Origin of the sequence: Streptomyces sp. NPDC087845 (assembly GCF_044742755.1) — a bacterium.
Lineage (GTDB): Bacteria > Actinomycetota > Actinomycetes > Streptomycetales > Streptomycetaceae > Streptomyces.
Map to the genome: position 1 here is coordinate 379,201 of NZ_JBIUVC010000003.1, position 57,671 is coordinate 436,871.

Sequence of the window (57,671 nt, forward strand, 5' to 3'; positions counted from 1 at the left end):
GGGACGCCGTCGTGCTGGACGCCGTCCGGGCCGAGCCCGGCATCACGCTCTACCTCAACACCGATGTGCGCGAAGTGGACGCGGACGGGCCCGAGGACGCCCGGCACATCACCGCCGTCACCGGATGGATGATGGGCTCCGAGCGACGCGTCCGCTTCGAGAGCGAGCTGTTCCTGGACTGCTCGGGAGACGGCCTGATCGGTGCTCTGGCGGGTGCCCGCCATCGCATCGGCCGGGAGGCGCGGGCGGAGTACCTCGAACCGTGGGCGCCCGAGACCGAGGACCGCGTCACTCTCGGATCGACCCTGCTCTTCTACACCAAGGACGCCGGGCACCCGGTCAAGTACGTACCGCCGGCCTTCGCCAGGAACATCGCCGAGACATCGATTCCGCAGCGCCGCATCATCAAGTCCGGTGACAACGGCTGTGCGTACTGGTGGATCGAGTTCGGCGGAGAGCTCGACACGGTGCACGACAACGAGCGCATCCGCGACGAGTTGTGGGCGGTCATCCACGGCATCTGGGACCACATCAAGAACTCCGGGGAATTCGACGCCGACACCATGACACTGGAGTGGGTGGGCTCGGTGCCCGGCAAGCGCGAATACCGGCGCTTCCTGGGCGACCACGTACTCCACCAGGGCGACATCCTCGGCCAGACCGAGTTCACCGACCGGGTCGCGTTCGGCGGCTGGTCCATCGACCTGCATCCGCCGAAGGGCATGTACGCCACCGAGGACGGGGCCAAGCAGCGCTACGCGGACGGCATTTACCACATCCCCTACCGGAGCCTGTACTCGGCGAACACGACGAACCTGCTCTTCGCCGGGCGCAACATCTCCGCCAGTCATGTCGCCTTCGGCTCGACCCGGGTGATGGCGACCTGCGCCACGATCGGCCAGGCCGCGGGCACCGCCGCCGCACTGTGTGCCGCGCAGGGTGTCACTCCGCGCGCACTCGACGTGCCCACACTGCAACGCGCCTTGCTGCGGGAGGACGCCTCCGTCATCGGTCTGGCCTCGACCGACCCGGACGACCTCGCCCTGTCCGCCACCGTCACGGCCTCGTCCGGTCTGGCCGGTCTCCGTGCGGAGACACCGCGGGAGCCGTGGCCGCTGAGCGCCGACGCGGGCCTCGTGCTTCCCGTCGACCCCGAGCTGACCGGCCTCGAACTGCTCGTCGGCGCCGAGCGGGACACAGAGCTCGTCGTCGAGCTCCACGACCCGGAACTCGGCCAGAACTACGTTCCCCGTCGCCTCGTCGAGTCCGTCACCGTCCCGGTCGCCGCCGGGTCGAAGCAGTGGGTCGGGACGGGGCTCCGGTGGTCGCCCGAGAGCTCCCGCAACGCCTTCGTCGTCGTGCGGGCCAATGAGGATCTCGCCCTGTACAGCACCGACGGGCCGCCCCCGGGTGTCCTGGGCCTCAGCCGCGTTCCGCTGGGTCCGCACGACGAGTCGCCGCAGTTGCTGCGCGAGTGGAACGACACCGGGCTGCTGCGCCGCGCCTTCTGCTTCCGGGCGGGTGAGACCTCCGCGTACGCCCCCGCCAAGGCCGTGGACGGCTACGCCCGCCCGTACGCCGGTCCGCACATGTGGGTTTCCGAGCCCCTCCAGGAGGGCGCCGAAGCCTGGCTGGAGCTGGCCTGGCCGCAGCCCGTCACGCTCCGCCGGATCGATGTCCTCGCCGATGACGACGTCAACGAGGACCTGATCAACCTCCATCACCACAAGACCCCGTTCGACACGCTGCCCACCCTCCTGCGGGACTATCGCGTCGAGGCACGCGGGGCGGACGGCACCTGGCGGACCGTCTCCCGCACGACGGACAACCGGCGCCGCCGCCAGGTGCACACCCTGGACGAGCCGGTCCGCACGGCGGCGTTGCGGATCGTCGTCGAGGCGACCAACGGAGCCGCGTCGGCACACGTCGTCGCCGTCCGCGCGTACGCGTAGGAGCGCGGGAGCACCGGAGCGCGCGGAGCATCCGCTCGACGGCCGAGGGGCGCCGACTCGACGGCCCGGGTGAATCCGCGCGCGACTCCGGTGCGAGGAAGCGCCACACGTGCTTCCTGGTGAGATAAAACGATACTTTCCGCCAGTGACCAACTCTGTACGGAAAATGACCGCTTTGGCTGTTCTGGGGACGGTTCTCGGCAGTCTCGCCGGGTGCGGGAGCCTCGGGGACGCCACCGCCGACCACACCCCGACCGAGGGGCGCACGCCCTCCGCCATCCATGCTCCCGCGCACGCGGCCTCGGCACCGCCTTCCGCGGGCGCGCCTTCCGCGACGGAGCAGCCGCCCCCCACCATGGCTCCGGACCCGAGCACGCTGACGCCGGTCTTCATCCATGGGGCGAGGACCGGCGAGAAGGTGGTGGCGCTGACCTTCGACGCCGACATGACGGCCGACGAGGGGCCGCGCGCGGCCGCGGGGGAACACTTCGACAATCCCGCGCTGATCGCACTGCTGCGCCGGTCGAAGGTGCCCGCCACGGTGTTCATGACGGGGCGGTGGGCCGACGAGTACCCGGCGCAGGCCCGGTCCATCGGTGCCGACGCGCTCTTCGAGATCGCCAACCACTCGTACAGCCACTACGCCTTCACGTCGCCGTGCTACGGGCTGCCGACCGTCGCGAAGGGCGGGATGCGCGGCGAGGTGGAGCGGGCCTTCGCCGCGTTCCGGAAGGCCGGTGTGCGCCATGTGGTGCCGTACTTCCGCTTCCCCGGCGGCTGCTACGACGATGCGACGCTGCGCGCGCTCGGGCCCGAGAAGGTGACGGCGGTGCAGTGGGACGTGGTCAGCGGCGACGCGTTCGCCACGGACGCGGACGCGGTGGCGCGGCAGGTGCTGGACGGGGTGAAGCCGGGCTCGGTGGTCGTCATGCACTGCACCCGCAGCGCGGCGCCGGTCACGGACGAGGCGGTCCGCCAAGTGGTCCCGGAGCTGCGCCGGCGCGGGTACCGCTTCGTGAAGGTCTCCGACCTGATGCGCGGATAGGGCTCGTGCGGACCGGCGGAGTCAACCCGAGCAGGCCGAGCGCTGGGCCTCCTGCCATTCGCAGACCGGGCAGAGGGTGATGCCCCTGACCGCCTCCGGGTACTCGGTCGGCTTCCGGCACAGGACGCACTCGGCGTACGGGGGCCCCGCGGCGGCCTGCGCCCCGGCGGGTGCGGGGGGCACGGCGGGCGTCCCGCAGTACGGCTCGTCCACGCGCTCATCCATGCGTACGAGCCTACTCAGCCGCGCAGCGAGGTGAGCCGGCAGGCGAGCGCGGCCACCGCCGCGGCGAGGGCGGCTGCCGCGAGGAGCGGCAGGACCGGCAGGTGCACCGTGCCCGTCCGCGCTCCGGTGACCAGGCCCGTCACGGCGTGGTTCGCGGGCGAGCCGGTGGTCACCAGGGCCAGCAGTGCGGTGAGCACGGTTCCGGCGACGGACCAGCCGCGCCGGTGCAGCAGCGGCCGGGTGCACAGCGCGCCGGCCGCCGCCCCGACCAGCACGCAGCAGGCGGTGGCGAGCAGCCCGGCGAGGCCGGCGGGCAGCAGGTGCACCCGGACGGCGTCGTCGGTGCTGACCGGCTTGCTGATCAGCAGCACGATCAGGGTGGCGACCGCGCCCAGGATCCCGGCGCACCCGAGCGCGGCGAGGAGCGACGCGAGATGGACCCGCGGCGATCCCGCCGCCGCGGCGGCGACGGTCCGCGCGGCGGGCGGCTCCTGGTTGACGCAGAGCTGTACGAGCCAGGCGGTGACGGGCAGAAGCCCGGCGGCGGCGTATCCGAGCGAGTCGAGGACGGGCTGCCCCGACTGCACGCCGATGCCGAGGAAGGCCGCGTACAGCAGTACGGGGGCGAGCCAGCGCTGGGAGCGGATCAGCAGGGCGGTCTGGTAGCGCAGGAGGGCGGTCATGGCGCCTCGGGGTCGGGGTCGGTACCCACGACGGCTCCCTGGTCCCGGGTGGCAGGGCCCGGGGTGGTCGTCAGGTGTCGGATGTGCCAGGGCGGGCGCGCGGTGAGGAGGGCGCGCAGCAGTGCGTCGGAGTGCGCGGCCGCGACGGTGAGCCGTACGCCCCCGTCGGCCGCGGGCGTGCGCGCGGGTGCGCCCGGCAGCCCGGTGGGAAGTGCGGCGCCGGGTGGGCCCGCCGCCTCGATCCGTACCCGCGGCCCCGTAGCCGCCGTGCGCGCCGAGGGGACGGCGGCGAGCCCGTGCCCCTCGACCCGGAACACGGCGTCGACCGCCCCGGCGAGCCGCCGCGGGTCGTGGTCGACGAAGACGACGGTGGAGCCCGCCGCGACCCGTTCGGCCACGGCCCGGTCCAGTTCGTCGCGGGCCGCCGTGTCGAGGCCGGTCCAGGCCTCGTCCAGGACCAGCAGCTCGGGTTCGGCGAGGAGTGCCTGGGCGACGGCGACCTTCTGGCTGGTTCCCTTGGAGAGTTCCGCGAGAGGGGTACGGGCATGGCCGGCGGCCCCGAAGCGGGCGAGCCACGACTGCGCCCGGTCCGCAGCCTCGGAGGTCCGCAGGCCGTGGATCCGGCCGAGGTGGACGAGATACCCGGTCGCGGTGAACGGCAGCGCGGCCGGGAACCGCTCGGGGACATAGGCCGTGCGGGGCCTGCGGCCGGTGATCCGGCCCTCCGTCGGGGCGTCGATCCCGGCGAGCAGCCGCAGCAGCGTCGACTTGCCGGTCCCGTTGGCGCCCTCGATCCGGAGCAGCGCGTGCGCGGGCACATCGAGATCGACCCCGCGCAGCACCCATGGTCCGCCGAGGCCGTACCGGCGGCCCACCCCGCGCAGGTTCAGTTGGCGGACGCCTTCTCGGGCTTGGCCTCGCTGGGCCGCACGATCACGAATCCCTCCCCGTCCAGCCTCAGTTGGACGGCCTCTCCGGAACCGCCGCGCACCATCGATCCGAAGCTCTGCGAGCGGTGCAGCGATGTGGTCAGGTGGGCACTCCAGCCGACCACCGCGTCCGTGTCGACGCAGACCGGCTGCTGGGGCGTGACGGGTATCACGATGGGGTGGCCCTCACACATCAGGCCGAGCTTGCCGTAGCCGGTGAAGACGCTGTTGAAGAGCCCGCCGCCGGTCATCCCGGCGCCCTTCACGGTCTTGATCTCGTAGGAGAGCGTGGGGTCGAAACAGAGCACGTTGCGGCCGTTGATGGTGAGGACGTCGCCCTGTTCCATGTCCACGATGAAGCAGTTGGCGGCCTCGTGCGCGAACCAGGCCTCGCCCTGACCGCGGACCGCCATCAGCGGCAGCCCCTCGCCGGTGACGGCGCGCTTGAGCATGCCGCCGAGGCCCTGCCCCTTGCGCTCGAACTGCAGATTGCCGCGGAAGGCGATCATCGATCCCTGCCGGGCGTGCATCTCGCCGTTGACGGCGTACTTGATGGATTTGGCGTTCTGCAGCGTCATCCCCGGGGCTGTTGCCTGCTGCGCCATGTTCTCGCTGGAAAAGAGATCGCTCTTCATGCGGTGCATCCTCACCCGGAGCGGTTCATTCCGCCAAGAAGGGTTTGCCGGGCGGCTGGCAGACTGGGACGGGTGAGCGAGAACGACACCCCCGTATCCCCGTCCGGACATCCGGCGACGCCCTGCTCCCCCGCGGCGGACAGCCCGTTCAGGACCGAGCCGACGAGTCGCGACGAGGCGCCGCAGTACGTACTGCCGCTGGTCGTGCACATCGAGAAGACGGCTCCCCCGGCCCGTACCGACGCGCTGCGGACCGCCGCCCGCGCGGTGCTCGTGATGCTCTCCGACGAGCGTTCGGTCGGCGAGGGCGAGTGGGCGCGGGCGATGCGGGACTGGCAGGACGCCCGGATCCGCAAGGTGGTACGACGGGCGCGCGGCGCGGAGTGGCGCAAGGCGTGCGCACTGCCCGGCATCACGGTCACGGGCGAGAGCGCCGAGGTGCGGGTCTTCCCGCCGGTGCCCCTGGACGGCTGGCCGAAGGAACTGGCGAAGCTTCAGGTCTCGGGGACGGATCTGGACGACCCCGAGCCGCCGGCCGCACCCGACCCCGCGGGCCCGGTGCTGTGGCTGAATCCGGAGCTGACCATGTCGGCGGGCAAGACGATGGCGCAGGTCGGGCACGGTGCGCAGCTTGCCTGGTGGGAGCTTTCGGACACCGAGCGCAAGGCGTGGCGCGAGGCGGCCTTCCCGCTCTCCGTCGCCACTCCGGACGCGGGCCGGTGGCGGGAACTCATGGTGAGCGGAGGTCCGGTGGTGCGTGACGCCGGGTTCACCGAGATCGCCCCCGGGGAAACGGTTGTGGTGGAGGGGGCCCACCGTGCCGGTTCCCTCTCCCCATCGGCTGAGCGCCTCGGGGGCTGAGGGCTGTCCCGTAGTCCCTGGTGGATCAGTGTGCGCGTCGGATGCGGTTCGTCGCAAGGGATACGAGACCCGGGGCGGAGTCACCGCCAAGGGCCGCGCCGCCAACGTCGCGGTGACCATCCAGCCGACCGGCAAGGCAGCCATGAAGCATGGCGAGAGCGTCGTGGACACGGCACTCTGCCGCTGAACCGCACCTGTTGGGGGCCCCGGCGCGTGCGGACCGGTGCCGCGGACGTACGGCGGCCGGGGTGCTCGCCGGCCGTCCCGCGCCGCGCGGCTGAGCGGCGGCGGGTCGGCTGCGCGAGTCGGCGGCGACGCCCCGGCCTCCCCGGATCGGGAACCTCAAATCAACCTCTGAACGTCCTCGTCTTCGGGTTCACCACCGCTCGCCGGGGCCATGAGCCCTGCACCGAGCGGAGGAGGGGGCGGCATGGAGCTGGGAATCGGCATCGGCTGGCGGCCGGAGATCGCGGACGCCGTCGAGGCGCTGCCGGGGATCGACTGGGTGGAGGCGGTCGCGGAGAACGTCTGCGCCGGCCATCTGCCCGATTCGCTGGTGCGGCTCAGGGAGCGCGGTGTCACCGTCGTCCCGCACGGCGTCTCGCTCGGCCTCGGTGGGGCCGAGCGCCCCGACGCCGGCCGGCTCGCGGATCTCGCGGCCCGTGCCGAACTGCTCGCCACCCCGCTGGTCACCGAGCACATCGCGTTCGTACGGGCCGGCGGGCCGCGCACCTCTTCGCCCGGACTGGAGGCGGGCCATCTGCTGCCCGTCCCCCGGACCTGGGACGCGCTGGGCGTGCTGTGCGAGAACGTGCGGATCGCGCAGGAATCGCTGCCGGTGCCGCTGGCGCTGGAGAACATCGCGGCGCTGATCTCCTGGCCCGACGAGGAGCTGACCGAGGGGCAGTTCCTCGCGGAACTCGTCGAACGCACCGGGGTCCGGCTGCTGATCGACGTCGCCAATCTGCACACCAACCACGTCAACCGCGGCGAGGACCCGGCCACCGCGCTCGACGAGCTGCCGGTGGAGGCCATCGCGTACGTGCATGTGGCGGGAGGCGTCGAGAGGGACGGCGTCTGGCACGACACCCACGCCCACCCGGTCACCGAGCCCGTGCTCGGTGTCCTCGCCGAGCTCCGCTCCCGGGTGGACCCGCCCGGCGTCCTCCTGGAACGGGACGACGACTTCCCGCCGGCCGGAGAACTGGCGGGCGAACTGACCGCGATCCGCGCCACGCTGGACCGGGCGGCCGCCCCGCATGCGGGCGCGCGGGCGCACACCGCGCGGACCGTCCCGAACGCCGGCCGGCCCGCGCCCGCCGCGAGGCCCGTACCGCGCCCCCGGGGCGCAGCGTCCCCGGACTCCGCGCGCGACCGGGTCGCGGTCGCCCAGACCGCGCTGCTCTCCGCCCTCGTCGCGGGCACCCCCGCCCCGCAGGGCTTCGACCATCGCCGGCTCGGGATCCAGAGCCGGGCGCTGGCGGCCAAACGGGCCGGGGTCGTCGCCAAGGTGGCACCGGAACTGCCGGAGATCCTCGGTGACGGATACCGGGACGCCTTCCTCGCCTATGCCAGGAACCGTCCGATGTCCGCCGGATACCGGCGCGACGCGCTGGACTTCGCCGAGGGGCTGCTGATCGCGGGCCGGCCCGCCGACGACGCGGCACGGCGCCGGCTGACCCACTGGTGGCAGGACCGGGCGGCCGCCCGGCCGCCGCGCCGCTCCACCCGGCTGATACGAGCCGCCCGCGCGGCCCTGATCGGAAGGTGACCGGACGGTGATCGGCATCAACACCCTCGCCCTGCTGGTGGATCTCTGTGTCGTGGCCTCCTCGGTCCTCCTGGTCGTGGGGCTCACGCGCGCCCGCCGCAGCTCCGGCGGCTCCGTCCACGACCTCTTCGAGGCCGCCTTCCTGAACGGTGGTCCGGGCCGGGTGGTGGACACCGCGCTCACCGCGATGCAGACGGACGGACGGCTCGTCATCGGCGGTCCCGGCATCGTCGCCGTCCAGCAGACGGACGCCCGCGACCCGGTGGAGCGCGCGGTGCTCCAGGAACACGCCTTGGCCCCCAGCGGCGCGCTGCACACCCTGCGCGACGCGGTGATGCGGCATCCCGCGGTGCAGGAGATCGGCGACGGGCTCGCGGCCCGCGGTCTGCTGGCCTCTCCCGCCGCGAGCCGCGTGTGGCGGCGCTGGGGCGTCGCGCAGGGTCTGGGCAGTCTGCTGGCCGTGCCGCTCGCCGTCGTGGTGACGGTGACACAGGCCCTGGCCGACGACGAGGGCGACTTGTTCTCCTCCGTACCGTTCGCTCTCAAGGTCTTCCCGGCCCTGGTGATCGGCTTCCTGACCGGCTTCATCTGCGCGAGCGTCGCCCGGGGCCGCGTCACCAGGGCGGGGCGGCGGGCGGCCGAGGCGTACCGCACCACCCATGCCCACGACCCGCAGCCGGCCCGTCTGGTGGCGACGCACGGACTGCGCGCCCTCCCCGATCCCGTACTCCGGGCGCAGCTGATCGCGGCGGCGCGGATGCGCCCGGCAGTGCGCGCATCGGGCCGGTCCCCGGGGGCGTCCTCGGGGCCGTCCGCGGACTCCTCCGCCCTGCTGCTCGCACCGGCGGTGTGGTGTGCCGATACGGGCCCCGGCAGCGGCAGCTGCGGAAGTTCCAGTGACGGCGGCAGCAGCAGCGGAGGGGGCGGCGGATGCAGTGCGGGGTCGGGCTGCGGCTCGGCATCCGGTTGCGGCGGGTCGAGCGGTTCCGGTTGCGGCGGGTCGAGCGGTTCCAGCTGCTCCGGCGGCAGTGGTTCCAGCTGTGGTGGAGGGTCCAGTTGCTCCGGCGGCAGTGGTTCCAGCTGTGGTGGAGGGTCCAGTTGCGGCAGCAGTTCCTGAGCGGCGGCGGCGACCCGCTCCTGGGCGCGGGCCGCCGAACCGTCCACATGGTGAACCGGCCATGGCGTTCCCCCACCCGGCCCGCATAGGAATCCGTCATGATCTGGGTTCTGCTGCTGGTCGCATGGGGCGCGGCGGTCGTCTCGTGCATCCGGCTCTGCCTCGTGGCCGCTCGCGCGGGGCTGCTGCCCGACGCGTCTTCGGACGCCGCGCGAAGGGCGGCGGACGGTCATGAACTGACCCTGTACGAGGCCGCTTTCCTGTCCGGCGGTCCGCACCGGGTGGTCGATCTGACGCTGGTCACCATGCATCTGCGCAGGCGGCTGCTGCTCGCCCACACCGGGTGGGCGACGGTCGTGGACCCGGAGGGCCGGGACGAGATGGAGCGCGCGGTGATACGTGCCATCGGCCCGGAGGGCCAGTCCCCGATTCCGCCGGTACGGGCGGCCGCGGCCACCGCCGACGCCGTGCGCGCCCTCGCCGACCGGCTCGTGGCCGCGGGCCTGGCCGCGCCCGGTGGCGCCGGGGACGGGGTCGCCGCCGCGGTCCGCGCGGTGCGTGGCGCGGCGCTGCTGGTGGTCGCGACGGGCGCCGCGGCGCTGCTGATACCCGGTCAGGTGGGCGGCCCCGGAGGCCCGATGATGTCCTTGCCGGTCTGGTTCGGGCCGCCGCTCGCGCTGACGCTGGGCTGTCTGGCCATAGCCCGGATGGAGGTCCACCCGTACAGCAGCACCTGGGCCTCACCGGCCGGTCAGCGGCTGCTGGCCGCGTACGAGAGTCCGGCGGCGGACATGGACCACGGTGTCCTGGCGGCGTTCGCCGTACGGGGTGTGCGCGCCGTGACCGATCCGGCGCTCCGGGCCGCGCTCGGGGGCGGGCCCGCCGTTCCGGGCCCGTAGGCTCCCCGTCCGCCGTCGGGGGAACGCGTGCCGAAAAGACGCCGGTGCGGCGCGCGGAACGCGCGCCGCACCGGGGGCCGAACCCGGTGTCGCTGGAACGACGGGCTGCGCGGAAACGCGCCGGGTGCCCGCCGTCTGATCTTCCGGGTTGGGGTGGTCGGAGCCCGCTCGCTACGCGAGCCCGGCCACCAGGTCTGCGACCGACTTCCTGCGTCCCGTGAAGAACGGGACCTCCTCGCGGACGTGCATCCGCGCCTCGGAGGCGCGCAGGTGACGCATCAGGTCGACGATGCGGTACAGCTCGTCGGCCTCGAAGGCGAGGATCCACTCGTAGTCGCCGAGCGAGAAGGAGGCAACGGTGTTGGCCCGGACGTCGGGGTAGCCGCGGGCCATCTTGCCGTGGTCCGCGAGCATGCGGCGGCGGTCCTCGTCCGGCAGCAGGTACCAGTCGTAGGAGCGCACGAAGGGGTAGACGCTGATGTAGTTGCGCGGCGTCTCGTCGGCCAGGAACGCCGGGATGTGCGACTTGTTGAACTCGGCGGGACGGTGCAGCGCCATGTTCGACCAGACCGGCTCCAGCGCCAGGCCCAGCTTGGTGCGCCGGAAGAGGTTGTACGCCTCCTGCAGCTCGTCCGCGGTCTCGGCGTGCCACCAGATCATGACGTCGGCGTCGGCACGCAGGCCGGAGACGTCGTAGGTGCCGCGGACGGTGATGTCCTTCGCCGCGAGCTGGTCGAACAGCTCCTGGACCTCGTCGGCGTAACCGGAACGGTCCGCGGGCAGGACGTCGCGCAGCTTGAAGACGGACCACAGCGTGTAGCGGATGACCTCGTTGAGGTCCTTGGCCTTCTTACCGGCGTTGGGGATCTTCTCAGGCGCACTCATACGGCTATTGTCCCGCCTCGCTCCGAGTGCCCTGAACCAGGGTCGACGTGGCGATGATCTCTTCCCCGGGCCCGCCCCCGATGTCCCGGGCGATCTCGTCCGCGGCCCGGTGGGCGCTCGCGACGCACGCCGGGATGCCGACGCCGTCGTAGACGGCTCCGCAGACCCGCAGGGCGGGCAGCCTGGCGACCTCGTCGCGGATCCGGGCGACCCGGGCGAGGTGTCCCACGGGGTACTGGGGCAGTCCGCCGATCCACCGGGTGACCTCGGTGTCCACGGGCTTCGCGGCCAGTCCGGTCGCCGCCGCCAGGTCGCGCAGCGACACGTCGACCAGTTCGGTGTCCTCGCGGTGCAGGTGGTCCTCTTCGCCGTACCGGCCGACGGAGGTGCGCAGGACGAACAGGTCGGGGGCGGAGTCGGCGACCCAGTTCCACTTGTGGGTGGAGAAGGTGGAGGCCTTGATGGTGCGGCCGTCCACCGGCGGCACCAGGAATCCGGAGCGCCCGTCCAGTGCGCCGGTGGCGGCCACGTCGGAGCGGCGGAACGCCATGGTGACGAGGGCCATCGACGCGTACTCGACCCCGGCGAGCTCGGCGGAGGCCGCCGGGGACTCGGCGGCGAGCAGGGTGGAGGCGGACCAGGCGGGCGCGGCCAGCACGATGCCGTCGGCGGCGATCACCCGGGCGTCCGTGCGGACGTCCCAGCCGTCGGTGGTACGGGTCAGGCCGAGCACCGGGGTGGCCGTCAGGATCTCGCCGCCCGCCGCGCGCACGGCGTCGGCGACCGCGTACGGGAGGGTGCCGATGCCGCCGTCGATGCCCTGGAAGACCGGTCCGGTCTGCTGCCGGGCCGCGGCCCGCTCCTGGATGCGCCGGACGCCGTCGAGCAGCGAGCCGCCCTCCCGCGCCACCTCGAAGAGCTGCGGCACGGCGGCGCGCATCGAGATCCGGTAGGCGTCGCCCGCGTACACGCCGCCGAGCAGCGGTTCCACGAGCCGGTCGACGACCTCGCGGCCCAGCCGGTCGGCGACGTACGCGCCGACCGCGACATCGTCGCCGACGGCGGTGGGGGTGAGGTCGCGCTCCTGCGCGATGCGGGCGAGTCCCTCCGGGGAGAGCACTGCGCCGAGCGCCGCCGGGTCGCCCGGCACTCCCATCACGTGGCCCTTGGGCATGGGGCGCAGGGCGTCGCGCGTCCAGACCGACGCGGTGGCGGTGGCGGGCGGCTGGAGACGGTCGCCGAGCCCGACGGCGCGTGCCAGGTCGACCGCCTCCGGGCGCCGGGCGAGCATCGACTCGGCGCCCAGGTCGACCCGGGTGCCCGCGATCTCACCGGTCATGAGCTTGCCGCCGAGCCGGTCGGTGGCCTCCAGGAGGGTTACCCGCAGCCCTGCCCCGAGAAGCCGGTGGGCGGCGGCGAGACCGGCGATGCCACCGCCGATGACGACGACATGACCCGTGCCTGTGTCCGCGCGGTTGATTGAACGCTGCATGCCCCCACTCTCTCAAACCTCGTCCGAGTCCTGAACGTGACCGCTTCGAAACCGGTATCGGGCAAACCGCTCCCCCGCCCCGTACGTCGAACCGGCACCATCAACCACCCGCCCCGGGGGAGAAGTTATGCAGACAGACCGGAATTCCGGCCGCCCGGCCACCCGCCGTTCACGCGCAGCCCTGGCCGCCGGGCTGCTGGCCGGACTCCTCGCGCTCAGCGGCTGCGGCGCCTCCGGCGGCGCGAGCGACTCGGGTTCCGGCGACAGCAAGAGGGCGCTCTCCGCGGGCGAGCGCAGCGCCGCGGACTCGGGAGCCGGCAAGGCGGCGCAGGGCCCGAAGGAGGCCGGTGGTTCGCCGGCGGAGCGGAAGACGTCCGGCGGCCTGCCCGCCGGCACCCATGTCATCCGTACCGCCACGCTCTCCGTGGAGGTGAAGAGCGTACCGGGGGCCGCCGCGGCCGCCCGCTCGGCGGCGGAGAACGCGGGTGGTCTGGTGGCCGGCGAGGAGACCGAGCGGGTCGACGACACACGTGAAATGTCACATATCGTGCTGCGTGTTCCGCAGGACGCGTACGACACGGTGCTGCGGGAGCTCACGGGCGCCGGGAAGCTGCTGTCGCGCACGTCGTCCGCCAAGGACGTCACCGACCAGGTGGTCGACGTGGAGAGCCGGATCACCACCCAGCGGGCGAGTGTGGCGCGGGTGCGCAAGCTGATGGACCGGGCCGGCAACCTCACCGACGTGGTCGCGCTGGAAGGCGAACTGAGCAGCCGCCAGGCGTCCTTGGAGTCGCTGCTCGCCCAGCAGGCGTCGCTCAAGGACCGCACCGCGCTGGCCACGATCACCCTCGACCTCTCCGAGCCGGAGCCGGCGGCGAAGGACGGCGGTGACGACGACCCCGGTTTCCTGGACGCGCTCGGCGGCGGCTGGCACGCCTTCGTCACGATGCTGCGGTGGCTCGCGGTGGCGGTGGGCGCGGCGGCCCCGTTCCTGGTCGCGGTCGCCGTACTCCTGCTGCTGGGGCGGCTGCTGCGCAACCGGCTGCGTGGACGCCGCGCACCGCGGTCGCCCGAGCCGTCGGGGCCCTCGTCCACTCCTCCGGCGTCGTAGCGTGGTCCCTTCGGACTCGGTGTCGAAGGGACCAGACATGACGGCGGAGCGACTGGTGGTCATCGGGGGTGACGCGGCGGGTATGTCAGCCGCGTCCCAGGCCCGCAGGCTTAAGGGCCCCGACGAGCTGGGCATCGTCGCCTTCGAGCGGGGCCATTTCACCTCGTACTCCGCCTGCGGCATCCCGTACTGGGTCGGCGGCGACGTCACGGAGCGGGACGATCTCATCGCCCGCACGCCGAAGGAGCACCGGGCCCGCGACATCGAGCTGCGGATGCGCACCGAGGTCACCGAGATCGATGTCGCCGGGCAGCGGGTACGGGCCCTGGACCGGGAGACCGGTGAGACGTACTGGACGGACTTCGACAAGCTGGTGATCGCGACGGGGGCCCGGCCGGTGCGCCCGGCGCTGCCCGGCATGGACGCGCCCGGAGTGCACGGGGTGCAGACGCTGGACGACGGGCAGGCGCTGCTGGAGTCGCTGGACCGGGTGGCGCCGGGGCGCAGGCAGGCGGTCGTCGTCGGGGCGGGCTACATCGGCGTCGAGATGGCCGAGGCGATGCTGAAGCACGGTTTCGAGGTGACCGTTCTCAACCGCGGCGAGCAGCCGATGGCGACGCTCGACCCCGACATGGGGCGGCTGGTCCACGACGCGATGGACGGCCTGGGCATCACCACGGTCAACCGGGCCGAGGTCACCGCGATCCACACCGGCCCGGACGGCCGGGTCCGCGCGGTCGCCACGGGCGACACCTCCTACCCGGCGGACGTGGTGGTGCTCGGTATCGGCGTGGAGCCGGAGACGACGCTGGCGCGCGCCGTCGGCCTCCCGCTGGGCCCGCACGGCGGACTGCTCACCGATCTGTCGATGCGGGTCGTCGGGCACGGCAACATCTGGGCGGGCGGCGACTGCGTCGAGGTCCTCGACCTGGTGGCAGGCCGCACCCGTCACATCGCGCTGGGCACCCATGCCAACAAGCACGGCCAGATCATCGGGGCCAACGTGGCGGGCGGCTACGGAACGTTCCCGGGAGTGGTGGGCACGGCCGTGAGCAAGGTGTGCGATCTGGAGATCGCCCGCACCGGGCTGCGCGAGAAGGACGCCCGCGCGGTGGGCCTGCGGTTCGTCACGGCGACGATCGAGTCGACGGGCCGGGCGGGCTACTACCCGGGGGCGCGGCCCATGACGGTGAAGATGCTCGCGGAGTACCGCACGGGGCGGCTGCTCGGCGTGCAGATCGTGGGCCGGGAAGGGGCCGCCAAGCGCGTGGACATCGCGGCCGTGGCGCTCACCGCCGGGATGACGGTGGACCAGATGACGGCCCTGGACCTGGGCTACGCGCCGCCGTTCTCACCGGTCTGGGACCCGGTCCTGGTGGCGGCCCGCAAAGCGGTGACGGCCCTGCGGCGGGCGGGCACCGCCTGAGTGCGCGGCGCCCGGCGGCCCGGTGCCCTCAGCGTTCGGTCCGCTCGTGCACGTACTCCACGAGCCGGGTCAGGGCGTCCGGTTCCATCGACGGCATCACGCCGTGGCCCAGGTTGAACACGTGGCCCTCCAGGCCGGCGGCCGCGTCCAGCACCTCCTGGGCCTTCTCCTCCACCACGGCCGTCGGAGCGAACAGCACCGCGGGGTCGAGGTTGCCCTGGAGCGCCTTGCCGGGGCCGACCCGGCGCGCGGCCTCGTCCAGCGGAACCCGCCAGTCGACGCCGACGACGTCCGCGCCCGCCTCGCCCATCAACCCGAGAAGTTCACCGGTGCCGACACCGAAGTGGATGCGCGGGACCTTGTACGGGGCGACGGCCTCGAAGACCTTCGCCGAGGCGGGGAGCACCGAACGCCGGTAGTCGGCGGGGGCCAGCGCGCCCACCCAGGAGTCGAAGAGCTGGACGGCCGAGGCACCGGCCTCGATCTGCACCTTGAGGAAGGCGCCGGTGATCTCGGCGAGCCGGTCGAGCAGGTCGGCCCAGAGCTGCGGGTCGCCGTACATCAGGGCCTTGGTGTGTTCGTGGTTGCGGGACGGGCCGCCCTCCACGAGGTAGCTCGCGAGGGTGAACGGCGCGCCCGCGAAGCCGATGAGGGGGGTGGCACCCAGTTCGGCGGTGAGCAGGCCGATGGCCTCGGTGACGTAGTGGACGTCCTCGGGCGTGAGGTCGCGCAGCCGGGCCAGATCGGCGCGGGTGCGGATCGGTTCGGCTATGACCGGGCCGACGCCGGGCTTGATGTCGAGGTCGATCCCGATGGCCTTGAGCGGTACCACGATGTCGCTGAAGTAGATCGCGGCGTCCACCTTGTGGCGCCGCACGGGCTGCATGGTGATCTCCGCGACCAGCTCCGGCATCATGCAGGAGTCGAGCATCGGGATGCCTTCGCGCGCCTTCAGGTACTCCGGCAGCGAACGCCCCGCCTGGCGCATGAACCAGACCGGCGTGTGCGGCACGGGCTCGCGGCGGCACGCCTTCAGGAACGCCGACTCATGGGTGGCGGAGGTCTTCGTCTGCTGGCCCGTGGGGCGATCGTTGGCACTCACACCTGGAATCTTCGCACGAAGCCGTAAGCAGCCGGGCCCGCCCGGGTGTCCCTCCCTGCGCGAGGCTCCGGTTCCGCCTACTCTTCCCCGCATGGCTCCGGCTCAGGGACAGTTCTCCGATCAAACCGATGGCGCTGACAGCAAGGACAGCGCGGAGGGTGGTTCCGTCCCGCCCGCGTTCCGGTCGGCGGTCGACGCGCTGCACTCGGCGCGGCTGCGCCCCGAGCTGGAGGTGGAGTCGACGCCGCCGCCCAAGCGGCTCGCTCCGCACGCGTATGCCCTGGAGGCCGCGGTGGTCCAGGGCGAGGAGGACCTCGCCGACGGCCGTCTCGTGCTGCTCCACGACCCGGCGGGGCACGAGACCTGGCAGGGGACCTTCCGTCTGGTGACGCTGGTACGGGCCGAACTGGAGCCGGAGATGGCTTCCGACCCGCTGCTGCCGGAGGTGTGCTGGTCGTGGCTGACCGGTGCGCTGGAGGCGCGCGGTCTGTCGTACGGAGAGGCGGGGGGCACGGTGACCCGGGCGGGGTCGCACTACTTCGGCGCGCTGGCGACCCGGCGCCCGGCGACGCAGATCGAGATCCGGGCGTCCTGGACGCCGCGCGAGGGCCGGGGCGGGGTGCCGGACACGGCGGCGCATCTGATGGCGTGGGGGGATCTGCTGTGCCAGATCGCGGGCCTGCCGCCGTCGGACCCCGCCGACGGGGCCGTGGTGACGCTCCCCCAGCGTCGCGGCCCCCAGGCCCCCTGAGACGCCTCCCACCCTCTCTCCCGTCCCCCGCCGCCCATCTCCCCTCCCCGTCTCCCGTCTCCCGTTCTCCCACAAAGCTTTCCCCACGCCGGTAACACTGCGTCACGAAAATCGCAGTATTACCGGCGTTCTTTTCGTACAATCGATCGCGCGTCCGATTTGCCCGAATTGTTACTCACTAAATCGTGATCTTCCTCTAAAGGAGGACGGGTCTGCTGCCGAAGAGGTCAATGACCCTTCAAGCACGGTTCGCCCCGGCTTCATCCCCGAGCCGGCCCGTCCCGCCACTTCCCAGGAGGCCTGGTGTCCGTTCTCCTAGAGCAGCCCGCAAGCCTGGTCGCCTACCGCCCGAACAAGCCGACGGCCATGGTCGTCGTGGCCGACCCGCGCGTCCGTTCCACCGTCACCCGCCATCTGTGGGCACTCGGAGTACGTGACGTCATCGAGGCGTCGTCCATCGCGGAGGCCCGTCCCCGCGTCGGCAATCCACGCGACATCTGCGTAGCCGACGTCCACCTGCCCGACGGTTCCGGGCTGACCCTGTTGTCCGAGACCCGAGCCGCCGGCTGGCCGAACGGTCTCGCCCTTTCCGCCGCCGACGACATCGGCGCCGTACGCAACGCCCTCGCGGGCGGCGTGAAGGGGTACGTCGTCACCGGCACCCGAACCAATATCGGCCACCCCACCCGTCCCGGCGTCGCCCCCATCGGCGCCAACGCCGCCCGTATGCACCGCCGTCCCCCCGGTACCCCGAGCCACCCGGGCGGCTACCGCGAACTGTCCGGCCGCGAGGTCGAGGTCCTCCGGCTGGTCGCCGAAGGCCAGTCCAACAAGGCCATCGGTGTCTCCATGGGCCTGTCCGCCCTGACCGTCAAGAGCCACCTCGCCCGCATCGCCCGCAAGCTCGGCACCGGAGACCGCGCAGGAATGGTCGCCGTCGCCCTGCGAACGGGCATCATTCACTGACGCCCGCACCTCCGGCGCGGCTCCGCGCAGCGATACGGACCGGCTGGTTTGCATGCATCGGCGCCCGTCGACGGAACGTTCCGTCGACGGGCGCCGTACATACACAGATACCCTTGACACGTGACCGACGCCCAAGAGACCGCAGCAGACACTTCACTGCGAACCACCGGGGGCGCCCCCCCGGACGACGTCGCCCCGGCGCCGATCCCCTTGCTCGAACCTCGTGAGGGCATTCCCCCGGTGGTGGCATCCGATGACGCCCTCGCCCGGGTGATCACCGCCTTCGCCGCGGGCTCCGGCCCGGTGGCCGTCGATGCCGAGCGCGCCTCCGGCTACCGCTACGGCCAGCGCGCCTACCTCGTGCAGCTGCGCCGCGAAGGCGCGGGCAGCGCGCTGATCGACCCGGTCGGCTGCCCCGATCTGTCGGGGCTCGGAGAGGCACTGAACGGCAGCGAGTGGATCCTGCACGCCGCCACCCAGGACCTGCCCTGCCTGCGCGAAATAGGGATGACGCCCACCGGGCTCTTCGACACGGAGCTGGCCGGACGGCTGGCCGGCTTCCCGCGGGTCGGACTCGGCGCCATGGTCGAGAGCGTGCTCGGGTACTCGCTGGAGAAGGGCCACTCCGCCGTCGACTGGTCCACCCGTCCGCTGCCCGATCCCTGGCTGCGCTACGCGGCGCTCGATGTGGAGCTGCTGATCGATCTGCGCAACGCCCTGGAGGGCGAGCTCGACCGGCAGGGCAAGCTGGAGTGGGCGCGGGAGGAGTTCGACGCGATCGCCTCGGCGCCGCCCGCTCCCCCGCGCAAGGACCCGTGGCGCCGCACCTCCGGCATGCACAAGGTCCGCCGCCGCCGCCAGATGGCGGTGGTACGGGAGCTGTGGACCGTCCGCGACCAGGTGGCCCGGCGTCGCGACATCTCCCCCGGCAAGGTGCTGGGCGACGCCGCGATCGTCGAGGCCGCGCTCGCGCTCCCGCCGAACACGCACGCGCTGACCGCGCTGCCCGGATTCGGCCACCGTATGGGGCGCCGTCAGCTGGAGCAGTGGCAGGCGGCCGTCGACCGGGCCAAGGCGCTGCCGGATTCGGAGCTGCCGCAGCCCGGCCAGACCCTCGCCGGTCCGCCGCCGCCCCGCGCCTGGGCGGACAAGGACCCGGCGGCGGCGGCCCGGCTCGCGGCCGCCCGCGCCGCGGTGTCGGAGCTCGCCGAGCGGCTGCACATGCCACAGGAGAACCTGATCACTCCGGACACGGTGCGCCGGGTCTGCTGGGAGCCGCCCAAGCAACCGACCCCGGACGCGATCGAGTCCGCGCTCACCGGGTACGGGGCGCGGCGCTGGCAGATCGAACAGGTGGCCCCGCTGCTGTACCGCGCGCTGGCGTCGGCGGCCTGAGGGTTCGCCGCCGGGGGTCGTATTCACGCCAGGTTGCGAGGCTCGGGTCGGACCGTGTCCTCGATCGCCGGACGGGCTGTTCTCTCCGCCCCGTCCGGCGATCGCCGTTTCCGGCGCGAAGCGCGACCGGCCCTCCGCGCCGTCTTGACGGCCCGCCCGGCGGGTACACCCGGCGGGCGGCACTTCGGCCCGTCCGGCGTTTGAGGACGAAACGGTCCTCGCTGCCTCCCCGCCCACATGTGACCTTCGCCGCTCCCGCCGGAAGGGGTGGGCAGTCTGGTTACCCGCAAGTAGCATGAGGGAAGCGGCACACCCGTGGGCGTGCCCCGCAGCAGTGCCATCCCGCACCCTGGAGGAGAGCCACCGTGCCTCGTACCATCCGGGACGTCGTCTTCGTCGACGGCGTCCGCACCCCGTTCGGCAAAGCGGGCCCGAAGGGCATCTACCACGAGACCCGCGCCGACGATCTCGTCGTGAAGGCCATCCGGGAGCTGCTGCGCCGCAACCCGGACCTGGACCCCGCAAAGATCGACGAGGTCGCCATCGCCGCGACCACGCAGATCGGTGACCAGGGGCTGACGCTGGGCCGTACCGCCGGAATCCTGGCCGGGCTGCCGCAGTCCGTCCCCGGCTACTCCATCGACCGCATGTGCGCGGGCGCCCTGACCGCCGTCACCTCGACCGCCGGCTCCATCGCCTTCGGCGCGTACGACGTCGTCGTCGCCGGCGGTGTCGAGCACATGGGCCGCCACCCGATGGGCGAGGGCGTGGACCCGAACCCGCGCTTCGTGTCGGAGAAGCTGGTCGACGAGTCCGCCCTGTTCATGGGCATGACCGCGGAGAACCTGCACGACCGGTACCCGCAGATCACCAAGGTCCGTGCCGACGAGTACGCGGTCCGCTCGCAGGAGAAGGCCGCCAAGGCGTACGCCGACGGCAAGATCCAGCAGGACCTGGTGCCGGTCTCGGTGCGCCGCACCGACCCGGAGGGCGGCGAGACCGGCTGGGGCCTGGTCACCGCCGACGAGCCGATGCGTCCGGGCACGACCCTGGAGTCCCTGGCGGGACTGAAGACCCCGTTCCGCCCCCACGGCCGGGTCACCGCCGGCAACGCCGCGGGGCTCAACGACGGCGCGACCGCCTCGATCATCGCTTCCGAGGACTTCGCCCGCGAGAACGGCCTCCCGGTCAAAATGCGCCTGGTCTCCTACGCCTTCGCGGGCGTCGAGCCCGAGGTGATGGGGTACGGGCCGATCCCGGCGACCGAGAAGGCCCTCGCCAAGGCGGGCCTGTCGATCGAGGACATCGGCCTCTTCGAGATCAACGAGGCGTTCGCCGTCCAGGTCCTGGCCTTCCTGGACCACTACGGCATCGCCGACGACGACACGCGCGTCAACCAGTACGGTGGCGCCATCGCCTACGGCCACCCGCTGGCCTCCTCCGGCGTGCGTCTGATGACGCAGCTGGCCCGCCAGTTCGAGGAGCAGCCGGAGGTCCGCTACGGCCTCACCACCATGTGCGTCGGCTTCGGCATGGGCGCCACGGTCATCTGGGAGAACCCGCACCACAAGGACGCCGGAGGCAGCAAGTGAGCACCACCGCTGAGCTTTTGAAGGGTGCGGCCGAGCTGTTCCCGGACGAGGTCGTGACGTCGGCGCACGTACGCCACCTCGATCTCCCGGCGGGTGCGGGCCGCTTCGCCCTCATCACGCTGGACAACGGCCTGGACCACACCAAGCCGACCACCTTCGGACCGCAGTCGCTGGCGAACCTGAACGCCGCCATCGACCAGGTCGGGAAGGAGGCCGCCGAGGGCGCGATCGTCGGCATCGGCATCACGGGCAAGCCGTTCATCTTCGCGGTCGGCGCCGATCTCAAGGGCGTCGAGCTGCTGAAGAACCACGACGACGCGCTGGCCATCGGCAAGGGCGGCCACGACGTCTTCCGCCGCCTCTCCGGCCTCGCCGTCCCGACGTTCGCGTACTACAACGGCGCGGCGATGGGCGGCGGTGTCGAGGTCGGTCTGCACTGCTCGTACCGCACCGTCTCCAAGGCGCTGCCCGCGTTCTCGCTGCCCGAGGTCTTCCTCGGTCTGGTCCCCGGCTGGGGCGGCTGCGCGCTCCTGCCGAACCTGATCGGTGCCGACCGCGCGGTCTCCGTCATCATCGAGAACTCGCTGAACCAGAACCGCCAGCTCAAGGGCAAGCAGGTCTTCGAGCTCGGGATCGCGGACGCGCTCTTCGAGGGCGCGGACTTCCTGGAGCAGTCGCTGGTGTGGACCGCTTCGGTGCTGAACGGCACGGTCGCGGTGGAGCGCCCCGAGGTCGACCGCGGCGACGCCTGGGACCAGGCCGTCGCCCGGGGCAGGGCCGTCGCCGACTCCAAGGTGCACGGTGCGGCCCCGGCCGCGTACCGCGCGCTGGACATCATCGCCGCGGCGAAGAGCGGCGACCTGAGCGCCGGCTTCGACGCCGAGGACCAGGCCCTCGCGGACCTGATCATGGGTGGCGAGCTGCGCTCCGGGATCTACTCCTTCAACCTGGTCCAGAAGCGTGCCAAGCGCCCGGCCGGTGCTCCGGACAAGGCCCTGGCCCGCCCGGTCACCAAGGTCGGCGTCGTCGGTGCCGGTCTGATGGCCTCTCAGCTGGCGCTGCTGTTCCTCCGCCGCCTGGAGGTGCCGGTCGTGCTGACCGACATCGACCAGGAGCGCGTCGACAAGGGTGTGGGCTATGTCCACGCCGAGATCGAGAAACTGCTCGGCAAGGGCCGCATCAACCAGGACAAGGCCAACCGCCTCAAGGCGCTGGTCTCCGGTGTGCTGGACAAGGCGGAGGGCTTCTCCGACGCCGACTTCATCATCGAGGCCGTCTTCGAGGAGATCGGCGTCAAGCAGCAGGTCTTCGCGGAGGTCGAGGCGGTCGCCCCGGCGCACGCGATCCTCGCCACCAACACCTCGTCCCTCTCGGTCACCGAGATGGCGTCGAAGCTGAAGAACCCCGAGCGGGTCGTCGGCTTCCACTTCTTCAACCCGGTCGCGATCCTGCCGCTGCTGGAGATCGTGCGCGGCGAGCGGACCGACGACGCCTCGCTGGCCACGGCCTTCGGCGTCGCCCGCAAGCTGAAGAAGACCGCGGTGCTGGTGAAGGACGCCCCGGCGTTCGTCGTCAACCGCATCCTCACCCGCTTCATGGGCGAGATCCAGAACATCATCGACGAGGGCACGCCGGTCGAGACCGCGGAGAAGGCCATCGAGCCGCTCGGTCTGCCGATGTCCCCGCTGGTGCTCCTGGAGCTGGTCGGCCCGGCGATCGGCCTGCACGTCTCCGAGACCCTGAACCGCGCCTTCCCGGACCGCTTCACGGTCTCCGAGAACCTGGCCGCCGTGGTCAAGGCCGGCAAGCGCGGCTTCTACGTCTACGACTCCGGCAAGCCGGAGCTGGACCCGGAGGTCGCCGCGCTCCTCAAGCAGGGCGATGCCGTCCTGTCCGAGGAGCAGGTCCGCGACCGCGTCCTGGACGCGGTCGCGCAGGAGATCGGTCTGATGCTGGACGAGGGCGTCGTCGCCGAGGCCCAGGACATCGACCTGTGCCTGATCACCGGCGCGGGCTGGCCCTTCCACCTGGGCGGCATCACGCCGTACCTGGACCGCGAGGGCGTCTCGGAGCGGGTGAACGGCAAGAAGTTCCTGGAACCGGGCGTGGCGAGCGTTCCGGCGTAGTACGACCGGTCAACTGACACGGCTTCACGAAAAGCACACAAGCGGAATCCCGGCGGGCCGTACGAACCTCTCGTACGGCCCGCTTTGGCGTACCAAAAGTCCGAAACGTGGCCGGATCGGAACCTTTTACTTGCGGACTCAACCTTAGATTCTTGTTAATCTTCACCTCTACGACACGTTTGTTTCACTCGGCAGCACTGAACGGTGGACGTCCACCCCCACACTCCGCCGGATCGAGCAGACGGGCGTGCCGTTGTCACCGGTAGTGGTCGCTCGGCCAGAGGCAGAGCGGGGGAGCATGAGGTAGTCGAGCGATGGGTAATCCCGAGGCCTCTTCACTGGTGCGCTTCTACCGACGCCTCCTGCCCCATGCGCTGAGACGGTGGCTCGTGAGGATCTTCCCGGCGGACAGCCGGCTGTTTCTGCAGCGGTGCCTCGCGGGCCTGGGCAGCGCCTCGCGCGGCCTGCGCAAACACCTGGCCCTGCGGTTCAGCAAGCGGCTCCGCCGGGACGCACGCCGGACCGGCGTGCGACTGGTCTGGTCCGGGCGCAAGGTACGGGCCGCCGAGATCACCGAGGGCCTGACGGCCTCCGTCGCGCGGGCCACCAACCTCCTGCGCGTCTGCGAGGTCCTGGAGCGCCACGGCATCCCGCACTTCTGCGTGCGCGGCAATTCCGTCACGATGACCGCCGTCGCGGTCCCCGCGAGCGAACGGCCCCGGGCCGAACGAGCGCTGCGGGTGAGCCCGCTCGCCGAGGGCGCACTGCTCGCGGGCGGCGCGACGGGGGGCCGCCCGCTGCACGCGGATCAGCGGGGCTCCTGGTCGCAGCTCGATGAAGAAACGATTCTGCGCATCTGGTGGCTGCTCACCGACCCCTCGGGGCACTGGACGCTGGGGCCCAACCACGCCTGCGTCATCGAGTTCTGGGCCGAGGACAACGGCCTGCTGATCGCCCCCGTCCCCAACCTCACCGCCACGGCCGTGGTCGCCGCCGAGAGTGCCGTGCGGGTACCGGTCAGCCACTTCACCGGACCGATCAGCGGCGCTGTGGACACCCCACCGCAGGTGGACACCCGGTCGGAGTTCACGCTCTCCCTCCCGGACGAAGTCACCTTCCCGGTGGACGCCGTCTACACCTGGGTGGACGGAGCCGACCCGGAGTGGATCCGCCGCAGGGCCACCGCCCTGGGCCGTACCGACTACCACGAGCAGGCCGTCAGCGCCGCCCGCTTCACCAGCCGCGACGAACTGCGCTACTCCTTGCGTTCGCTGCACCAGTTCGCCCCCTGGCTGCGCACCATCTACCTGGTCACGGACGGCCAGGTGCCGGCCTGGCTGAACAGCGACCACCCCGGCGTGAAGGTCGTCCACCACCGCGACATCTTCACCGACGCCACCGCGCTGCCGACCTTCAACTCGCATGCCATCGAGAGCCAGCTGCACCACATTCCCGGCCTCTCCGACCACTTCCTGTACTTCAACGACGACGTCTTCCTCGGCCGCAGCGTCACACCGGGCGAGTTCTTCCACGCCAATGGGCTCTCGAAGTACTTCCCCTCCAAGGCGCTGGTCCCGATGACCCCGCCCTCCCCGCAGGACCCGCCGTCGGAGATCGCCGCGAAGAACAACCGCGTCGTCATCGCCGGGACCTTCGACCGGGTACTGACAAGGAAGATGAAGCATGTGCCGCACTCGCTGCGCCGCGACATCCTCCAGGAGATCGAAGAGCGGTACGCGGCCGAGCACCGGCTGACCCAGCACTCGCGGTTCCGCAGTTCCGGCGACCTGTCGATCACTTCCTCGCTGCACCACTACTACGGGCAGCAGACGAGCCGTTCCGTGACCGGAAAGATCCGCTACACCTATCTGGACCTGGCCGCGCCGAACACCGGACGGCATCTGAACCGCCTGCTCGCCCAGCGCGATTACCACACCTTCTGCATCAACGACACGGTGGACGACCCCGACACGGCGGAGGCCCGCACGTCGATGCTGAAGACCTTCCTGGAGGGCTACTTCCCCGTACCCAGCCCCTACGAGCGACCCGGACCGGGCTCGCCACGGCCTCCCGCGAACCGGTTGGACACCGGCAGCTCTGAGCAACACCCAGCACCCCGACCTTTGTGAAGTGGAACGATGACCAATGACCAGCGCGTGATCCGCGCAGCAGCTCCGGTGATCGGAGAGGACGAGATCGAGGCAGCCGTGCGCGTACTGCGCAGCGGCATGGTCGCCCAGGGCCCCGAGGTCGCCGCCTTCGAGGAGGAGTTCTCGAAGTTCGTCGACGGCCGGCACTGCGTCGCGGTCAACTCCGGTACCAGTGCGCTGCACCTGTCGCTGATGGCGCTCGGCATCGGTCCCGGCGACGAAGTGATCGTCCCGTCCTTCACCTTCGCGGCAACCGCCAACGCCGTCCGCCTGGTCGGCGCCACCCCGGTCTTCGCGGACATCGAGCGCGACAGCTTCTGCCTCTCCCCCGAGGCGGCCGAGGCCGCGATCACCCCGCGCACGGCGGCGATCATGCCCGTGCACCTCTACGGACATCCGGCCGCGATGGGCCGGTTCACCGCGCTGGCCGAGCGGCACGGTCTCGCGATCGTCGAGGACGCGGCGCAGGCGCACAGCGCCTCGCTGGACGGCACGCCGGTGGGCGCCTTCGGCGCGGCCGCCTGCTTCAGCTTCTACCCGACCAAGAACATGCACAGTCTCGAAGGCGGCATGGTCACCACGGGCGACGCCGCGGTCGCCCGGACCCTCCGTCTGCTGCGCAACCAGGGCATGGAGCAGCGGTACGCCAACGAGATCGTCGGTTTCAACGTCCGGATGACCGATGTCGCCGCCGCGATCGGCCGCGTGCAGCTGCGCAGTCTCGACGCCTGGACGCGGCAGCGCCGGGCCAACGCGGCCGCACTCGACGCCGGCCTGCGCGCAGTGGTCACCCCGCCGGTCGCGGAAGGGGCGGAGCACGTCTATCACCAGTACACGATCCGGGTCGGCGCCGGGGGCGGCGAGCACCGCGACGCGGTATCGCGCGAACTGCAGGAGCGGGGCATCGGCAACGCCGTCTACTACCCCACTCCGGTGCACCGTCTGGCGCCCTTCGCGACCGGCGAGAAGGTGCTCGGATACGCCGTCGGCGAGCTGCCCGAGACCGAGCGGGCCGCTTCGGAGGCGCTCTCCATACCCGTCCATCCGATGCTTGCGCCGGAGGAGCTCGACCACCTGATCGCCACCGTCAACGAGGTCGTGGGAGGCCGGGCATGAGCACGCAGAAGCCGCTGCGGGCGGGACTGATCGGCCTCGGCTCGATGGGCCGCAACCACGCCCGCGTCATGCACGGTCTGGAGGGCGTCGAACTCGTCGCCGTGGCGGACCCGGTGGCCGACCCGAGCAGCGCCCCCTCGGGCGTACCCGTGGTGCGCTCGGTGGCCGAGCTGGCGGCCGAAGGGATCGACTACGCGGTCGTCGCCTGCCCCACGGCCCTGCACGAAGAGGTCGCCCTCGATCTGGCCGAACGGGGTGTCCATGTGCTCATCGAGAAGCCGATCGCCCCCTCGGTGCGATCGGCCGAGACGATCAGCCGGGCCTTCGAGGAGCGCGGCCTGGTGGCCGGCGTCGGTCACATCGAGCGCTTCAACCCGGCCCTGCGCGAGCTGCGCACCCGGCTGGATCTGGGCGAACTCGGTGACATCTACCAGGTGGTGACGCGTCGTCAGGGGCCCTTCCCGGCCCGGATCGCGGACGTCGGCGTGGTGTACGACCTGGCCACGCACGACATCGACCTGACCGCCTGGCTGACCAACAGCCGTTACGAGTCGGTGAGTTCGGTAACCGTGTCACGCAGCGGCCGGGCCCATGAGGACATGGTGGCGTTCGTCGGACACCTCTCGGGCGGAGCCGTCACCAGTCACCTCGTCAACTGGCTGTCCCCGCTCAAGGAGCGGGTCACCATCGTGACGGGTGAGCACGGCTGCTTCGTGGCCGACACCCTCACCGCGGACCTGTGGTTCCACGCGAACGGCTCGCAGCCCACCGAGTGGGAGGGACTGCGGCAGTTCCGGGGCGTCTCCGAGGGCGACGTGACGCGGTACGCGATCGTCAAGCGCGAACCCCTGCTGGTCGAGCACGAGACCTTCCGGGACGCCGTGCTCGGCAAGGAGGCCGACATCGTGACGCTGGAGCAGGCCACCGGGACGGTCGCGGTGGCCGAAGCCGTACTCTCGGCGGCCGCGAGCAGGTCCGCCGTCGATCTGACGCCCGGCCGGCCGCTGGCCTCCGTCTGACGCGCCCGGCGCCCGGGGTCCTGTCCAGCAGGCCCCGGGCCCGACGCAGTCGTTCCGGCGTCTTGAGGACGCACTGATGTACTGGAGAATTCGGTGATCCACCCGATCAACGCCGCGGCCGCCCGTCCGCAGCACCCGTTGCCGCCGGGGTTGCACGAGGTTCCTGTCGGCATGCACCGCCGTCTGGCGCATGTGCAGCCCGGCCTCACGCCGCTCGCGGTCCGCGCCCAGCACCTGTCGCTGGTGTCCGCGGCGCTGACCCAGGCCGGCGTCGAGCACTTCGTGGTACCCGGAACCGAGGACACCTCGTCCGCGATCGGCGTCCGGGACACCGACCGGGGGCGGGTCGCCCAAACGCTGCGGTCGCTCTTCAGGAGGAGCCCCGGTTACATCCAGCGCAAGGTGCCCGTCCAGCGCACCAGCGAGTTGCTGCACCTCGGATCCCGCGAGGCGTCCTGGCAGGGGCTGGAGACCGTCGACGTGCTGCGTGCCGTCTGGTTCCAGGCCGATCCGTCGGGTGAGCTGGTGTACGGCACCGAGTACGGCTGCGACATCGAGTTCTGGCGGGAGGAGGAGGGGCGGCTGCTGCCGCCACGGATCAACCGGGGCGCAAGCTTCCTGCCCGCGCACGGCGAGATGACGCTCGTCTCGCCGCACCGCTTCTCCCGCCTCGCCCCACCGCAGGCGGACGCCCCGCACAAGCAGCGCCGCTGGGGCCGGAAGCCGGAACGGAGCGGGCTGCCGACCCGGCAGGAGTTCGTCTGCACCGGCGCCGACGAGATCACCTTCCCCATCGATGTCGTCTACACCTGGGTGGACAGCGACGACCCGGCCTGGCAGCGCCGCCGCGCCGAGGCCTCGGGCGACGTCTTCCACGAGGAATCGGCGAGCGCCGGGCGCTACATCAACCGCGACGAGCTGCTCTACTCGATGCGCTCGCTCCACATGTACGCGCCCTGGGTGCGGCACATCTTCCTGGTCACCGACGACCAGGTCCCCCAGTGGCTCGATGAGACGGCCGAAGGCATCACCGTGGTCTCGCACCGGGAGATCTTCCGCGAGACCAGCCGGCTTCCGGTCTTCAACTCCCATGCCATCAGCGCCCAGTTGCACCGGGTGCCGGGGCTTTCGGAGCACTTCATCCACTTCAACGACGATGTGTTCGTCGGCCGGCCGATCACCCCGCACGAGTTCTTCCTGCCCAACGGGGCGTCCAAGTACTACCCGGACAGCGTCCGCATCCCCATGGGACCGGTTCAGCCGGAGGACCTGCCGCACGAGGTGGCCCGCAAGAACGTCCGGGCGCTGCTGGAGGACCGGTTCGGCCGCACCATCATCGATGCGATGAAGCACACCCCCGTGCCGCTGCGGCGCAGTGTGCTGGAGGAGATGGAGCGGGAGTTCGCGGAGGTGTTCCGGGCAACCGCGGCCGCGCGATTCCGCAGCCGGACCGATATCGACGTCGGCACCTGCATGTATCCGTACTACTCCTACTTCACGGGGCGCGGGGTGCCCGACACCATTCCGTACGCCTATCTCCATCTCTCGATGGTCCAGCTCTCCAAGAAACTGGACCGGTTGCTCAAGCGGCGTGACGCGGCGGTCTTCTGTGTGAACGATTCCTTCACCACCGAGGACGATGTGGCCGATCAGGAAGCGCTGATCCACCCCTTCTTCGAGGCATACTTTCCGCTTCCGAGCCCGTACGAGAAAACCGCGGCGCCGCGATGAAGATCGAATTCCTGGTTCAGAACGCCTACGCCGCGGACGGCTCGACCCGCGCCGTGCTCAACCTCGCGGCCGCGCTCGCCGATACGCACGAGGTCCGGGTGGTCTCGGTGTTCCGCTGGCTCGACCGTCCCGCCATCGCGCCCGCCCACGGGGTACGGATCGTCCCCCTGCTCGATCTGCGCGAGGGCCGTCGTCCGGACAAGCAGGATGTGCGCAGGCTCACTCCGTCCCGGATCATTCCGCGTACGCAGGAGATGTCCTGGCGCTACAGCCAGTTGACGGACGACAAGGTCGAGGAGCACCTGCGGGCGAGCCAGGCGCAGGTGATCGTCGGCACCAGCCTCGAACTGGCCGCCTATGTCGCGCGCTGGGGCCGGCCGCGGGCGCTGCGCCTGGGCCAGTTGCACAAGCTGAGCACCGTGCTCTCCGCCCAGGAGCAGAGCCGCGCATGGGCCGGGCTGGGCAGGCTCGACGCGGTGGTGGTGCCGAGCGCCGACGAGGCGGCGGCGATCACCCGGGCGGGGCTGGCGGGCGACATCACGGTCCACGTCCATCCCGACTGTGTGCCCGATCCCCGGGTGCGTCCCGCCGACGGACGGTCGCGGGTGGTGGTGGCAGCCGGGCGATTGGTTCCGGAGAAACGTTTCGACCTGCTCATCCAGGCGTTCGCACGGGTCGTGGGGCACCATCCGGACTGGCAGTTGCGGATCTTCGGGACCGGCCCGGAGTACGGTCAGCTCCGGGCCCTGGTGGCCGAACTGGAGCTGTACAACCATGTGTTCCTGATGATGGAGGAGCCTCGGCTGGAGGCTCAGTGGGCCTCGGCCGCCATCGCCGCCGTCACGTCGGACCGGGAGTCCTTCGGTCTGGCGCTGGCCGAGGCCATGCGGTGCGGGGTGCCCGTCGTCTCCACCGCCTGTCCGGGCGGGCCGCCGGAGATCGTCCGCCACGAGATCAACGGCCTGCTCACACCGGTGGACGACGTCGACGCGTTCGCCGCCGCGCTGCTGCGCCTCGTCGAGGACGACCGGGCACGCGCCGCGCTGGGCCACCAGGCACGGGAGGATGCCCGTGCCTACGGTCCGGAGGTCTCGGCGGGACGGTTCGAGAGTGTCATCAGAGCGGCCCGCAGGACCCGCCGGGAGGCCCGGCCCGCCGCCGAGGTCACCGTCTCCTGCTCGGTGGCGCCGAGCGGGCTGATCGGCCTGCGCCTGGAGGGTGTGCGCGACGGCCGCGAGGACCTGCGACTGGTACTGCGCAAGCGGAAGGCGGCGCGCGGCGAACGGCCCGTCACGCTGCCGCTGGCGCCGGCCGAGGGGCCCGCTCCCCATCAGTACGAGGCCCTCGTCCCGTCGGACCCGGGTGTCCTCACGGAGGGCCGCTGGGACGTCCATCTGGACACCGGGGAGGGCAAGCCGGCCAAGGTGCGGCCCGGAACGCTGGATCTGCGCGGCTTCGGCCCGGTGGCCACCGGCCCCGCGTACACCGTGGTGCAGCTTCCCTACGCCTCCGAGAGCGGCCATCTCGCGCTGCGTACCTGGACCCGGGAGCGTCACGCCGAGGCGACCGAGGTCTGGGTCGACCAAGGGGTCGTACATCTGCGGGGTCTGCTCTACGGCTCCGACTTCGGCACTGCGGAGCCCCTGCTGCTGATGCGCAGGCGCGGTGTCGAGGAGTCGGGTTTCTGGCTGCCCGGTGTCTCCTCGGGCGGCGCGGACTTCTCCTTCTCGCTGCCCGCATCCGATCTGTCCGAGCATCTGGTGTCCCGGCACGAACTGTGGGACCTGTGGGTCGGCCGGCGCCACGACCCGGTCGTGGCGCGGCTGGGCCGCTTCCTGACGGATGTGGTGGACGTGAAGAGTGTGTTCGCCTATCCCGCCGTGGTCGTGCCCACCGACGAGGGTCAGCCGGTCATGGTGAAGCCGTACTACACGGCCGGTACGGAGCTGTCCGTCCGGGTCTCCGAGAAGGCCGAGTGACGGCGGCAGGTGGACATGACCGGAACAGCGGGCCGGGGGCGCCGACACGGATCACCGGCAGCGGCTCACAGCCGCTGCCAGCCCTCCAGCGCCATTCCCTGCTGGTCGGTGCGCTGCCTGGTGACGTTCAGCCGGCCGTCCCGGCCGATGATCGCGACGACCAGCCGCCCGTTCCGGTCCAGGGCGAGCGCCGGCGTCCCCTCGCAGGGTTCGCGGGTGTCCGCCCACCAGGCTCCGGCGGACTCCAGCTCGGTCGGGTATGCGGTGAGGGCAAGGGTGCCCGCCTCCTCCCGCTGGGCCAGCACGGTGCAGTCGTAGCCGTCGACGAGGCACCGGGCGAGGGCGAGGGGGCCGCCGCCCGAGTGCCCGCCCAGCGGGGCGGGCGGGACATCCGGGGCGCCCGCTGCCGGCAGGCGGTGGGCGACCACCTCGCCGGACGCCTCGTCACGCCAGAAGTGGGTGATCCTGTCCTCGTAGGTCTCGGTGCCGCAGGCCGTGTCGGGCCGGGCGATGAAGACCAGGTTCGGGGCGCGGTCCAACGGGCCCCCCGGGGCTTCCTGACGCCAGACGTACACCCCCTTGTCGGCGGGCATGAGGAGTTCGATGCGACCGGAACGCGTGACGACGGCGGACAGCCCGTCCCGCACCCGCTTGCACGGCATGGCCGTCCACTTGCCCCACACGCCTTTGGGGTCACGCCTGCGGGTGGACACGCCCCCGGCGGCATTGCGGACGAAGACATGGACTGCGTCGCTGCCGTCGGCAACGGCGACGGGCGCGCCGATGGCCGCCGCCTGCTCGGCGTCGTTGCCGTGCGGATTGCCGATCGTGTGCCAGCCGGTCATCGGACGGCCGGTCTGGTACTGGGAGGCGTACACGATCTCGACGGGCGCCTGGGGGCCGTCGCCCTTGCGTCGCAGGGAGAACAGGTCGACGAAGCCTGTCGAGCCGTGCGCCACGGAGAGGTACGGGAGCAGCCGGTCGTCGGGAAGCAGGCATTCGGCCGCCGTCCAGCCGTCGCGGCCCCCGGGTGCCTCCGTCCAGCGGACGACACCTCCGGTCCGGGCCGGGGCGTACGCGGTGAGACGGCCGTCCGGCGCGGGTATCAACCAGTCGGCCCTCGGCGGCGCCGCCGCCACTGGCGCCTCCGGTGCCACCGCGGCCTGCTGGGCCGGGTCGGCAGGGCCCCTCCCGGAACGAACTGCGGCACGCCTACGCCCCGTACGCAAACTCATCGTTCCCCGACCGTTCTCCGCTGAATGCTTTCTCCGGTGCCGAACGGCGTTGGTCGGAGTCCCCATGTGCCTCTGTCGAGCGTCCAGTTTCGCCATAGCAGCAACAACAGATGTCACAATACTACTCGACAGGGGGCGATTTCTGGGTGATTCCTGTCGCACAATGCGACTTTGAGGCACGAATCATGCCCGGGCAGAAGCGCGGTACCCCACGGAGCGACTTCGGCACGTATGGCCCGCCCGTTACCCATTCCTTTCCTCCCGCACGCATTCAGGCGTGTCCTGACGGAAGAACCAGACAAATCCATGACAGATCAGACCACTGGCACCGGATCACGCATATCCCATGACCGTCAGTCAAGACGGGTTCCCCGCAAGCGCCGCCGCGGCCTCAAGATCACCCTTGGTGTCCTGCTCGTCCTGCTGCTCGCCGCCGGTGGCACCGTCTACTGGCTCTACAGCAGCCTCGACGGGAACATCAAGGGCGTCGACATCGACAAGGCGCTCGGCGACGACCGTCCCGAGAAACTGCCGACGAGCGGTCAGAACCTGCTGGTTCTGGGCTCCGACTCGCGGGCGGGCGCGGAGAACAAGAAGCTCGGCGGTGGCGGCGACATCAGCGGTGCCCGGTCCGACACCGCGATGGTGGTGCACATCCCCGAGGGCCGCACCAAGGCCGTCGCCGTGTCCATACCCCGTGACACCCTGGTGACCCGGCCCGAGTGCACCAAGGCCGACGGCTCCGCGGTGGGGTCGGCGGACCGCGTGATGTTCAACTCGGTCTACTCTCAGGTCGGGCCGGCCTGCGTGGTCAAGACCGTGGAGAAGATGTCCGGGGTCCGGATCGACCACTACCTGGAGATCAACTTCGCCGGGTTCAAGGACCTGGTCGACGCGATCGGCGGCGTCACCGTCGACGTCCCGCAGGACATCCACGACACATCGTCCGGCCTCGACCTCACCAAGGGGCCGCACAAGCTCGACGGCACGCAGTCGCTCGCGTACGTGCGCACCCGGCACGGCATCGGGGACGGCAGCGACCTCGGCCGGATCGGGCTGCAGCAGCAGTTCCTGCTGGCGCTGCTGAGCGAGGTCAAGTCGCAGAACCTGCTGGGCAGCCCGACGAACACGTACCGGATAGCCAACTCGGCGACCAAGTCGCTGACGACCGACGACGGTCTCGCCTCGCTGACGTCGCTCTCGAAGTTCGCCCGCTCCATGCAGGGCGTCGATCCGGCCACGATGGAGACGATCATGCTTCCGGTGGCGTACGACAAGGCCGATCCGAACCGGGTGGTGGCGGCGCAGCCGCAGGCCGGGACGTTGTGGAAGGCCATCCGCGAGGACGCCTCGATCCCGGAGTCCGCGAAGAAGTCCCCTGCCGCCGGTGGCTGACGGACTCCGGCCGCGGCCGGCGCATGGCACCCTTCGAGGATGCGGAGCGAACCGGCCCTGGTGATCGTCGACGCGGCCAATGTGGTCGGGTCGGTACCGGACGGATGGTGGCGGGACCGGCGTGGGGCGGTGGTACGGCTGCGGGACTCGCTGGTCCCGTTCGCCGTGGCCGGTCTGGAGGCCCTGCCCGGTCCCGTCGAGCTGATCCTGGTCGTCGAAGGTGCGGCCCGGGGGGTCGAATCGGTTCCCGGAGTGCGGGTGGAGCCGGCGCCCGGAAGCGGTGACGATCGGATCGTGGAACTGGTCGCCGACGCCCTGTCCCGTACGCCGGGCCGCACCTGTGCCGTGGTCACCGCGGACCGGGAGCTGCGGCGGCGGGTGGCGGCGTACGGGGCGCGGTGCGCGGGCCCTCGTGCGGTACGGCCGCTGCCGCCGCGCAGCGGCTGAGCTACGGCCGGCCGACGGGCCTGCCGATCCTGCTGTGGCTGCGCCCGTACACGAAGTAGACGATCACGCCGATGATCATCCAGCCGGCGAACCGCAGCCAGGTCTCGGCCGGCAGGTTGAGCATCAGCCACACCGAGGCGGCCACCGAGAGGATCGGGAGCAGCGGCACCCACGGGGTGCGGAACGCGCGGTGCAGATCGGGGCGGGTGCGGCGCAGTACCAGGACGCCCAGGGCGACGACGACGAACGCGAAGAGCGTGCCGATGTTCACCAGCGTCGCCAGTTCGTTGATGCTCGTGAAACCCGCGACGATCGCGATGACCACGCCGAGCAGGATGGTCGGGCGGTACGGGGTGCGGAAGCGGGGGTGCGTCACGGAGAAGAACCGAGGGAGCAGTCCGTCGCGGCTCATCGCGAAGAACACCCGGGTCTGCCCGAGCAGCAGGATCAGGCAGACCGTGGTGAGGCCGATCGCGGCGCCGAAGCTGATGAATCCGGCGTAGACGGGATGGCCGACGGCCTTGAAGGCATCGGCCAGCGGGGCCTCGACGGACAGGTCGGAGTAGTGCTCCATGCCCGTGACCACCAGAGAAACGGCGACGTAGAGCAGGGTGCAGATGAAGAGCGAGGCGAGGATGCCACGTGGCATGTCACGTTGCGGAACCTTCGTCTCCTCGGCGGCGGTGGCCACCACGTCGAAGCCGATGAAGGCGAAGAAGACGACGGAGGCGGCGGTGAAGATGCCCATGACGCCGAAGTTCGTGGGCGCGTAGCCGAACATCAGCTGGACCAGGGGCGCGGTCAGCCCGGATCCGGCAGGCTGCGGCTGCGCCTCGGGGATGAACGGCGAGTAGTTGGCGGCCTTGACGAAGAACAGTCCCGCGACGATCACGATCAGGACCACGGCGATCTTGATGGCGACGACGATCGTCGTGACCCGGGCCGAGAGCTTCATGCCGAGCACCAGGACGACGGTCAGGACGAGCACCAGGACGAAGGCGAGGATGTCGAAGCCGAATCCTTTCGCCACATCGGTTCCGGAGAGCACGCCGGGCATGGTCCAGCCGAAGTTGTCCAGCAGCGAGCGGACATAGCCGGACCAGCCGACCGCCACCACCGCCGTGCCGAGCGCGAACTCCAGCACCAGGTCCCAGCCGATGATCCAGGCGACGAGTTCGCCGAGCGAGGCGTACGCGAAGGTGTACGCGGAACCGGCGACGGGGACGGTGGAGGCGAACTCGGCGTAGCAGAGCGCGGCCAGGCCGCAGACGATGGCCGCGGCCACGAAGGCCAGGGCGGTGGCGGGGCCGGCGGTCTCCTTGGCCACCTTGCCGGTGAGCACGAAGATGCCGGTGCCGATGATGACGCCCACTCCGAAGACCGTGAGGTCCAGCGCGGAGAGGGACTTCTTGAGCGCGTGCTCCGGCTCCTCGGTGTCGCGGATGGACTGTTCGACCGTCTTGGTCCGGAACAGTCCGTCACTGCTGGATGGTGTGTCCTGCTGGGCAGTCACCGGCGTACCTCCACGCACTCGTCGTGTACGCCATGATTGGGACCACATATGCCGCAAAGAGCCACGAACCGGGCGATTTCACGCGAATGGGCCGGTCGGGCCACCCTGTAGGGGTGGCCCGACCGGCCCATCGGCCGTAGCGCGGTTCGCTCGTACGGACCCGTGGCCCCGCGGTCCCGAGACCGCCCGGACCCGGGCCCGCCGGTCAGTCCCGGACGGGCTCGACGACCACGGAGCTGTCGTCCGCGCCCGTCTCGTAGCGGCCGTCCAGCTTGGCCACCAGGCCGGTGACCTGGCGGGCGATGTCCGGGGCGGTCAGCCCGATCTCGGCCAGGACCTCCTTGCGGGAGGCGTGGTCCAGGAAGCGGGGCGGAATGCCGAAGTCACGCAGCGGTACGTCGACCCCGGCGTCGCGCAGCGCCTGGGCGATGGCGGAACCGACGCCGCCGGCCCTGCTGTTGTCCTCGACGGTGACGACGACCCGGTGCCGCTCGGCGAGCGGGGCCATGGCCTCGTCGACCGGCTTGACCCAGCGCGGGTCGACGACGGTCGTCGAGATGCCCTGGGCGTCCAGCAGATCGGCGATCTCCAGGCACATCGGGGCGAGCGCGCCGACGGAGACCAGGAGGACGTCCGGCCGGGCGGCGTCCGGCTCGCGCAGGACGTCCATGCCACCGACCCTGCCGACGGCCTTGACCGCCGGACCGACCGCGCCCTTGGAGAAGCGGACCACGGTCGGCGCGTCGTCGACCTCGACGGCCTCCCGCAGCTGGGCACGGACCTGGTCGGCGTCGCGCGGGGCGGCGATCCGGAGCGTGGGCACGCACTGCAGGATCGACATGTCCCACATGCCGTTGTGCGAGGCGCCGTCGGTGCCGGTGACACCGGCCCGGTCGAGGACGAAGGTCACCCCGCACCTGTGCAGCGCGACATCCATCAGGACCTGGTCGAAGGCGCGGTTGAGGAAGGTGGCGTACACCGCGAAGACGGGGTGCAGTCCGCCGGTGGCGAGGCCTGCCGCGGAGACCGCGCCGTGCTGCTCGGCGATGCCGACGTCGTAGATCCGGTCGGGGAACGCCTTCTCGAACTTGGTCAGGCCGACCGGCTGGAGCATGGCCGCGGTGATCGCGACGATGTCCTTGCGCTCCTTGCCGAGCTTGACCATCTCCTCGCCGAAGACGGAGGTCCAGTCGAGGCCCGAGGTGGCGACCGGCAGGCCGGTGTCGGGGTGGATCTTGCCGACGGCGTGGAAGCGGTCGGCCTCGTCGAGCAGGGCGGGGGTGTAGCCGCGGCCCTTCTCGGTGAGGCAGTGCACGATGACCGGGCCGCCGAAGCGCTTGGCGCGCTGGAGCGCGGACTCCAGGGCCTCGATGTCATGGCCGTCGATCGGGCCGACGTACTTCAGGCCGAGGTCCTCGAACATGCCCTGCGGGGCGATGAAGTCCTTCAGCCCCTTCTTGGCGCCGTGCAGCGTCTCGTACAGCGGCCGCCCGACGACGGGGGTGCGCTCCAGGAGGTCCTTGCCGCGGGCCAGGAAGCGCTCGTAGCCGTCCGTGGTGCGCAGTGTCGCGAGGTGGTTGGCCAGGCCGCCGATGGTCGGCGCGTAGGAGCGCTCGTTGTCGTTGACGACGATGACGAGCGGGCGGTCCTTGGCGGCGGCGATGTTGTTCAGCGCCTCCCAGGCCATGCCGCCGGTGAGCGCGCCGTCACCGATGACCGCGACGACGTGGTCGTCCTTGCCCAGCACCTCGTTGGCCTTGGCGAGGCCGTCGGCCCAGCCGAGCACGGTGGAGGCGTGCGAGTTCTCGATGATGTCGTGCTCGGACTCCGCGCGGGAGGGGTAGCCGGAGAGGCCGCCCTTGCTCTTGAGCTTCGAGAAGTCCTGGCGACCGGTGAGGAGCTTGTGCACATAGCTCTGGTGACCGGTGTCGAACAGCACCTTGTCCTTCGGCGAATCGAAGACGCGGTGCAGGGCGATGGTCAGCTCGACCACGCCCAGGTTGGGACCGAGATGGCCACCGGTCTTCGAAACGGCGTCGACGAGGAAGGTCCGGATCTCTTCGGCGAGCTGGTCCAGCTGCTCGGGAGTGAGCCGGTCCAGGTCACGCGGTCCACCGATGCGGGTCAGCAGAGCCACCCGTTCCTCCTTGCGTTTGAGCTGGTCGAGCATGCCGATCCGATGAGTCTAATGTTCCGCACGTCGCGGCAGGCATCGGGCGGGGGGTGTGCTGTCACACGCCCTCCCCGCACCCGGCAGTGCCCGCCGCCCGATTCGGGCGGCGGGCACTGGTGCGGGCGGGCGTGATGTCACGCGCGGCCTGCGGTCTTCTGGGTGCGGCGGGAGACCGAGTCGATGACCACGGCGGCCAGCAGAACAGCGCCGGTGATCATGTACTGAATGGCGTTCGCCATACCGATCATGTTCAGGCCCTGCTGGATCGACTGGATCACGATCATGCCGAGGAGCGCGGACCAGACCTTGCCCCGGCCGCCGAAGAGGCTGGTGCCGCCGATGACGGCGGCCGCGATGACCAGCATCAGCGTATTGCCGCCGCCGACGCTCTTGGTGGCGCCGCCGGAGAGGCTGGCGATGAAGAGTCCGCCGAAGGCGCCCAGCATTCCGGAGAGCGCGAAGACGGTGATCCGGATCCGGTCGACGTTGATGCCGGCGCGGCGCGCGGCCTCCGGGTTGCCGCCCACCGCGAAGACCTGTCGGCCGAAGGTGGTCCGGCGGGCCACGAAGTCCGCGACGACCAGCACGGCGAGGAAGAGCACCAGGGCCAGCGGCAGACCACGGGCGCCGGAGGGCTCGTTCAGGACGTACGCGACGGCGAAGCACAGGATCGCGACGACGCCCGTGCGGAGCAGGACCTCGGTGGTGGGACGGGCCGGCAGGCCCGCGGCCCCGCGGCGCCGGCTGTCCAGCAGGAGCGACCCGGCGTAGGCGAGGACGGCGACCAGGGCGACACCGTACGCGACGGCCTTGTCCTCGAAGAAGTAGTTGGTGAGGTTCTCGACGATGCTGCCGGACGGCGTGTTGATCGAGCCCTCACCGCCCATCATCCACTCCTGCAGACCGCTCCAGCCGAGGAAACCCGCCAGGGTGACGACGAAGGCCGGCACCCCGATCTTGGCGAAGAAGAAGCCGTGCAGCGCGCCGAGCACCATGCCGGAGAGCACCGCGGCGACCACCGCCGACCAGTCGTTCCAGCCGTGGTTGACGTTGAGCACGGCCCAGACGGCCGCGCCGACACCGGCGACCGAGCCGACGGACAGGTCGATCTCGCCGAGCAGCAGCACGAAGACGATGCCTACCGCCATGATGCCGAGGCCGGAGCTGTAGACGGCGACGTTGGCGATGGAGCTGGCGGAGAGGAAGTTGCTGTTCTGGAGCTGGAAGACGACCGCGATGACGATCAGGCCGACGAGGACCGGCAGTGAGCCGAGCTCGCCGCCGCGCACCTTGCGGGTGAACTCGGACCAGTAGCCCTTGAAGCCCTCCTCGCGGACGAGCAGGCGCGGGTCCACCGCGGGGACGGGGGCCGCCGACAGCTCGGCCTCGGTTGTCGCCGCGGCGGGCTTGTCGGTGGCGCTTTTGGGGGTCTTGGCGAGGTCGCTCACTTCGCGTCCTCCTTCGTGGCTGTGCGGGCCTGGCGGCGCGTGACGGCGTTGTCCGTGGCACCGGTGATCGCGGAGATGACCTCCTCGTGGGACGTGGTCGCCACGTCGAAGACCCCGTTGTTGCGGCCCAGCCGCAGCACCGCCACCTTGTCGGCGACGGCGCGCACGTCGGCCATGTTGTGGCTGATGAGGATGACGCCGTGGCCGCGCTCGCGCAGCCGCTCGACGAGGTCGAGGACCTGGGCGGTCTGCTCGACGCCGAGGGCGGCGGTCGGTTCGTCGAGGATGACGACCTTGGGGTCACCGATCAGGGCGCGGGCGATGGCCACGACCTGGCGCTGACCGCCGGAGAGCGAGGCGACCGGGATACGGACGCTGGGTATCCGGATGGACAGCGTGTCGAGCAGTTCCTTGGCGCGCTTCTCCATCCCGATCTCGTCGAGGACGGCGGCCTTGCGCAGTTCGCTGCCGAGGAAGAGGTTGGCGACGACATCGAGGTTGTCGCAGAGCGCCAAGTCCTGGTAGACGGTGGCAACTCCGAGCTCCTGGGCGTCGTTCGGCCGGTTGATGCGGACCGCTTCGCCCTCCCACTCGATGGCGCCTTCGTCGATCGGGTGGACACCCGAAATGGTCTTGACGAGGGTCGACTTGCCGGCGCCGTTGTCGCCGACCAGGGCGACCACTTCGCCGGAGCGAATCTCCAGGTCCACATCGGTGAGCGCCTGGACGGCGCCGAACCGCTTGGAGATTCCGCGCAACGCCAGCACGGGCGTAGCGGACACGTGAATCATCTCCTTCGCCGCCTGACCGGCGGGGATGGTACTGCTGAGCACAGGGGCGGAGCCGGTCGCCGGACCACCGGGGCGACCGGGGGGGTGCCCTCGGAGCGCCGTCGCCCGGGGACGACCGTGCGCCGAGGTCCGGAACCGGGGGTCCGGGGTCCGGGGTCCGTGAGAAGTCCGGAACCGGTGAGAAGTCCGGCGCCCGCCCCTGCTGCGGGGCATGTGACGGGGCGGGTGCCGGACCGGACCGGGGGGACGCCTGCCGACGGGTGACTACTTGATGCCGGCGGCGTCGCAGGCCGCCTTGTACTGGGCGGTGCAGATCTCCTCGACCTTGTAGACCTTGTCCGCGACGATCGTGGACGCGATGTTGTCCTTGGTCACGACCGAGGCGTCGTAGAGCTTCGACGGGGTGCCCTTGAACTCGCCGGAGATGCTGTCGACCTTGACCGGGGTCAGGTCGTCGATCTTCTCGCCCTTGAGCAGCCGGACGGCGATCTCGGCGGTGGTCTCGGCCTCCGGCTTGATCTGCTTGTAGATCGAGAATGCCTGCTCGCCCGCGAGGATGCGCTGCAGACCGGCGAGCTCGGAGTCCTGGCCGCCGACCGGGATCTTCACGCCCTGCTTCTTCAGGGCGGTGATGATGCCGCCGGCCATGCCGTCGTTGGCGGAGTAGACGCCCTGGAAGCCGTTCTTGCCCAGGGAGTCGATCGCCGCTCCCATCTTCTTGTTGGCCTCGTCGGCCGACCAGTCCGGGATGTCCTGCTCGTAGACGACCTTCTTGACCTGCTTGTCGAGGACGCTGTGCGCGCCCCTCTTGAAGAAGGGGGCGTTCGGGTCGGTCGGCGAGCCGTTGATCATGACAACGTTGCTGTCCTTGGCCTTGGCGCCGAGCGCCTTGACCAGTGCCTCGCCCTGGAGCTGGCCGATCTTCTCGTTGTCGTACGAGACGTAGGCGGAGATCGGACCCTCGGCCAGACGGTCGTACGCGACGACCTTGACGTCCTTCTTCGCGGCCTGCTCGACCCAGGACTTCGCGGCCTTGTAGTCGACGGTGTCCAGGATGATGACCTTCACGCCCTGCGTGACGAGCGCGTCGAACTGCTTCTTCTGGGTCTCGCTGTCCTGCGCGGCGTTGTTGTACTTGACGTCGCAGTCGGAGCACAGCGCCTCGATCTTCGCCTCCATGATGGGGCGGTCGAAGGTCTCGTAGCGCGTGGTCTTGTTCTCCGGAAGGAGCAGGCCGATGGTCTTGCTGTCGCCGCCGCTGCCGGAGTCCTTGTCGTCGCCGGCCTTGCCACACGCCGCGAGGGAGACGGCCATGGAGAGTGCGGCCGTGCCTATGACAATGCGTCGCGTCGTTGCATTCATTACGGGTTGCCTCCCTGACGAGGCCGCGACGTTGCGGCCGAGGTGGCTGGCAGTCAACTCGGCTGCGCCGTCAGCGTCAAGGAGTAAATTCTTAACGAGATGACAACGGTGCCATTCGTTATCTAAGTGAAGGCAGGAGTCGCCGTCGACAGGGTGCTCTCCAAAAGGGTTGAATCCCCCATCTCGCTCAGCACCAGGGCCAGCGCACCCAACACCTCGGCCCGGCCGCCGAGCGCCCCGGGCAGCACCGAGAGCTGCCGGGCGGCGCTGGGAATGGCGTAGCGGGAGACCGAGTCGCGGATCGGTGCGAGCACCAACTCGCCCGCCTCGGCCAGCGATCCGCCGAGCACCACCCGGCTGGGGTTGAGGAGATTGCAGAGATTGGCCACCCCGCTGCCGATGTGGCGCCCGACGTCCCCGATCACCCGCCGGCAGCCCGGATCGCCCTCCCGGGCCAGCCGCACCACCCGTTCCATGGTGAGATCGGGGCCGTGACTGGGCTGGAGCAGCGGCAGGACGTAGCGCGCGGCCGTGAACGTCTCCAGGCATCCCCGGTTGCCGCAGCGGCAGACCGGGCCCGATTCGTCGAGCGTGATGTGCCCGATCTCGCCTGCCGTGCCGCCCGGCCCCCGGTAGATGCGCCCGTCGATCACCAGACCGGCGCCGACACCGCTGGCGACCTTGATGTACGCGAGGTCCTTGACCCCCCGGCCGCTCCCCCAGACCAGCTCGCCGAGCGCGCCGAGGTTGGCGTCGTTGTCGACGTACACCGGCACACCGAGCCGGCCCGTGAGCTCCTCGCTGGGGTTGATGCCCGTCCAGCCCGGCAGGATCGACGTGGAGCCCAGCGTGCCGGACTCGACGTCGATCGGGCCGGGAACACCGAGGCCGACCCCGATCACCTTGTCCGGGCTGATCCCGGTCGCCTCGACGAGTCGTTTGACCAGCCGTTCCGCCCGTCCGAACCCCTCCGCCGCCGAGGCGTCGACATCCATCGGCTCGGACTCCTCGGCGAGCACCTGGTGGGCGAGGTTGCCGATCGCCACCCTCAGGTGCGTATGGCCGAAGTCGACGCCGACCACGATGCCGGCGTCACCGCTGAGCGAGACGCTGCGGGCCCGGCGTCCGCCCGCCGAGGTGGGGGTCACCTCGACCGTGCCGCCTTCCTTCAGTTCGCGAACGATGTTGGAGACGGTGGCCGCCGAGAGGCCGGTGCTCCGTGCGATCTCCGCCTGGGTGAGTGAGCCCGCCATGCGTACCGCGCGCACGACCCGCTCAAGGTTGGCGCGATGCAGAGATGTCTGCGACCCCGGAGTCTCCATCGACTCTCTCACTCCTACCGTTTTCTCTAACATGTGAACTCTAAGCTGAGCGTTTTGGTGCACTCCCCGTCAAGACCTTGAGCATGCGAAGCCCCGGATGAGCGCGGCGCCCGCGTCCGGGGCACCGTCCCGCACACGCGAACCGCCCGCCGGCGGATGGCCGGCGGGCGGTTCGTGTGGGTGCAGAGGTGTACGGAGCTTCCCGGGTGCTACTTCACCGCACCCGCGGTGAGCCCGGCGACGACCTGGCGCTGGAAGATGATGTAGGCCGCGAGGACCGGCAGCATCGCCATCACCAGACCGGCGAAGAGACCGGACCAGTCGCCCTTGTATCCCTGGCTGGTGGCCAGCTCGACGAGGCCCTGGGAGAGCACCCGGTAGTTCGGATCGGTGTTGAGCACCGTCGGCAGCATGTACTGGTTCCACTGCCCGAGGAAGTTGAAGATACCGACGCTGATCAGGCCGGGCTTCGCCATCGGGAGCATCACCTGGAAGAACGTCCGGCTGTGCGAGGCCCCGTCGAGCATCGCCGCCTCCGCCACCGAGCTCGGCAGCGTCCGGAAGAACGAGGTGAGGAAGAAGACGGTGAACGGCAGCGAATACGCGATGTAGACCAGGATCAGTCCGTGCCGCGTGTTCAGCAGGCCCATGTTGTTCATGACGAAGAACAGCGGGACCAGCGCCAGGATGATCGGGAAGCTCATCCCGCCGATGAACAGGTAGTAGATGAAGCGGTTGCCGGGAAACTCGAACCGCGCCAGGACGTACGCCGCCATCGACCCGAGCAGCAGGGTGCCGACGAGCGAGCAGCCCACCACCACGACCGTGTTGAAGAAGTAGTCGCTCATGTGCGCCTGGCTCCAGGCGCGGGACCAGTTCTCGAAGTGCAGTTTGTCGGGCAGCGCCCAGGGCGTCGACAGGATCGAGTCGTCGGTCTTGAACGACGCCATGACCGCCCAGAGCAGCGGCATGACGACCAGGATCGCCCAGATGATCAGCACACCGTGCGAGAAGACATTGAGGACGTGGCCCTCGCTGCTCTTCTCCTTGGCGGCGGGTGCGGGCGCCTTGGCGACCGGAGCCGGGTCCGCTGCCGGGACCGCGGGAGGGGTGTCAGTCGTCTTCACGTGTACTCACCTCGTACTGTCGAGCCGGACACGGAGACCGACCTGTGGTGCCTGCTGGGGGTCCGGGGGTCGTCTCCCGGGAGTCGCAGCATCAGAACTCCAGCCGCTCGCGCCGGCCCAGTCGCATCACGATGGCGGCGAAGGCCATGGTGACGACGAGCAGTCCGACACCGATCGTCGTCGCGTAGCCGGCCTGCCCGTCGCGGAAGGCCGTCTGGTACACGTACAGCGGCAGGACCGTGGTCGAGTAGTCGGGACCACCCGGGCCCACGGTCATGACCTGTACGGCGGTGAACGCCTCCACGCCGAGGGCCAGGATCCCCATGTAGACCCAGCCCGACTGCACCGTGTCCCAGAGCAGTGGCAGCGTGATCCGGAAGAACGTGGTGAAGCGGTTGGCACCGTCGAGGAGCGCCGCCTCGTAGAAGTCCTTCGGGATGGACGCCATACCGGCCGAGAACAGGACGACGAAGAATCCGACCGTCGACCAGACCAGTACCGACATGACGCAGATGAGTGCGAGGTTCGGATCGCCGAGCCAGTCCGGCTGGACGGATCCCAGGCCGATCGTCTTCAGTGTCGAATTCAGCATCCCGCTGGTGGGATTGAAAGCGAACTGGAAGAGCAGGGCGACGATGACGATCGACAGCACCTGCGGGAAGAAGTAGGCGATCTTGTAGAACCCCGAGCCGCGTACGCCGGAGACCGCGGCGTTCTTGCGCCGTCGGCCCCCGACATTGAGCATGAAGGCGAAGAACAGCGCCAGGCCCAACGTCACCAGCGGCAGCAGCAGCACGAGCAGCACGCTGTGCTGCAACGACTTCCAGAAGATGTCGTCCTTCAGCATCCTCGTGTAGTTGTCGAACCCGACCATCTTGAAGTCCGGGCTCAGACCGGTCCAGTCCGTGAACGAGTAGTAGATCGACTGGATGAACGGCCAAATGACGAAGACCGCGTACAACGCGAGTGGGACTACCAAGAACCCCACGATGAAACGGTACTTGCCGTGCTGCATCGTTTACCGACCCCGATCTTTCCGCGGGTGCCGCCGCTGGTGACGGTTGCTCACTGGTGCTTGTAGTGCTTGATGGACTGGTCCTTGGCCGCCGCGTCGGCGAAGGCCTGGATCTTCTTGATGGCTTCCGCCGGGGTCGCGCGGCCGGCCATCATCTCGCCGATACCGGCGACACCGATCTGCTCCTTCTGAAGCTTCACGTACCAGTCCTGCAGACGCGGGTTCACCACGTTGTCGCCGGCCTTCTTCAGCGAGTCGACACCGGACTGCATGGCGGTCGACAGGGTCAGGCCGTCGGTGCCGCCGTTGAAGGCGCTGAGCGACTTGACCTGCTTGGTGAAGTTCTTCGAGGACTCCTCGGAGAGCATGATGCGCAGCTGCTCCATGCCGCCCTCGGGGTTCTTCGCGTTGGCCGGGACGATGAAGGGCTCGCCGCCGGACGCCCAGATGGTGCCGAACGGCATCTTGTCGGACGAGTCCAGGCTGGACGGCGCCGCGACCATCATCTTGAAGTCCTTGGGCGTGGTCGGCGCCGCCTCGTTCTCCACCCACGAACCGTTCGGGAGGAAGAGCGCCTTGCCCTTGGTCCACTCGGTCTGCGACTGGATGTGGGTCAGGCCGGGGGTGCCCTTGAGGATGTACCCCTTCTGGTACAGCTCGTAGTACGCCTCGAACGCCGCCTTGACCGCGGGGTCCTTCCAGGCGTTGGGCTCCAGGTTGTCGATCTTGTCGAGAACCTCCCGGCCACCGATCTTGGCGATGAACGGATAGAGCGAGAACGGCAGGTAGTACGGGTACTTGCCGGCGTACGTCCAGCCGGCGATGCCCTTCTTCTTCGCCTTCGCGCAGAGGGCGAGCATGTCGTCCCAGTTCTCGGGGTACTGCGCGTCGAGGTTGTCGAGCGCGGTCTGCGAGTACCAGACGCCGTACACGGTGTACGCGTAGTACATGATCCAGACCGGGTCGCCGTCGAACTGGCCCATCTCCAGGACACCGGGGCGCAGCGTGTCGCGGACCTTCTTGGACGGGTCGTCGATGGACGGGGCGTCCATCAGCGGTGTCAGGTCCAGCAGCTGCTTCTTGCCGACCAGGACACCCATGTCCATCTGCTCGGCGCCGGAGTTGTCGATCAGGTCCGGCGGGGTACCACCGTTGAAGCGCGGCTGCAGCTGCGACTGGATCTTCTGGGTCGCGACGTGCTTGACCTTCGGGGCCTTCGGGAACGCCGCGTTGTACTTCTTCTCCGCGTCGATCGCGTACTGCTGACCGAAGCCGCCGTCGAAGATGACCACCTCGAGGGGGGCCGTCTCGTTGACGCCGAGCGGGTTCGTCTTGCTGGTCTTGCCCTTCTCGACCTTCTTGTCGCCACCGCTGTCACTGCTCGCACACGACGACAGGAAGCCCATCGTCGGAACGGTGATCAGACCGAGTGCGGCAGATCGCTTGATCACATCGCGACGGCCAAGGCCCTCATTCTTGTGGGCGGAGGTGGATCCCATGCTCAAGTCCTCGCCTTCTCCAGGACTCAGGCGGTGTGTACCGGTCGCCCGTCGATATTCGCCTCAGGCGAAGGGCCCCGCCACCGCGGTCAGTTGCGCTTGGGTAGTGCTGATTTCAGGCTAGCCATGTGCAGTGGGGGGTTTCGGGAGGCCGGGCAGCGGATGCACTTGTCGTGCCCGCCTTGGTGCCCTCCCCCGTTCCCCCTTGCCCGCGTCGCCGGAAACGGCTGTGCAGACGCCGACAGGTATAGTCCACTTGCGGTCGACTGAGCAAGATCGAATGCAAGTTTGAGCAGCAGTCTTTCCCGAGTTGAGACCTCGCGGATACCTGGACCCCGTGCGCCCCGATCCGGGTGTAACGATTTCCGCATTCCGGTCGATTCTGCTGGCGTCTCACACCCAACACCCTTGACACATCCCGGCACTTGGCTCCCTACTGGACCTTGCGCAGCTCCCTGACAACGTTGTCCAGGCGCACTTCCTCGGGAGGAATCGCTCGGCATGCAGCCCCGACATGGTTCTCGCAAGAGACAAAGCCGTACGGCCGCGCTGATCGCGGCTTCACTGGTTCTGGTCGCGACCGCCCCCACCGCGGCCGCCGCGCAGTCGGCACGGACAGGAGAAAAGGGCCAAGCCCCCTTGGGGGAGCGAACATTCAGCTCTTCCTTCGAAGCGGACGAAAAGCAGCCGGATTGGCGCAACACCGTCGAAGAAGGCCCTGACGGAAAGAAGCGGTCATCAGGTGTCGATGGCGGATTCTCCACAGGAATACCGGGCAATGTCACCGACAAGGTGACGGACGTCCGCGCCGACGGCGAGAACACCGGCGGCGGGGAGGTGAAGGAGAACCTGATCGACGGGGAGCCCGGCACCAAGTGGCTGACCTTCGCCCCCACCGGCTGGGCCGAGTTCGATCTCGTCGAACCGGTCGAGGTCGTGACCTACGCGCTGACGTCGGCCAATGACCACGCCGAGCGCGACCCGAAGGACTGGGCCCTGCAGGGCTCCACCGACGGCAAGACCTGGAAGGATCTGGACTCCCGGACCGGCCAGACCTTCGCCGAGCGGTTCCAGACGAAGTCGTACGATTTCACATCTGACACCGCATACCAGCACTACCGCCTGCGGATCACGAAGAACAACGGCGCCTCCGACGCGACCCAGCTCGCCGACGTCCAGTTCTCCGACGGCAACACCTCGGTACCGGCTCCCGACTCGATGCGCAGCCAGGCCGACCGCGGCCCGTCCGGCTCCCCCACCGCCAAGGCGGGCGTGGGCTTCACGGGCCGGAAGGCCCTGCGGTACGCCGGTACGCACAAGGCTGACGGCCGGGCCTACTCGTACAACAAGATCTTCGATGTGAACACGGCTGTCACCCGTGACACCTCACTCTCCTATCTGATCTACCCCCAGATGGGCGAGACGGACCTCTCGTACCCGGCGACGCATGTCTCGGTGGACCTGGCGTTCACCGACGGCACGTATCTGAGCGATCTGCGGGCCACCGACAGCAACGGCGGCCTGCTCACCCCGCAGGGCCAGGCCGATGCCAAACGGCTGTACGTCAACCAGTGGAACAAGGTCGACTCGGCGATCGGCACGGTCGCGGCGGGCAGGACCGTCGACCGGATTCTGGTGGCGTACGACTCCCCGAAGGGCCCGGCGAAGTTCCAGGGCTGGATCGACGACATCAAGATCGCCCCCAAGGCACCCGAGAAGCGCCGCCCGCACCTCTCCGACTACGCGTCGACGGTCCGCGGCACCAACTCCAGCGGTGGTTTCTCGCGCGGCAACAACTTCCCCGCCACCGCGCTCCCCAACGGCTTCAACTTCTGGACGCCGGTCACCAACGCCGGATCGACGAGCTGGCTGTACGACTACGCGCGCGGCAACAACGACGACAACCTGCCCACGCTCCAGGCCTTCAGCGCCAGCCACGAGCCGAGCCCCTGGATGGGCGACCGGCAGACCTTCCAGCTGATGCCGTCGGCGGTCTCCGGCGCCCCGGACGCCTCACGCACGGCGCGTGCGCTGCCGTTCCACCACGAGAACGAGACGGCGAAGCCGCACTACTACGGTGTCACCTTCGACAACGGCCTCAAGGCGGAGATGACACCGTCCGACCACGCGGCCCGGATGCGGTTCACCTACCCCGGTGACGACGCGAGCGTCGTCTTCGACAACGTCTCCAACGACGGCGGGCTCACCCTCGACCCGGGCACCAGCTCCTTCACCGGTTTCTCCGACGTGAAGAGCGGCGGCTCGACCGGCGCGACCCGCCTCTTCGTCTACGGCGTCTTCGACGCTCCCGTCACCGCGAGCGGCAAGCTGTCCGGCGGCGGTGGCGACGATGTCACGGGCTACCTCCGCTTCGACGCGGGCAGGGACCGCACGGTGGATCTGCGCCTGGCGACCTCGCTGATCAGCGTCGACCAGGCGAAGCGGAACCTCGCCGCGGAGATCCCCGCCGCCCGTTCCTTCGGCCGGGTCGAGGACCGGGCGCAGCGGGCCTGGGACGGCATCCTGGGCAAGGTGGAGGTCGAGGGCGCCACGGCCGACCAGCTGACCACCCTGTACTCCAGCCTGTACCGGCTGTATCTGTACCCGAACTCGGGCTTCGAGAAGGTCGGTGGCAAGGACAAGTACGCGAGCCCCTTCTCCCCGCAGGTCGGCTCCGACACCCCGACCCACACGGGCGCGAAGATCGTCGACGGCAAGGTGTACGTCAACAACGGCTTCTGGGACACCTACCGGACGACGTGGCCCGCGTACTCCCTCCTCACACCGGACAGGGCCGGCGAGATGGTGGACGGCTTCGTCCAGCAGTACAAGGACGGCGGCTGGATCTCCCGCTGGTCGTCCCCCGGCTACTCGGACCTGATGACCGGCACCTCCTCCGACGTCGCGTTCGCGGACGCCTACGTCAAGGGCGTGAAGTTCGACGCCGAGGCGGCGTACGACGCGGCGCTGAAGAACGCCACGGTGGTTCCGCCGTCCTCGGGCGTCGGCCGCAAGGGCATGGAGACGTCCCCGTTCGTCGGCTACGCGAACACCGCCACGCACGAGGGCCTGTCCTGGTCGCTGGAGGGCTACCTCAACGACTACGGCATCGCGCAGATGGGCCGGGCGCTCTACCGGAAGACGAAGAAGGAGCGGTACAAGGAGGAGTCCGAGTACTTCCTGAACCGCGCCCGCAACTACGTCGGCCTCTTCGACAGCAGGGCCGGCTTCTTCCAGGGCAAGGACGCCAAGGGCGACTGGCGGCTCCCGTCGGACCAGTACGACCCCCGGGTCTGGGGGTACGACTACACGGAGACCAACGGCTGGGGCTACGCCTTCACGGCCCCGCAGGACAGCCGGGGTCTGGCGAATCTGTACGGCGGGCGCGCCGGCCTGGCGAAGAAGCTCGACACCTACTTCACCACGCCGGAGACGGCCGGCCCCGAATTCGTCGGCTCGTACGGCGGTGTCATCCACGAGATGACGGAGGCGCGTGACGTACGGATGGGGCAGTACGGCCACAGCAACCAGGTCGCACACCATGTCGCCTACATGTACGACGCGGCCTCGCAGCCCTGGAAGACGCAGGAGAAGGTCCGCGAGGTCCTGAGCCGCCTCTACACGGGCAGCGAGATCGGCCAGGGTTACCACGGCGACGAGGACAACGGCGAGCAGTCGGCCTGGTACCTCTTCTCCTCGCTCGGCTTCTACCCGCTCGTCATGGGCAGTGGCGAGTACGCCATCGGCTCCCCGCTCTTCAAGAAGACCACGGTCCACCTGGAGAACGGCCGCGACCTCGTCGTCAGGGCTCCGAAGAACAGCGCGAAGAACATCTACGTCCAGGGTCTGAGGGTCAACGGCAAGAAGTGGACCTCGACTTCACTGCCGCACGACCTGCTGGCCAAGGGCGGGGGGCTGGACTTCGACATGGGCCCGAAGCCGTCGTCGTGGGGCACCGGCAAGGACGCGGCGCCGGTCTCGATCACCACGGACGACAAGGTGGCATCGCCGAAGGCGGACGTGCTGAAGGGCGACGGCGCCCTGTTCGACAACACGTCGGCCACGTCGGCGAAGGTCGCCTCGGTGGACCTGCCGGTGGCCTCGGCCGCGGACGCGGTCCAGTACACGCTGACGTCGGGCGCGGCGGACAAGGCCCCGACGGGCTGGGTCCTCCAGGGCTCGTCGGACGGCACGGCATGGAAGGACCTCGACAAGCGGTCGGGCCAGTCGTTCGCCTGGGACAGGCAGACGAGGGTGTTCTCGGTGAGCGCGCCGGGCCCGTACGCGCACTACCGCCTGGTGTTCGCCGGTGAAGGGACCCTCGCGGAGCTGGAGTTGCTCTCCTGATCCGGTGTTCTGCGCGCCACGGCCGTCGGCCGGTACCCCGCCCCGGGGTGCCGGCCGACGGCCCTCTCACGGGGCAGCCGCGCCACGACGCGGCGGGGCTCACGCCCGGTCCCGCTCCGGGGATTCCGGGACGGCCCCGGGGAACAGGCTCTCGGGCAGGGTCACGTTCAACGCCGTGATCACCGGGTTGCCGTGCTCGGTGCCGAGCCGCGAGACCGCACCCGTGGCGAGCTGGAACAGCGTGCCCTCGGCCGGGGTCAGGCCGAGATAGCGGGCGGTGAGTACGCGCAGGAAGTGGGAGTGGGCGACGAGCGCGATGTCCCCGTCCCCGTCGCGGCCCGCCGCCTCCGCGACGTCGGCCAGCACCCGGTCGGCCCGAACGCCGACCTCGGCGGGTGTCTCCCCGGGGTGCGCCTCGGACCCGGGGGCGACTCCGTCGGTCCACAGATTCCACTCGGGGCGGGTGAGGCGGATCTCGTCGGTGGTCACCCCTTCGTAGCCGCCGTAGTCCCATTCACGCAGCTCGGGGGTGATGCGGGGCGCGGTGAGCCCGGCGAGCTCGGCGGTGCGACGGGCGCGCACCAGAGGGCTGACCAGGGTGAGCGTGATCCGACGGTCGGCGAGCAGCGGCGCCAGGGCGCGGGCCTGTCGTTCGCCCAAGGGGGTCAGCGGCAGATCGGTGTAGCTCGTGTGCTGCCCGGACCGCGACCACTCCGTCTCGCCGTGCCGGATCAGGATCAGCTCGCCCATGGGTGTCATCCGCTCTCTGTGCTGTTCGTGGCCGGTCGTGCCGCGCGCTGCATGGTTTCATGCCTTCCGGTCCACGATGCGGTGGCCGGTACCTCCCTGCGGGTACGGCGTCCCGGTGTCCGGTCACATTCCGTCAGATGCCCCAGCGGAAGGATCGGGACCGCCGGGAAACGGCGTCCGGCCCTCTCGGGCAGTGACGGGACCGCCGGGGAACGGCCTCGGGCCCTCTCGGGCCGTGCCGGACGCCGGACGCCGGACGCGCGCAGTGTGTCAAGCGGTGAAGTGTGTTCCATCGGTAGGGACGGACCGCGGGCGCCGTGCAACGCGAAGGGCCGCACCCCGGGAGACCCGGGATGCGGCCCTTCGGCTCTGCTGCCTGCCTGCTGCCTACTTGCGGATCAGGCTGCGGAGCACGTACTGCATGATGCCGCCGTTGCGGTAGTAGTCCGCCTCACCGGGGGTGTCGATGCGGACGACCGCGTCGAACTCCACACCGGTGTCGGTGGTGACCTTGACCGTGCGCGGCGTGGTGCCGTTGTTCAGCTCGGTCACGCCGGTGAAGGAGAAGGTCTCCTCGCCGGTCAGGCCGAGGGCCTCGGCGCTCGCGCCCTCCGGGAACTGGAGCGGGAGGACGCCCATGCCGATGAGGTTCGAGCGGTGGATGCGCTCGTAGGACTCGGCGATGACGGCCTTGACGCCGAGGAGCGCGGTGCCCTTGGCGGCCCAGTCGCGGGACGAGCCGGAACCGTACTCCTTGCCCGCCAGGATGACGAGCGGGATGCCGGCGGCCTGGTAGTTCTGCGAGGCGTCGTAGATGAACGACACCGGCGCACCTTCATCGGACCGGGTGAAGTCGCGGGTGAAGCCACCCTCGGTGCCCGGGGCGATCTGGTTGCGCAGGCGGATGTTCGCGAAGGTGCCGCGAATCATGACCTCGTGGTTGCCGCGGCGCGAGCCGTAGGAGTTGAAGTCACGGCGCTCGACGCCGTGCTCCGTCAGGTACTTGCCGGCCGGGGTGTCGGCCTTGATCGCACCGGCCGGGGAGATGTGGTCGGTGGTGACCGAGTCGCCCAGCTTGGCGAGCACCCGGGCGCCGGTGATGTCCTCGACCGGGGTCGTCTCCATCGCCATGCCCTCGAAGTACGGGGGCTTGCGCACGTAGGTGGACTGCGGGTCCCACTCGAAGGTGTTGCCGGTCGGGATCGCCAGCGCCTGCCACTGGGCGTCGCCCGCGAAGACGTCCTGGTAGGACTTGTTGAACATGTCCTCGCCGATGGCGTTGGCGACGACGTCGTTCACCTCGGCCTCGGACGGCCAGATGTCCGCGAGGTACACCGGCTTGCCGTCCTGGTCGATGCCCAGGGCGTCCTTGGTGATGTCCACCTTCATCGAACCGGCGAGGGCGTACGCGACGACCAGCGGCGGGGACGCCAGGTAGTTCATCTTGACGTCGGGGTTGATCCGGCCCTCGAAGTTGCGGTTGCCGGAGAGCACCGAGGTCACGGCCAGGTCGTGCTCGTTGACCGCCTTGGAGACCTCCTCCGGCAGCGGACCGGAGTTGCCGATGCAGGTGGTGCAGCCGTAGCCGACGAGGTTGAAGCCGACCTTGTCGAGGTACGGGGTCAGGCCCGCCTTGTCGAAGTAGTCGGTGACGACCTTCGAGCCCGGGGCGAGGGTGGTCTTGACCCACGGCTTGCGGGTCAGGCCCTTCTCGACCGCCTTCTTCGCCACGAGCGCCGCCGCGACCATGACGTACGGGTTCGAGGTGTTGGTGCAGGAGGTGATCGCGGCGACGGTGACGGCGCCGTGGTCGATCTCGTACGACGTGCCGTCGGGGGCCGTGACCGTGGTCGGGCGCGACGGGACACCGTTGGCGGAGGCCGGGGCGTCGGAGGCCGGGAAGGACTCCTTGCCCGCTTCCTCGTCCTCGGACACGTAGTTGCGCACGTCCTGGGCGAACTGCTCCTTGGCGTTCGCGAGGATGATGCGGTCCTGCGGGCGCTTCGGGCCGGCGATCGACGGGACGACCGTCGACAGGTCCAGCTCCAGCTTCTCGGAGAAGTCCGGCTCGGCGGCCGGGTCCAGCCAGAGGCCCTGCTCCTTGGCGTACGCCTCGACGAGCGCGACCTGCTGCTCGTCACGGCCGGTCAGACGCAGGTACTTCAGCGTCTCGTCGTCGATCGGGAAGATCGCGGCGGTGGAGCCGAACTCCGGCGACATGTTGCCGATGGTGGCGCGGTTCGCGAGGGAGGTGGCGGCGACGCCCTCACCGTAGAACTCGACGAACTTGCCGACGACGCCGTGCTTGCGGAGCATCTCGGTGATGGTCAGCACGAGGTCGGTGGCAGTGGTGCCGGCCGGGAGCTCGCCGGTCAGCTTGAAGCCGACGACGCGCGGGATGAGCATGGAGACCGGCTGGCCGAGCATCGCGGCCTCGGCCTCGATGCCGCCGACGCCCCAGCCCAGCACGCCGAGGCCGTTGACCATGGTGGTGTGCGAGTCGGTGCCGACGAGGGTGTCGGGGTACGCCTGGCCGCCCCGCACCATGACCGTACGGGCCAGGTGCTCGATGTTGACCTGGTGGACGATGCCGGTGCCCGGGGGGACGACCTTGAACTCGTCGAAGGCGGTCTGGCCCCAGCGCAGGAACTGGTAGCGCTCCTTGTTGCGGCCGTACTCCAGCTCGACGTTCTGCGCGAACGCGTCGTTGGTGCCGAACTTGTCGGCGATGACGGAGTGGTCGATGACCAGCTCGGCCGGGGCGAGGGGGTTGATCTTGGCCGGGTCGCCGCCCAGCTCCTTGACGGCCTCGCGCATGGTGGCGAGGTCCACGACGCACGGCACACCGGTGAAGTCCTGCATGATCACGCGGGCCGGCGTGAACTGGATCTCCTGGCTGGGCTGCGCCTGGGAGTCCCAGCCGCCGAGCGCCCGGATGTGGTCGGCGGTGATGTTCGCGCCGTCCTCGGTGCGGAGCAGGTTCTCCAGCAGCACCTTCAGGCTGTAAGGGAGGCGCGCGGAGCCCTCGACCTTGTCCAGCTTGAAGATCTCGTACGACTCGTCGCCCACGCGCAGCGTGCTGCGGGCGTCGAAGCTGTTCGCCGACACGACAGTCTCCTTCATCAATGTGCGCGTACTCCGCGCCGCGCCTCATTACGGCGGGCGCCGCGTGGTGCCGCCTGCGGCCCCCCGACCATCCGCTAAGGTAAGGCTTAGTTAGGTAACCCTTACCCGATGACGGACTCCGGCGCGCCTTCGGCATATATCTCGATGTCGAGATAACTCTAGTACATCACCTCAGCGCGGTCATGCGGGGGCTGCGCGCCCCCTTGTCACGATCCGCCCCGACCCGCCGCGAGGTACCGTCGGCCGAATGCTGGAAAGACTGGAGATCGAGAGCTTCCTGGTACTCGCCGACGAACTGCACTTCGGCCGCATGGCCGAGCGGCTGCACGTCTCACGCGCCAGGATCAGCCAGACGATCCGGAGTCTGGAGCGCCGCATCGGCGCCCCTCTCTTCGAGCGGACGAGCCGCACCGTGCGCCTCACGCCGCTCGGCCGTCGGCTGCACGCGGAGGTGGAGCCCGGCTACCGGCGTGTCGAGCGGGGCGTGGCGCGGGCGCAGGCCGAAGCGCGGGGCATCGGAGGGGTGCTGCCGGTCGGGTATCTGGGAAGCGCGGCCGGGGAGTTCCTGATGGACGCGATACGGGCCTTCGGACGCCTCCACCCGGACACGGAGGTACAGATCCACGAGACGCAGCTCAGCGACCTGCTGGGCCCGCTGCGCACCGGCCGGGTCGATGTCCTGGTCACCCAGTTCCCGGTCGCGGAGTCCGACCTGACCCGCGGCCCGGTCGTGCTCCGGGTGCCGCGGATGCTCGCGGTCCCGGCCAATCACACGCTCGCCAAGCGGCACTCGGTGTCGCTGGAGGATCTGGCGCGGGACCGGGTGTTCGCCTGCTCCGGCGACGTACCGGACTACTGGCAGAAGCACTTTGCGCCGGCGCGCACCCCGAGCGGGCAGCCGGTGAGGAGGGGCAGGTCGGCGTCGACGATGCAGGAAACCCTCGCCATGGTCGGCGCCGGGCAGGGCATCTCGCCCGTCGGCGCCGATGTCGCGGCGCGCTACACGCCGAGAGGCGTGGTGTACGTGCCGTTCACCGACGCGGAACCGGTGGAGTACGGGCTGGTATGGCGCACGTCGGGCGAGACCGCACGGGTACGGGCCTTCGTCGCGGCGGCCGCGGGACTGGCCGCCCTGCCGGAGGACGCGCAGCCGGTGGGTACGGGCCCGGAGGGCGCGCAGGCGGTGGGAACGGGCATGGAGGGCGCGCAGGCGGTGGGAACGGGCCCGGAGGGCGCGCAGGCGGTGGGTACGGAACCGGAGGGCGCGCGGTCGCTGGGTACGGGCATGGAAGCCACGGGCGTGCGGGGCGCGGGCATGATGCCCGCGGAGCCCGCGGCGTCGGCGTCGGCGGGCGATCGGTAAGCCCGGCTTACCGATCATTGCGCGGACAGGAGCTGATCCCGGCGCCGGGCGGCGCGAGCCTGGGGGCGTGACGAACGATCTCTCAGCAGCCCCGTCCCGTACCCGGACGACCGCCCGTACCCCAGCACCCGCCCCCGGCACCCCAGCATCCGGCCGTACCCGGAGAGCAGGCACCGCGTCCCTGGCGGCGCTCGCCCTGGGGGCCTTCGCCGTCGGCACCACGGAGGTGGTCATCGCCGGGCTGCTCCCCGACGTGGCCGCCGACTTCGGCGTCTCGCTGCCCACGGCGGGGCTGCTCGTGTCGGGCTACGCCCTGGGCATGATGGTGGGCGCTCCACTGCTCACGGTCCTGGGCGCGAAGCTCCCCCGCAGGCGGCTGCTTCTCTGGCTGGTCGGCCTCTTCACGGCGGCCGGCCTGCTCAGCGCGCTCGCCCCCGGATACGAAGTGCTGCTCGTCGGACGGGTGCTGTCGGCCCTCGCGGGAGGGGCCTACGTGGGGACCGCCGCGGTCGTCGCGGCGGGCATCGTCGCGCCGGAGCGCAAGGCGAGCGCGATCGCCACGGTGTTCATGGGGCTGAGCCTCGCCAATGTGCTCGGCGTCCCCGGCGGGACCGCGCTGGGGCAGACGCTCGGCTGGCGGGCCGCGTTCTGGGCGGTGACCGCGATCGGCGTGGTGCTGCTGGCCGCGATCGCGGCACTCGTCCCGCCGATGCCCCGGGAGCGGGGCACCGACCTCCGCCGGGAGCTGGCGGTCTTCCGGCGCGGCCGGGTCTGGCTCGCCCTGGCGGCGACCGCCTTCGGCTGGGCGCCGTTCCTCACCGTCCTCACGTACATCACCCCCCTGCTCACCGAGGTCACCGGCTTCGACGACCGTACGGTCCCGCTCATGCTGGTCCTGATCGGCGCCGGGATGGTCGTCGGCACCCCGCTGGCCGGGCGGCTCGCGGACCGGGCGCTGCTGCCCACGCTGTACGGGGCACTGGCCGGAGTCGCGGTGGTCTCCGCCCTCCTGCTCGCCGCCGTGCACAGCAAGCCCGCCGCGGCCGTCGGTTTCCTGCTCTTCGGCCTGGTCGGGGCCGCGGTGATCCCGCCCTCCCAGACGCGGCTCCTGGAGGCGGCCCGGGGCGCCGACAACCTCGCGTCGGCGGCCAACATCTCCGCGTTCAACATCGGCAACGCGGGCGGCCCGCTGCTGGCGGGGGCGGCGCTCTCGGCGGGCGCGGACTACACGTCGTCGCTGTGGATCGCGGCGGCCCTGGGCGCGATCGGCCTGGCCCTCGCGTCGGCGGCAACCGTTCGGACCCGCCCGGCTGTTCGATAGTCTCGCCGCCGCACTCCGCCCGTCGTCCGACGGGCCCGGGAACGCGCGGTCCCGGCGGAAAGGGGTGCCCGGACGAAGGAGGAACATGAACGACGCCACCGGGTTCGGGGACATCTCCCCGACCACCCTCGCCGACCTCCTGGGGCGTGAGCAGGTCATGGACATCGCAATCCGTCCGCTGTGGCCCTCGGTCCCACGGGTCGCCGGACCGGCGTTCACCGTCCGGTGCCCACCGGGCGACAACCTGATGCTGCACGCCGCCATCCATCGCGCGGAGCCCGGCTCGGTCGTCGTCGTCGAGGCGGGGGACGTGGACTACGCACTGGCCGGAGGGAATGTCTGCGCCGTCGCCCGGCGCCGGGGGATCGCGGCGTTCGTGACCGACGGGGTGATCCGCGATCTCGCCGAGGTGCGCGAGATGGGCTTTCCCGTCTTCGCCAGGGGGGTCGTCCCCGTCCCCGGAACCAAGAAGGCCGTCG

Annotated in this window: 44 protein-coding genes (2 of these 44 only partly in view); 25 read left to right on the top strand and 19 right to left on the bottom strand. The window is 70.5% G+C overall.

The window, feature by feature from the left end:
- Together ACIOMQ_RS10845 and ACIOMQ_RS10850 are read left to right on the top strand one after the other, a co-directional pair.
- A protein-coding gene (locus tag ACIOMQ_RS10845; protein ID WP_402188635.1) for an FAD-dependent oxidoreductase crosses the window boundary here: on the top strand, positions 1-1,952 show its 3' portion. It extends 271 nt beyond the left edge of the window; 1,952 of the gene's 2,223 nt are visible here — the last part of the coding sequence; its start codon lies off the left edge, out of view; it ends in the stop codon at positions 1,950-1,952.
- A gap of 166 nt (positions 1,953-2,118) precedes the next feature.
- Entirely contained in the window at positions 2,119-2,997 is an 879-nt protein-coding gene (locus ACIOMQ_RS10850; RefSeq protein WP_402188829.1) for a polysaccharide deacetylase family protein, read from the top strand.
- Between the two features lie 21 nt (positions 2,998-3,018).
- On the opposite strand, the gene ACIOMQ_RS10855 is transcribed toward ACIOMQ_RS10850, so the two are convergent.
- From ACIOMQ_RS10855 to ACIOMQ_RS10870, 4 genes are read right to left on the bottom strand one after another with little or no spacing between them, the layout of a single operon-like run.
- Positions 3,019-3,222: a hypothetical protein gene (locus ACIOMQ_RS10855; RefSeq protein ID WP_362197987.1), complete on the bottom strand. Its 204-nt coding sequence runs from the start codon at positions 3,220-3,222 to the stop codon at positions 3,019-3,021.
- Positions 3,223-3,236: 14 nt separating this feature from the next.
- Positions 3,237-3,905: an ABC transporter gene (locus ACIOMQ_RS10860; protein WP_362197990.1), complete on the bottom strand. Its 669-nt coding sequence runs from the start codon at positions 3,903-3,905 to the stop codon at positions 3,237-3,239.
- A complete protein-coding gene (locus tag ACIOMQ_RS10865) occupies positions 3,902-4,795 on the bottom strand; it encodes an ATP-binding cassette domain-containing protein (RefSeq protein ID WP_401263775.1) in 894 nt (297 codons plus the stop codon). The genes ACIOMQ_RS10860 and ACIOMQ_RS10865 overlap by 4 nt, the downstream gene beginning before the upstream one ends.
- Complete coding sequence (locus ACIOMQ_RS10870; RefSeq protein ID WP_362197993.1) at positions 4,792-5,469, bottom strand: AIM24 family protein; 678 nt, start codon at positions 5,467-5,469, stop codon at positions 4,792-4,794. Before ACIOMQ_RS10870 ends, ACIOMQ_RS10865 begins: the two co-directional genes overlap by 4 nt.
- 72 nt (positions 5,470-5,541) lie before the next feature.
- Between ACIOMQ_RS10870 and ACIOMQ_RS10875 the strand changes: the two genes are divergently transcribed.
- The 5 genes from ACIOMQ_RS10875 (at position 5,542) to ACIOMQ_RS10895 (ending at position 10,117) form a co-directional block, all read left to right on the top strand.
- Complete coding sequence (locus tag ACIOMQ_RS10875) at positions 5,542-6,330, top strand: peptidyl-tRNA hydrolase (protein WP_362197996.1); 789 nt, start codon at positions 5,542-5,544, stop codon at positions 6,328-6,330.
- 28 nt (positions 6,331-6,358) lie between these two features.
- Positions 6,359-6,517, top strand: a complete 159-nt coding sequence (locus ACIOMQ_RS10880) for a hypothetical protein (RefSeq protein ID WP_402188637.1) — start codon at positions 6,359-6,361, stop codon at positions 6,515-6,517.
- A 243-nt stretch (positions 6,518-6,760) separates the two neighbouring features.
- Positions 6,761-8,101 carry a DUF692 domain-containing protein gene (locus tag ACIOMQ_RS10885; RefSeq protein WP_401936320.1) on the top strand — a complete coding sequence of 447 codons (1,341 nt, stop codon included), beginning with the start codon at positions 6,761-6,763 and terminating at the stop codon, positions 8,099-8,101.
- A 7-nt stretch (positions 8,102-8,108) separates the two neighbouring features.
- The gene (locus tag ACIOMQ_RS10890) at positions 8,109-9,218 is read left to right on the top strand and encodes a TIGR04222 domain-containing membrane protein (RefSeq protein ID WP_402188639.1); all 1,110 of its coding nucleotides are present in this window, start codon (positions 8,109-8,111) and stop codon (positions 9,216-9,218) included.
- Positions 9,219-9,316: 98 nt separating this feature from the next.
- Positions 9,317-10,117, top strand: coding sequence for a TIGR04222 domain-containing membrane protein (locus tag ACIOMQ_RS10895; RefSeq protein ID WP_401263641.1), 801 nt, complete (start codon positions 9,317-9,319; stop codon positions 10,115-10,117).
- 171 nt (positions 10,118-10,288) lie between these two features.
- Here the strand turns inward: ACIOMQ_RS10895 and hemQ are convergent, their stop codons facing one another.
- The gene (gene hemQ / locus ACIOMQ_RS10900; protein ID WP_362198008.1) at positions 10,289-11,002 is read right to left on the bottom strand and encodes a hydrogen peroxide-dependent heme synthase; all 714 of its coding nucleotides are present in this window, start codon (positions 11,000-11,002) and stop codon (positions 10,289-10,291) included.
- A gap of 4 nt (positions 11,003-11,006) precedes the next feature.
- A complete protein-coding gene (hemG, locus tag ACIOMQ_RS10905; protein WP_401936314.1) occupies positions 11,007-12,494 on the bottom strand; it encodes a protoporphyrinogen oxidase in 1,488 nt (495 codons plus the stop codon).
- A gap of 127 nt (positions 12,495-12,621) precedes the next feature.
- Here hemG and ACIOMQ_RS10910 point away from each other — a divergent pair, with 127 nt between their 5' ends.
- A complete protein-coding gene (locus ACIOMQ_RS10910) occupies positions 12,622-13,605 on the top strand; it encodes a DUF4349 domain-containing protein (protein ID WP_362198014.1) in 984 nt (327 codons plus the stop codon).
- A 37-nt stretch (positions 13,606-13,642) separates the two neighbouring features.
- Complete coding sequence (locus tag ACIOMQ_RS10915) at positions 13,643-15,031, top strand: FAD-dependent oxidoreductase (RefSeq protein WP_402188642.1); 1,389 nt, start codon at positions 13,643-13,645, stop codon at positions 15,029-15,031.
- Positions 15,032-15,059: 28 nt separating this feature from the next.
- Here ACIOMQ_RS10915 and hemE read toward each other — a convergent pair whose 3' ends face one another.
- Positions 15,060-16,133 (bottom strand): uroporphyrinogen decarboxylase, encoded by a 1,074-nt coding sequence (gene hemE / locus ACIOMQ_RS10920; RefSeq protein ID WP_401755638.1) that lies wholly within the window; start codon positions 16,131-16,133, stop codon positions 15,060-15,062.
- Between the two features lie 91 nt (positions 16,134-16,224).
- Between hemE and ACIOMQ_RS10925 the strand changes: the two genes are divergently transcribed.
- From ACIOMQ_RS10925 to ACIOMQ_RS10970, 10 genes are all read left to right on the top strand, one after another.
- Entirely contained in the window at positions 16,225-16,884 is a 660-nt protein-coding gene (locus ACIOMQ_RS10925; protein WP_362198024.1) for a DUF3000 domain-containing protein, read from the top strand.
- Between the two features lie 303 nt (positions 16,885-17,187).
- Positions 17,188-17,850, top strand: a complete 663-nt coding sequence (locus ACIOMQ_RS10930) for a response regulator transcription factor (protein WP_024488613.1) — start codon at positions 17,188-17,190, stop codon at positions 17,848-17,850.
- 120 nt (positions 17,851-17,970) lie between these two features.
- Positions 17,971-19,245 (top strand): ribonuclease D, encoded by a 1,275-nt coding sequence (locus tag ACIOMQ_RS10935; RefSeq protein ID WP_362212304.1) that lies wholly within the window; start codon positions 17,971-17,973, stop codon positions 19,243-19,245.
- A 365-nt stretch (positions 19,246-19,610) separates the two neighbouring features.
- Entirely contained in the window at positions 19,611-20,837 is a 1,227-nt protein-coding gene (locus ACIOMQ_RS10940) for an acetyl-CoA C-acyltransferase (RefSeq protein ID WP_362212307.1), read from the top strand.
- Positions 20,834-22,963 carry a 3-hydroxyacyl-CoA dehydrogenase NAD-binding domain-containing protein gene (locus tag ACIOMQ_RS10945; protein WP_401755635.1) on the top strand — a complete coding sequence of 710 codons (2,130 nt, stop codon included), beginning with the start codon at positions 20,834-20,836 and terminating at the stop codon, positions 22,961-22,963. Before ACIOMQ_RS10940 ends, ACIOMQ_RS10945 begins: the two co-directional genes overlap by 4 nt.
- Positions 22,964-23,277: 314 nt before the next feature.
- Positions 23,278-25,092 carry a stealth family protein gene (locus ACIOMQ_RS10950; protein WP_402128087.1) on the top strand — a complete coding sequence of 605 codons (1,815 nt, stop codon included), beginning with the start codon at positions 23,278-23,280 and terminating at the stop codon, positions 25,090-25,092.
- A 9-nt stretch (positions 25,093-25,101) separates the two neighbouring features.
- Complete coding sequence (locus ACIOMQ_RS10955) at positions 25,102-26,229, top strand: DegT/DnrJ/EryC1/StrS family aminotransferase (RefSeq protein ID WP_362212315.1); 1,128 nt, start codon at positions 25,102-25,104, stop codon at positions 26,227-26,229.
- The gene (locus ACIOMQ_RS10960; RefSeq protein ID WP_402188644.1) at positions 26,226-27,248 is read left to right on the top strand and encodes a Gfo/Idh/MocA family oxidoreductase; all 1,023 of its coding nucleotides are present in this window, start codon (positions 26,226-26,228) and stop codon (positions 27,246-27,248) included. Before ACIOMQ_RS10955 ends, ACIOMQ_RS10960 begins: the two co-directional genes overlap by 4 nt.
- Before the next feature lie 171 nt (positions 27,249-27,419).
- The gene (locus ACIOMQ_RS10965) at positions 27,420-28,979 is read left to right on the top strand and encodes a stealth family protein (RefSeq protein WP_362212321.1); all 1,560 of its coding nucleotides are present in this window, start codon (positions 27,420-27,422) and stop codon (positions 28,977-28,979) included.
- Entirely contained in the window at positions 28,976-30,958 is a 1,983-nt protein-coding gene (locus tag ACIOMQ_RS10970; RefSeq protein WP_401263634.1) for a glycosyltransferase, read from the top strand. Before ACIOMQ_RS10965 ends, ACIOMQ_RS10970 begins: the two co-directional genes overlap by 4 nt.
- Positions 30,959-31,023: 65 nt before the next feature.
- Here ACIOMQ_RS10970 and ACIOMQ_RS10975 read toward each other — a convergent pair whose 3' ends face one another.
- On the bottom strand, positions 31,024-32,097 hold the full coding sequence (locus tag ACIOMQ_RS10975; protein ID WP_401263633.1) for a hypothetical protein: 1,074 nt from the start codon (positions 32,095-32,097) through the stop codon (positions 31,024-31,026).
- 402 nt (positions 32,098-32,499) lie between these two features.
- On the opposite strand from ACIOMQ_RS10975, the gene ACIOMQ_RS10980 reads away from it, so the two are divergent.
- Together ACIOMQ_RS10980 and ACIOMQ_RS10985 are read left to right on the top strand one after the other, a co-directional pair.
- Complete coding sequence (locus ACIOMQ_RS10980) at positions 32,500-33,588, top strand: LCP family protein (RefSeq protein WP_362212330.1); 1,089 nt, start codon at positions 32,500-32,502, stop codon at positions 33,586-33,588.
- A 39-nt stretch (positions 33,589-33,627) separates the two neighbouring features.
- Positions 33,628-34,035 (top strand): NTP pyrophosphohydrolase, encoded by a 408-nt coding sequence (locus ACIOMQ_RS10985; protein WP_362212332.1) that lies wholly within the window; start codon positions 33,628-33,630, stop codon positions 34,033-34,035.
- 1 nt (position 34,036) lies between these two features.
- Here the strand turns inward: ACIOMQ_RS10985 and ACIOMQ_RS10990 are convergent, their stop codons facing one another.
- The 9 genes from ACIOMQ_RS10990 to ngcE all read right to left on the bottom strand — a co-directional run bounded on the left by ACIOMQ_RS10990 (position 34,037) and on the right by ngcE (position 46,285).
- A complete protein-coding gene (locus ACIOMQ_RS10990; RefSeq protein WP_362212335.1) occupies positions 34,037-35,548 on the bottom strand; it encodes an amino acid permease in 1,512 nt (503 codons plus the stop codon).
- 205 nt (positions 35,549-35,753) lie between these two features.
- Positions 35,754-37,685 (bottom strand): 1-deoxy-D-xylulose-5-phosphate synthase, encoded by a 1,932-nt coding sequence (gene dxs / locus ACIOMQ_RS10995; protein ID WP_362209957.1) that lies wholly within the window; start codon positions 37,683-37,685, stop codon positions 35,754-35,756.
- A 170-nt stretch (positions 37,686-37,855) separates the two neighbouring features.
- Positions 37,856-39,169, bottom strand: coding sequence for a sugar ABC transporter permease (locus ACIOMQ_RS11000; protein WP_402188647.1), 1,314 nt, complete (start codon positions 39,167-39,169; stop codon positions 37,856-37,858).
- The gene (locus ACIOMQ_RS11005; protein ID WP_401263629.1) at positions 39,166-39,960 is read right to left on the bottom strand and encodes an ATP-binding cassette domain-containing protein; all 795 of its coding nucleotides are present in this window, start codon (positions 39,958-39,960) and stop codon (positions 39,166-39,168) included. The genes ACIOMQ_RS11000 and ACIOMQ_RS11005 overlap by 4 nt, the downstream gene beginning before the upstream one ends.
- 264 nt (positions 39,961-40,224) lie before the next feature.
- Positions 40,225-41,322, bottom strand: a complete 1,098-nt coding sequence (locus ACIOMQ_RS11010) for a substrate-binding domain-containing protein (protein WP_362209945.1) — start codon at positions 41,320-41,322, stop codon at positions 40,225-40,227.
- Between the two features lie 122 nt (positions 41,323-41,444).
- Positions 41,445-42,644 (bottom strand): ROK family protein, encoded by a 1,200-nt coding sequence (locus tag ACIOMQ_RS11015; protein ID WP_402188649.1) that lies wholly within the window; start codon positions 42,642-42,644, stop codon positions 41,445-41,447.
- Positions 42,645-42,853: 209 nt separating this feature from the next.
- Positions 42,854-43,771: a carbohydrate ABC transporter permease gene (locus ACIOMQ_RS11020; RefSeq protein WP_362209940.1), complete on the bottom strand. Its 918-nt coding sequence runs from the start codon at positions 43,769-43,771 to the stop codon at positions 42,854-42,856.
- Between the two features lie 91 nt (positions 43,772-43,862).
- Positions 43,863-44,786 (bottom strand): sugar ABC transporter permease, encoded by a 924-nt coding sequence (locus ACIOMQ_RS11025; RefSeq protein WP_362209937.1) that lies wholly within the window; start codon positions 44,784-44,786, stop codon positions 43,863-43,865.
- A 50-nt stretch (positions 44,787-44,836) separates the two neighbouring features.
- The gene (gene ngcE / locus ACIOMQ_RS11030) at positions 44,837-46,285 is read right to left on the bottom strand and encodes an N-acetylglucosamine/diacetylchitobiose ABC transporter substrate-binding protein (protein WP_362209935.1); all 1,449 of its coding nucleotides are present in this window, start codon (positions 46,283-46,285) and stop codon (positions 44,837-44,839) included.
- 501 nt (positions 46,286-46,786) lie between these two features.
- Between ngcE and ACIOMQ_RS11035 the strand changes: the two genes are divergently transcribed.
- Positions 46,787-50,632, top strand: a complete 3,846-nt coding sequence (locus tag ACIOMQ_RS11035) for a GH92 family glycosyl hydrolase (protein ID WP_402188652.1) — start codon at positions 46,787-46,789, stop codon at positions 50,630-50,632.
- A 99-nt stretch (positions 50,633-50,731) separates the two neighbouring features.
- Here ACIOMQ_RS11035 and ACIOMQ_RS11040 read toward each other — a convergent pair whose 3' ends face one another.
- Both ACIOMQ_RS11040 and acnA read right to left on the bottom strand, forming a co-directional pair.
- The gene (locus tag ACIOMQ_RS11040) at positions 50,732-51,382 is read right to left on the bottom strand and encodes a histidine phosphatase family protein (protein WP_362209954.1); all 651 of its coding nucleotides are present in this window, start codon (positions 51,380-51,382) and stop codon (positions 50,732-50,734) included.
- Between the two features lie 387 nt (positions 51,383-51,769).
- Complete coding sequence (acnA, locus tag ACIOMQ_RS11045) at positions 51,770-54,490, bottom strand: aconitate hydratase AcnA (RefSeq protein ID WP_362209928.1); 2,721 nt, start codon at positions 54,488-54,490, stop codon at positions 51,770-51,772.
- 265 nt (positions 54,491-54,755) lie between these two features.
- On the opposite strand from acnA, the gene ACIOMQ_RS11050 reads away from it, so the two are divergent.
- The 3 genes from ACIOMQ_RS11050 to ACIOMQ_RS11060 all read left to right on the top strand — a co-directional run.
- Positions 54,756-55,871 carry a LysR family transcriptional regulator gene (locus tag ACIOMQ_RS11050; RefSeq protein ID WP_402188654.1) on the top strand — a complete coding sequence of 372 codons (1,116 nt, stop codon included), beginning with the start codon at positions 54,756-54,758 and terminating at the stop codon, positions 55,869-55,871.
- A 67-nt stretch (positions 55,872-55,938) separates the two neighbouring features.
- On the top strand, positions 55,939-57,192 hold the full coding sequence (locus ACIOMQ_RS11055; protein WP_402188656.1) for an MFS transporter: 1,254 nt from the start codon (positions 55,939-55,941) through the stop codon (positions 57,190-57,192).
- Positions 57,193-57,277: 85 nt separating this feature from the next.
- A protein-coding gene (locus ACIOMQ_RS11060) for an RraA family protein (protein ID WP_362209919.1) crosses the window boundary here: on the top strand, positions 57,278-57,671 show its 5' portion. The gene runs 230 nt beyond the window's last position; the window shows 394 of its 624 coding nt (coding positions 1-394); it begins with the start codon at positions 57,278-57,280; its stop codon lies beyond the right edge, outside the window.

Coding starts and splice junctions, on each gene's coding strand:
- ACIOMQ_RS10850 (WP_402188829.1), top strand. CDS start 2,119: ATGACCGCTTTGGCTGTTCTGGGGACGGTTCTCGGCAGTCTCGCCGGG.
- ACIOMQ_RS10855 (WP_362197987.1), bottom strand. CDS start 3,222: ATGGATGAGCGCGTGGACGAGCCGTACTGCGGGACGCCCGCCGTGCCC.
- ACIOMQ_RS10860 (WP_362197990.1), bottom strand. CDS start 3,905: ATGACCGCCCTCCTGCGCTACCAGACCGCCCTGCTGATCCGCTCCCAG.
- ACIOMQ_RS10870 (WP_362197993.1), bottom strand. CDS start 5,469: ATGAAGAGCGATCTCTTTTCCAGCGAGAACATGGCGCAGCAGGCAACA.
- ACIOMQ_RS10885 (WP_401936320.1), top strand. CDS start 6,761: ATGGAGCTGGGAATCGGCATCGGCTGGCGGCCGGAGATCGCGGACGCC.
- ACIOMQ_RS10895 (WP_401263641.1), top strand. CDS start 9,317: ATGATCTGGGTTCTGCTGCTGGTCGCATGGGGCGCGGCGGTCGTCTCG.
- hemQ (WP_362198008.1), bottom strand. CDS start 11,002: ATGAGTGCGCCTGAGAAGATCCCCAACGCCGGTAAGAAGGCCAAGGAC.
- hemG (WP_401936314.1), bottom strand. CDS start 12,494: ATGCAGCGTTCAATCAACCGCGCGGACACAGGCACGGGTCATGTCGTC.
- ACIOMQ_RS10910 (WP_362198014.1), top strand. CDS start 12,622: ATGCAGACAGACCGGAATTCCGGCCGCCCGGCCACCCGCCGTTCACGC.
- ACIOMQ_RS10915 (WP_402188642.1), top strand. CDS start 13,643: ATGACGGCGGAGCGACTGGTGGTCATCGGGGGTGACGCGGCGGGTATG.
- ACIOMQ_RS10925 (WP_362198024.1), top strand. CDS start 16,225: ATGGCTCCGGCTCAGGGACAGTTCTCCGATCAAACCGATGGCGCTGAC.
- ACIOMQ_RS10950 (WP_402128087.1), top strand. CDS start 23,278: ATGGGTAATCCCGAGGCCTCTTCACTGGTGCGCTTCTACCGACGCCTC.
- ACIOMQ_RS10955 (WP_362212315.1), top strand. CDS start 25,102: ATGACCAATGACCAGCGCGTGATCCGCGCAGCAGCTCCGGTGATCGGA.
- ACIOMQ_RS10960 (WP_402188644.1), top strand. CDS start 26,226: ATGAGCACGCAGAAGCCGCTGCGGGCGGGACTGATCGGCCTCGGCTCG.
- ACIOMQ_RS10965 (WP_362212321.1), top strand. CDS start 27,420: ATGCACCGCCGTCTGGCGCATGTGCAGCCCGGCCTCACGCCGCTCGCG.
- ACIOMQ_RS10970 (WP_401263634.1), top strand. CDS start 28,976: ATGAAGATCGAATTCCTGGTTCAGAACGCCTACGCCGCGGACGGCTCG.
- ACIOMQ_RS10980 (WP_362212330.1), top strand. CDS start 32,500: ATGACAGATCAGACCACTGGCACCGGATCACGCATATCCCATGACCGT.
- ACIOMQ_RS10985 (WP_362212332.1), top strand. CDS start 33,628: ATGCGGAGCGAACCGGCCCTGGTGATCGTCGACGCGGCCAATGTGGTC.
- ACIOMQ_RS11005 (WP_401263629.1), bottom strand. CDS start 39,960: ATGATTCACGTGTCCGCTACGCCCGTGCTGGCGTTGCGCGGAATCTCC.
- ACIOMQ_RS11010 (WP_362209945.1), bottom strand. CDS start 41,322: ATGAATGCAACGACGCGACGCATTGTCATAGGCACGGCCGCACTCTCC.
- ACIOMQ_RS11015 (WP_402188649.1), bottom strand. CDS start 42,644: ATGGAGACTCCGGGGTCGCAGACATCTCTGCATCGCGCCAACCTTGAG.
- ACIOMQ_RS11025 (WP_362209937.1), bottom strand. CDS start 44,786: ATGCAGCACGGCAAGTACCGTTTCATCGTGGGGTTCTTGGTAGTCCCA.
- ngcE (WP_362209935.1), bottom strand. CDS start 46,285: ATGGGATCCACCTCCGCCCACAAGAATGAGGGCCTTGGCCGTCGCGAT.
- ACIOMQ_RS11035 (WP_402188652.1), top strand. CDS start 46,787: ATGCAGCCCCGACATGGTTCTCGCAAGAGACAAAGCCGTACGGCCGCG.
- ACIOMQ_RS11040 (WP_362209954.1), bottom strand. CDS start 51,382: ATGGGCGAGCTGATCCTGATCCGGCACGGCGAGACGGAGTGGTCGCGG.
- ACIOMQ_RS11050 (WP_402188654.1), top strand. CDS start 54,756: ATGCTGGAAAGACTGGAGATCGAGAGCTTCCTGGTACTCGCCGACGAA.